The organism is Paenibacillus sp. UNC499MF (assembly GCF_900107975.1).
Classification (GTDB): Bacteria; Bacillota; Bacilli; order Paenibacillales; family NBRC-103111; genus Paenibacillus_F.
Genome location: NZ_FNVF01000002.1, coordinates 538,550 through 596,220 on the forward strand (window position 1 = coordinate 538,550; position 57,671 = coordinate 596,220).

The 57,671-nt window shown below is 49.9% G+C and carries 52 protein-coding genes and 2 pseudogenes (2 of these 54 running past the window's edge); 33 read left to right on the forward strand and 21 right to left on the reverse strand.

Features of this window, described 5'->3' with window-relative positions; all coding sequences use genetic code 11:
* The 4 genes in view from C4S74_RS07525 to C4S74_RS07540 are tightly spaced (at most 40 nt apart) and all read left to right on the forward strand, a layout consistent with a single transcriptional unit that may run on beyond the window.
* Positions 1 to 1,235: the 3' portion of a hypothetical protein gene (locus C4S74_RS07525; protein ID WP_103994721.1), read on the forward strand. Its footprint begins 706 nt before the window's first position; only the last 1,235 of its 1,941 coding nucleotides appear in the window; the start codon falls outside the window, past its left edge; its stop codon occupies positions 1,233 to 1,235.
* A 9-nt stretch (positions 1,236 to 1,244) separates the two neighbouring features.
* A complete protein-coding gene (locus tag C4S74_RS07530; RefSeq protein ID WP_103994722.1) occupies positions 1,245 to 2,690 on the forward strand; it encodes a CoA-acylating methylmalonate-semialdehyde dehydrogenase in 1,446 nt (481 codons plus the stop codon).
* 40 nt (positions 2,691 to 2,730) lie between these two features.
* The gene (locus tag C4S74_RS07535) at positions 2,731 to 3,732 is read left to right on the forward strand and encodes an MBL fold metallo-hydrolase (protein ID WP_103994723.1); all 1,002 of its coding nucleotides are present in this window, start codon (positions 2,731 to 2,733) and stop codon (positions 3,730 to 3,732) included.
* Between the two features lie 4 nt (positions 3,733 to 3,736).
* Complete coding sequence (locus tag C4S74_RS07540; protein ID WP_258042422.1) at positions 3,737 to 4,543, forward strand: NUDIX hydrolase N-terminal domain-containing protein; 807 nt, start codon at positions 3,737 to 3,739, stop codon at positions 4,541 to 4,543.
* Between the two features lie 102 nt (positions 4,544 to 4,645).
* Here C4S74_RS07540 and bluB read toward each other — a convergent pair whose 3' ends face one another.
* Positions 4,646 to 5,293: a 5,6-dimethylbenzimidazole synthase gene (gene bluB / locus C4S74_RS07545; RefSeq protein WP_103994725.1), complete on the reverse strand. Its 648-nt coding sequence runs from the start codon at positions 5,291 to 5,293 to the stop codon at positions 4,646 to 4,648.
* A 376-nt stretch (positions 5,294 to 5,669) separates the two neighbouring features.
* Between bluB and C4S74_RS07550 the strand changes: the two genes are divergently transcribed.
* The 12 genes from C4S74_RS07550 (at position 5,670) to C4S74_RS27250 (ending at position 15,719) form a co-directional block, all read left to right on the forward strand.
* Positions 5,670 to 6,986, forward strand: a complete 1,317-nt coding sequence (locus C4S74_RS07550) for an ABC transporter substrate-binding protein (protein ID WP_103994726.1) — start codon at positions 5,670 to 5,672, stop codon at positions 6,984 to 6,986.
* 152 nt (positions 6,987 to 7,138) lie between these two features.
* The gene (locus C4S74_RS07555; protein ID WP_009677173.1) at positions 7,139 to 8,035 is read left to right on the forward strand and encodes a carbohydrate ABC transporter permease; all 897 of its coding nucleotides are present in this window, start codon (positions 7,139 to 7,141) and stop codon (positions 8,033 to 8,035) included.
* A gap of 21 nt (positions 8,036 to 8,056) precedes the next feature.
* Positions 8,057 to 8,869 (forward strand): carbohydrate ABC transporter permease, encoded by an 813-nt coding sequence (locus tag C4S74_RS07560; protein WP_103994727.1) that lies wholly within the window; start codon positions 8,057 to 8,059, stop codon positions 8,867 to 8,869.
* A gap of 13 nt (positions 8,870 to 8,882) precedes the next feature.
* A complete protein-coding gene (locus C4S74_RS07565) occupies positions 8,883 to 9,671 on the forward strand; it encodes an MBL fold metallo-hydrolase (RefSeq protein WP_103994728.1) in 789 nt (262 codons plus the stop codon).
* A gap of 54 nt (positions 9,672 to 9,725) precedes the next feature.
* On the forward strand, positions 9,726 to 10,517 hold the full coding sequence (locus C4S74_RS07570) for an HAD-IIA family hydrolase (protein WP_103994729.1): 792 nt from the start codon (positions 9,726 to 9,728) through the stop codon (positions 10,515 to 10,517).
* A gap of 142 nt (positions 10,518 to 10,659) precedes the next feature.
* Entirely contained in the window at positions 10,660 to 11,262 is a 603-nt protein-coding gene (locus C4S74_RS07575) for a glycerol-3-phosphate responsive antiterminator (RefSeq protein WP_016423882.1), read from the forward strand.
* Between the two features lie 215 nt (positions 11,263 to 11,477).
* Positions 11,478 to 13,379 (forward strand): lamin tail domain-containing protein, encoded by a 1,902-nt coding sequence (locus C4S74_RS07580; RefSeq protein ID WP_103994730.1) that lies wholly within the window; start codon positions 11,478 to 11,480, stop codon positions 13,377 to 13,379.
* Between the two features lie 121 nt (positions 13,380 to 13,500).
* The gene (locus C4S74_RS26440; RefSeq protein WP_374755397.1) at positions 13,501 to 13,683 is read left to right on the forward strand and encodes a DUF6199 family natural product biosynthesis protein; all 183 of its coding nucleotides are present in this window, start codon (positions 13,501 to 13,503) and stop codon (positions 13,681 to 13,683) included.
* 32 nt (positions 13,684 to 13,715) lie between these two features.
* Complete coding sequence (locus C4S74_RS07585) at positions 13,716 to 14,135, forward strand: hypothetical protein (RefSeq protein ID WP_103994731.1); 420 nt, start codon at positions 13,716 to 13,718, stop codon at positions 14,133 to 14,135.
* A gap of 30 nt (positions 14,136 to 14,165) precedes the next feature.
* Positions 14,166 to 14,831 (forward strand): HAD family hydrolase, encoded by a 666-nt coding sequence (locus C4S74_RS07590; RefSeq protein WP_103994732.1) that lies wholly within the window; start codon positions 14,166 to 14,168, stop codon positions 14,829 to 14,831.
* Between the two features lie 25 nt (positions 14,832 to 14,856).
* Positions 14,857 to 15,228, forward strand: a complete 372-nt coding sequence (locus C4S74_RS07595) for a DUF4440 domain-containing protein (RefSeq protein ID WP_103994733.1) — start codon at positions 14,857 to 14,859, stop codon at positions 15,226 to 15,228.
* A gap of 275 nt (positions 15,229 to 15,503) precedes the next feature.
* Positions 15,504 to 15,719 carry an InlB B-repeat-containing protein gene (locus tag C4S74_RS27250; protein ID WP_181024335.1) on the forward strand — a complete coding sequence of 72 codons (216 nt, stop codon included), beginning with the start codon at positions 15,504 to 15,506 and terminating at the stop codon, positions 15,717 to 15,719.
* A gap of 195 nt (positions 15,720 to 15,914) precedes the next feature.
* Here the strand turns inward: C4S74_RS27250 and C4S74_RS07605 are convergent, their stop codons facing one another.
* Positions 15,915 to 16,937 carry a nitroreductase family protein gene (locus C4S74_RS07605; protein ID WP_103994735.1) on the reverse strand — a complete coding sequence of 341 codons (1,023 nt, stop codon included), beginning with the start codon at positions 16,935 to 16,937 and terminating at the stop codon, positions 15,915 to 15,917.
* Positions 16,938 to 17,293: 356 nt separating this feature from the next.
* Here C4S74_RS07605 and C4S74_RS07610 point away from each other — a divergent pair, with 356 nt between their 5' ends.
* The 16 genes and pseudogenes from C4S74_RS07610 (at position 17,294) to C4S74_RS07685 (ending at position 32,023) form a co-directional block, all read left to right on the forward strand.
* Positions 17,294 to 17,794, forward strand: a complete 501-nt coding sequence (locus tag C4S74_RS07610; protein WP_103994736.1) for a MarR family transcriptional regulator — start codon at positions 17,294 to 17,296, stop codon at positions 17,792 to 17,794.
* Between the two features lie 515 nt (positions 17,795 to 18,309).
* Entirely contained in the window at positions 18,310 to 18,819 is a 510-nt protein-coding gene (locus C4S74_RS07615; protein ID WP_103994737.1) for an endonuclease V, read from the forward strand.
* Between the two features lie 19 nt (positions 18,820 to 18,838).
* Complete coding sequence (locus tag C4S74_RS07620) at positions 18,839 to 20,164, forward strand: SMI1/KNR4 family protein (RefSeq protein ID WP_103994738.1); 1,326 nt, start codon at positions 18,839 to 18,841, stop codon at positions 20,162 to 20,164.
* Between the two features lie 92 nt (positions 20,165 to 20,256).
* Positions 20,257 to 20,820, forward strand: a complete 564-nt coding sequence (locus C4S74_RS07625) for a hypothetical protein (RefSeq protein ID WP_103994739.1) — start codon at positions 20,257 to 20,259, stop codon at positions 20,818 to 20,820.
* A 502-nt stretch (positions 20,821 to 21,322) separates the two neighbouring features.
* A complete protein-coding gene (locus C4S74_RS07630) occupies positions 21,323 to 21,781 on the forward strand; it encodes a DoxX family protein (RefSeq protein WP_103994740.1) in 459 nt (152 codons plus the stop codon).
* A gap of 35 nt (positions 21,782 to 21,816) precedes the next feature.
* Positions 21,817 to 21,924: pseudogene (locus C4S74_RS26950) on the forward strand (transcriptional regulator); the annotation flags it as partial.
* A gap of 32 nt (positions 21,925 to 21,956) precedes the next feature.
* A complete protein-coding gene (locus C4S74_RS07640; protein ID WP_103994741.1) occupies positions 21,957 to 22,421 on the forward strand; it encodes a phage tail protein in 465 nt (154 codons plus the stop codon).
* A gap of 416 nt (positions 22,422 to 22,837) precedes the next feature.
* On the forward strand, positions 22,838 to 23,668 hold the full coding sequence (kduI, locus tag C4S74_RS07645) for a 5-dehydro-4-deoxy-D-glucuronate isomerase (protein WP_103994742.1): 831 nt from the start codon (positions 22,838 to 22,840) through the stop codon (positions 23,666 to 23,668).
* A gap of 38 nt (positions 23,669 to 23,706) precedes the next feature.
* Complete coding sequence (locus C4S74_RS07650; protein ID WP_103994743.1) at positions 23,707 to 24,456, forward strand: DeoR/GlpR family DNA-binding transcription regulator; 750 nt, start codon at positions 23,707 to 23,709, stop codon at positions 24,454 to 24,456.
* Between the two features lie 29 nt (positions 24,457 to 24,485).
* Positions 24,486 to 25,241, forward strand: a complete 756-nt coding sequence (gene kduD, locus C4S74_RS07655; protein WP_103994744.1) for a 2-dehydro-3-deoxy-D-gluconate 5-dehydrogenase KduD — start codon at positions 24,486 to 24,488, stop codon at positions 25,239 to 25,241.
* Between the two features lie 278 nt (positions 25,242 to 25,519).
* A complete protein-coding gene (locus C4S74_RS07660) occupies positions 25,520 to 25,990 on the forward strand; it encodes a MarR family winged helix-turn-helix transcriptional regulator (RefSeq protein ID WP_103994745.1) in 471 nt (156 codons plus the stop codon).
* A complete protein-coding gene (locus tag C4S74_RS07665) occupies positions 25,965 to 27,476 on the forward strand; it encodes a DHA2 family efflux MFS transporter permease subunit (protein ID WP_103994746.1) in 1,512 nt (503 codons plus the stop codon). The genes C4S74_RS07660 and C4S74_RS07665 overlap by 26 nt, the downstream gene beginning before the upstream one ends.
* A 150-nt stretch (positions 27,477 to 27,626) precedes the next feature.
* A complete protein-coding gene (locus tag C4S74_RS07670) occupies positions 27,627 to 27,932 on the forward strand; it encodes a hypothetical protein (RefSeq protein WP_103994830.1) in 306 nt (101 codons plus the stop codon).
* 117 nt (positions 27,933 to 28,049) lie between these two features.
* Entirely contained in the window at positions 28,050 to 28,421 is a 372-nt protein-coding gene (locus C4S74_RS07675) for a DUF423 domain-containing protein (protein WP_103994747.1), read from the forward strand.
* 216 nt (positions 28,422 to 28,637) lie between these two features.
* Entirely contained in the window at positions 28,638 to 30,128 is a 1,491-nt protein-coding gene (locus C4S74_RS07680) for a PAS domain-containing sensor histidine kinase (RefSeq protein ID WP_103994748.1), read from the forward strand.
* Positions 30,125 to 32,023 carry a bifunctional diguanylate cyclase/phosphodiesterase gene (locus C4S74_RS07685; protein WP_103994749.1) on the forward strand — a complete coding sequence of 633 codons (1,899 nt, stop codon included), beginning with the start codon at positions 30,125 to 30,127 and terminating at the stop codon, positions 32,021 to 32,023. Before C4S74_RS07680 ends, C4S74_RS07685 begins: the two co-directional genes overlap by 4 nt.
* A 355-nt stretch (positions 32,024 to 32,378) precedes the next feature.
* Here the strand turns inward: C4S74_RS07685 and C4S74_RS07690 are convergent, their stop codons facing one another.
* Positions 32,379 to 32,918 carry a hypothetical protein gene (locus tag C4S74_RS07690; protein WP_258042423.1) on the reverse strand — a complete coding sequence of 180 codons (540 nt, stop codon included), beginning with the start codon at positions 32,916 to 32,918 and terminating at the stop codon, positions 32,379 to 32,381.
* Positions 32,919 to 33,056: 138 nt separating this feature from the next.
* On the opposite strand from C4S74_RS07690, the pseudogene C4S74_RS26445 reads away from it, so the two are divergent.
* Positions 33,057 to 33,188, forward strand: a pseudogene (locus tag C4S74_RS26445) (DUF1805 domain-containing protein); the annotation flags it as partial.
* Between the two features lie 438 nt (positions 33,189 to 33,626).
* Here C4S74_RS26445 and C4S74_RS07695 read toward each other — a convergent pair.
* The 18 genes from C4S74_RS07695 to C4S74_RS07770 all read right to left on the reverse strand — a co-directional run.
* Complete coding sequence (locus C4S74_RS07695; protein WP_103994750.1) at positions 33,627 to 34,544, reverse strand: N-acetylmuramoyl-L-alanine amidase family protein; 918 nt, start codon at positions 34,542 to 34,544, stop codon at positions 33,627 to 33,629.
* A gap of 6 nt (positions 34,545 to 34,550) precedes the next feature.
* Positions 34,551 to 35,006 (reverse strand): holin family protein, encoded by a 456-nt coding sequence (locus C4S74_RS07700; protein ID WP_258042424.1) that lies wholly within the window; start codon positions 35,004 to 35,006, stop codon positions 34,551 to 34,553.
* 35 nt (positions 35,007 to 35,041) lie between these two features.
* Positions 35,042 to 38,449 (reverse strand): DNRLRE domain-containing protein, encoded by a 3,408-nt coding sequence (locus C4S74_RS07705; RefSeq protein ID WP_181024337.1) that lies wholly within the window; start codon positions 38,447 to 38,449, stop codon positions 35,042 to 35,044.
* A gap of 30 nt (positions 38,450 to 38,479) precedes the next feature.
* A complete protein-coding gene (locus C4S74_RS07710; RefSeq protein ID WP_103994752.1) occupies positions 38,480 to 40,612 on the reverse strand; it encodes a WD40 repeat domain-containing protein in 2,133 nt (710 codons plus the stop codon).
* A gap of 14 nt (positions 40,613 to 40,626) precedes the next feature.
* Positions 40,627 to 41,229, reverse strand: coding sequence for a hypothetical protein (locus tag C4S74_RS07715; RefSeq protein ID WP_103994753.1), 603 nt, complete (start codon positions 41,227 to 41,229; stop codon positions 40,627 to 40,629).
* Positions 41,230 to 41,311: 82 nt separating this feature from the next.
* The gene (locus tag C4S74_RS07720) at positions 41,312 to 41,770 is read right to left on the reverse strand and encodes a hypothetical protein (protein WP_103994754.1); all 459 of its coding nucleotides are present in this window, start codon (positions 41,768 to 41,770) and stop codon (positions 41,312 to 41,314) included.
* A 45-nt stretch (positions 41,771 to 41,815) separates the two neighbouring features.
* Positions 41,816 to 42,973 carry a hypothetical protein gene (locus C4S74_RS07725; RefSeq protein WP_103994755.1) on the reverse strand — a complete coding sequence of 386 codons (1,158 nt, stop codon included), beginning with the start codon at positions 42,971 to 42,973 and terminating at the stop codon, positions 41,816 to 41,818.
* A gap of 21 nt (positions 42,974 to 42,994) precedes the next feature.
* The gene (locus C4S74_RS26220) at positions 42,995 to 43,441 is read right to left on the reverse strand and encodes a hypothetical protein (RefSeq protein ID WP_146065482.1); all 447 of its coding nucleotides are present in this window, start codon (positions 43,439 to 43,441) and stop codon (positions 42,995 to 42,997) included.
* 10 nt (positions 43,442 to 43,451) lie between these two features.
* The gene (locus C4S74_RS07730; protein ID WP_103994756.1) at positions 43,452 to 47,048 is read right to left on the reverse strand and encodes a phage tail spike protein; all 3,597 of its coding nucleotides are present in this window, start codon (positions 47,046 to 47,048) and stop codon (positions 43,452 to 43,454) included.
* Positions 47,049 to 47,060: 12 nt separating this feature from the next.
* Complete coding sequence (locus C4S74_RS07735) at positions 47,061 to 47,705, reverse strand: phage tail domain-containing protein (RefSeq protein WP_103994757.1); 645 nt, start codon at positions 47,703 to 47,705, stop codon at positions 47,061 to 47,063.
* A gap of 11 nt (positions 47,706 to 47,716) precedes the next feature.
* Positions 47,717 to 48,352 (reverse strand): hypothetical protein, encoded by a 636-nt coding sequence (locus tag C4S74_RS07740; RefSeq protein WP_103994758.1) that lies wholly within the window; start codon positions 48,350 to 48,352, stop codon positions 47,717 to 47,719.
* A gap of 12 nt (positions 48,353 to 48,364) precedes the next feature.
* Positions 48,365 to 48,946, reverse strand: a complete 582-nt coding sequence (locus C4S74_RS07745) for a phage tail domain-containing protein (protein WP_103994759.1) — start codon at positions 48,944 to 48,946, stop codon at positions 48,365 to 48,367.
* On the reverse strand, positions 48,943 to 54,759 hold the full coding sequence (locus tag C4S74_RS07750) for a phage tail tape measure protein (RefSeq protein ID WP_103994760.1): 5,817 nt from the start codon (positions 54,757 to 54,759) through the stop codon (positions 48,943 to 48,945). The genes C4S74_RS07745 and C4S74_RS07750 overlap by 4 nt, the downstream gene beginning before the upstream one ends.
* Positions 54,760 to 54,806: 47 nt before the next feature.
* A complete protein-coding gene (locus tag C4S74_RS26450) occupies positions 54,807 to 54,977 on the reverse strand; it encodes a hypothetical protein (protein ID WP_181024339.1) in 171 nt (56 codons plus the stop codon).
* Complete coding sequence (locus C4S74_RS07755; protein WP_103994761.1) at positions 54,970 to 55,449, reverse strand: hypothetical protein; 480 nt, start codon at positions 55,447 to 55,449, stop codon at positions 54,970 to 54,972. Before C4S74_RS07755 ends, C4S74_RS26450 begins: the two co-directional genes overlap by 8 nt.
* A 115-nt stretch (positions 55,450 to 55,564) precedes the next feature.
* A complete protein-coding gene (locus C4S74_RS07760) occupies positions 55,565 to 56,341 on the reverse strand; it encodes a hypothetical protein (protein WP_103994762.1) in 777 nt (258 codons plus the stop codon).
* A gap of 61 nt (positions 56,342 to 56,402) precedes the next feature.
* Positions 56,403 to 57,122, reverse strand: a complete 720-nt coding sequence (locus tag C4S74_RS07765; protein ID WP_103994763.1) for a hypothetical protein — start codon at positions 57,120 to 57,122, stop codon at positions 56,403 to 56,405.
* A gap of 208 nt (positions 57,123 to 57,330) precedes the next feature.
* On the reverse strand, positions 57,331 to 57,671 hold the final stretch of the coding sequence (locus tag C4S74_RS07770; protein WP_103994764.1) for a hypothetical protein. 490 nt of this gene lie beyond the right edge of the window; only the last 341 of its 831 coding nucleotides appear in the window; the start codon falls outside the window, past its right edge; it ends in the stop codon at positions 57,331 to 57,333.

Sequence of the window (57,671 nt, forward strand, 5' to 3'; positions counted from 1 at the left end):
ATAAAGCGCTGAGCTGCTATTCCTTGCCGGACAACAAGGTGGCCGGCATCGGTAAAAACGGCAAATACGCGCTGAGCTCGGACAACGGGGAAAGCTGGACGGAGACCGGTGAGATAGACGGTCTGGTTACAGCGGGCAGCAAGCTGTGGGGCCAGCAAACGCCGGACGGCAAATATGCGCTGCTGTACAATCCCAACCCGAACAATGCGTACCGCTGGCCGCTGGCCGCAGCCGTAAGCGAGGATGGGCGTCACTTCGACAAGCTCCGGTTAATCGGAGGCGAAGCTCCTCCCCGCCGCTATACCGGTTTTTACAAATTTTACGGGATGAATTATGTCCGCGGAATAACGCCCGGTAACGGCACGCCCGAAGAAGATGCAATCTGGGTCACTTACAGCATGAACAAAGAGGACATTTGGGTGGCCCGCATACCGGTACCCTTGGAGCCTGACACCCGAGAAGAGGCCGAGTCGTCCGCTGAGCTTGGATCGGATGTGAATAGCTCGTTCAATGGTTATGCCCCACCCGGGCATAACATGGCCGAGTCACAATCCGAACCGGATCATGTAACGGACATGTTATCTCCTGCGACCAAAGAGAGCGGAGGGATGGCGGCTCGTCCAGGCTCCGGCCTCGAGGATTTCGACCGTTGGAGTGTCTACCAGCCGAAGTGGTCGGAGATCCGGTTGCGGGGGGATTCCGGGCTTATCTTGAGCAGCCGCGACCCTTATGACTACGTCAAAGTCGAGAAAGCTTTCGCCTTCCGGGCCGATCTTCAGACGGATGTGACAATCGGTATCCGGCCCCTTGCCATCGGAACGGTACCCCTTACGATCGAGCTGACCGACGGCCGGGGAGAAACGGCCTTCGGACTCGAGTGGAGTACGGACGGATGTATTTCGGTCCTGCAAGGAGAAAGCAGCGTATTTTTACAAACCTATGAAGAGGGAACCGAGTATGACTGCGCGCTGTCCATTGATCCGGATAACGGCAGCTTACGCCTTTCCATAAACGGAACGCCGGCAGGAAAGCCTTTTGAGTATCGTACAGCGCAGGTTAAAACCGTCGCATTCAAAGTAGGCGAGAGGCCGTTTCGGGTAACGCTGGATACGCCCCTGGACGGAGGGGATTTGAGCATTCCGGATGAGCCGCTCCTTCCCTCTGCCTACTGTATCCGCTATGTGAAAATCCAAAGCTCGCGCTTATCAAATCATGTGCAAGCCGAAAGGAGATGAGGTGCTTCTGTGACCACTTTATTGAAAAACTATATATCCGGCAGCTGGCAGGAATCTTCTTCATCCGTGACGGAAGCGGTCTATAATCCGGCTGATGACGGAGTTATCGCCCAAGTCCCTCTGTCAACCCGCAAAGATCTGGATGAGGCTGTTCAAGCGGCGAAGGCCGCCTTCCTGCCGTGGAAAAACACACCCGTTCAGAAAAGGGCGAGAATTCTTTTTAAATACCAGCAGCTTCTCGTTGAAGCCTGGGACGAGCTTGCCGCTTTGATCACGAGAGAGAACGGGAAATCTCAGCAGGATGCGTACATGGAGGTCCAGCGCGGCGTCGAATGCGTGGAATTCGCGGCGGGTATTCCGTCCCTCATGATGGGACAGATTACTCCGGATGTGGCTACCGGTGTAGAGACGACTATGCTGCGTTACCCGATTGGAGTAGTGGGGGGCATCACACCGTTTAATTTCCCCATGATGGTCCCCTGCTGGATGTTTCCCATGGCGATTGCCTGCGGCAATACGTTCATTTTGAAGCCGTCCGAACGTACGCCTCTGCTTGCGAACCGGCTGGCCGAGCTGTTCACGGAGGCGGGGCTTCCCGACGGCGTGTTCAATATCGTGCACGGCGCGCGCGAAGTGGTGAACGGCATTCTGGAGCATCCCGAGATCAAAGCCGTATCCTTCGTCGGCTCGCAGCCGGTTGCGGAATACGTGTACAAAACGGCGGCACAGCACGGCAAAAGAGTTCAGGCTCTTGCCGGAGCCAAAAATCATTCCATCGTTATGCCGGATGCGGATGAAGATCTTGCGGTCAAGAGCATTATCGAGTCGGCTTTCGGATCCGCCGGTGAACGGTGTATGGCTTGTTCCGTCGTCGTTCTGGTCGGCGGAGACCGCGAAGGCTTGAAGCAAAAACTGCTTGCCGCGGCGGACCGGCTGCAGATCGGCAGCGGTGAGGAGAAGGAGACGGAACTTGGTCCCCTTATCCGTCAAAGCCACAAGGACAGGACGCTGGATTATCTCAGCTCCGGCGAACAGGAAGGCGCCGTTCTGCTGCGGGACGGCCGAAAAGACAGGGCCGCATCGGGCGCAGGCTATTTTCTCGGACCGACGGTCTTCGATGAAGTTACCCCGGCCATGAAGATTTGGCAGGAAGAAATTTTCGCGCCCGTGCTGTCCATTATGCAGGCGGACAATCTGGAAGAGGCGATCGCGCTTGCCAACCGCTCTTCTTTTGCCAACGGAGCCTGCATTTACACCGGACAGCTCGCTGCCGTCCGCCAGTTCCGCGAGGAAATAGATGCCGGCATGCTGGGAGTGAACATCGGCGTACCTGCTCCGACGGGGCTTTTCCCTTTCTCCGGCTACAAAAACTCTTTTTACGGCGATCTGCATGTGAACGGGAAAGACGGACTTGAATTTTATACGCGCAAGAAGGTAATGACGGTGAAAGCCTGAGTACAGCCTGAAGCGGCGCAGATGGAAAGGAGTGTGACGAATGGAGCTGCTCAAGCAGGAAACCGAGGACATTGTCAGTGTGAAGCTGCCTGTCGGCAGTGTCCTGCAGTGGCTGAACGCTTATCTCATCCGCGGGGAAGACGGCTACACGCTGCTTGATGCGGGAATGCCCGATGAAGAAACATTCGGCTTGTGGCAGCAAGCCTGGAGACATCTGGGGATTTCTCCGCGAGATATCACCTCCATTATAATCACTCATCATCATGTGGATCATTACGGATTGGCCGCGAGACTCCAGGAAGTGACGGGAGCCCCGGTTCGCATGACGGAGTCCTGTTTCCTTCAGGCCTCGCGAATATGGTCGGCGGATTCCGTTTACGATGAAGAGGTATTGGAGCTTTTCGCCCGGCACGGAGCTCCCGGGCATCTGCTGGAAGTTACCGCGCCGGATCTGAAGCATTACGTGAAGTCTGTGAATGTCCATCCGGATACGGAATTTATACGGGCAGGCGATAAACTTGTGCTCGGTAAGTCGATCTTCGAAGCCGAGCTGGTGTCCGGCCACGCGGAAGGACATCTCTGTCTATACGACAAACAAGATCAGCTCGTTTTTTGCGGGGATCATGTGATTCCGAAAATGCTGCCAAACCTTAATTTCACGCTCGGATTTGACGAGAATCCGCTCGGCTCTTATTTCAGTTCGCTGAAGGAGCATGCCGAATTGCCTGTCCGGAAGGCTTATCCCGGGCATATGATTCCTTTCCGAAAGTACAACGCCCGTGCGGCCGACATTGCGGCCCAGTACCGGCAGCGCATTGACGACATACTGGCCCGCCTGGACAAGCCGATGACCGCTTTTGAATTGTGCTGTCTCGTGTTCTTTGTGCCGGTAAACGCGGAGCAGCTCCGTTTTAAGCTGTTTGAAATGCTGGCCAGCCTGAATTATTTGCAGAGTCTGAATTTGATTGAACCGGCGGAAGCGGGAGCGGACGGGCGGCTTTATTACAGACGTGCACCCGTACATGCTAATCGGAACCCATGAAAGGATGAGGACATTGGAAGCAAACAAAATAGTGGACTGGGCACATTATATCTTCGTAAGCGCAAAAGCGGGCCTTACTTATGCCTCGGACAGCTGTGATCTGAAAAGATACGCGGTTATTAAGGGAGTGGCGCAAGAGATGCTTTCTCTTTACACAGAGCCGCATGAGGATCTCCCTCGCAGAGTTCCGAACGGAGAAAACAAAATTTATTTAACGTTTGACGACGGCCCCGATCCCGTTTATACCCCGCAGATCCTGGATCTTTTAAAAAAATACGGCATCACCGGTACATTCTTTCTAATGGGAGAAAGGGTACGGCAGCACCCGCACATCGTTAAGCGGATAGTGGATGAAGGGCATGCGATCGGCAATCATACCTATACCCATCCTTTCATGATCCTCCTTAATGAGAAAGAGTTGAACGAGGAGCTGTCCTTGACGGATGAAGCCATACGAGATGCCGTCGGTTTTTCGCCCGTTCTTTTCCGCCCTCCGTACGGTTTGCTGAATCAGGGGACTATCGATTTGCTCCGGGCCCGGGGTTACGAAATTATGATGTGGTCCGAGGAACTCGAAATGTATGATTGGTCTTTCCCCGGGGTGGACAACATGGTCCGTCTTATTGAGGAAAAGACAGAATCCGGCAGCATGATTCTGCTTCATGACGGTGGAGGAACCCGGGAAGAAACTGTCCGTACGTTAGAGAAAGTCATTCCTCTGCTGCTCGAGCGCGGTTTTCATTTTGCCGCAGACTACCTGGAGCAAAGCCGGAATGAACACGGGCAAACTGCGGCGGGAACGGCCCGGTAACATACGGCCGAGTGCTGCGGCAGCAGAACCCGCACGCCTTACAACCGCATAGCGCGATGGTGCAAAAAACAAGGGAGCATTCCGGACGGAATACTCCCTTGTTTAATTTTCGAGCTGTCCCCACGTTTCGCGGTAGATCAGGCCGTCCAAGGCCCGGCGCTTTTCCCAGTTAGCCGTTTCGAGAATCGGCTGGGCGGGATAGTGATCCGTGTAACCGATGGAGATTAAAGCGAGCGGATCGATATGGGGCGGAATCGCCAGAATATCGCGGATATCGTTCTTCTTGTAGAAGCTGACCCAGCCGGCTGCGAGTCCTTCCGCGCAAGCGGCAAGCCACAGGTTCTGGATGGCGCACGCGACGGACATCATATCCGTCTCGGGAATGGAGTTGCGTCCCAGAACGTGAGAACCTCCGCGCGTCGGGTCGCAGGTAATGCATACGGTCAGGGGCGCCTGCTTCAGACCTTCGATTTTCAGATTCAGAAATTGGTCCTGTCGCTCCCCTTCGTAATGAATGGCGAGCGCCCTTCTTTCTTTGTCGGCCGCCCAGGCGAGCCGTTCCTTGATTTCATCCGACGTGACCAGGATAAAATTCCAGGGCTGCATAAATCCTACGGATGGGGCATGATGGGCGGCTTCCAGCAGCCTGATAACGGTTTCATCGGAAATCGGATCGCTGCGGAATGTACGGACGTCACGCCGGGTATACATGATTTTATAGAGCGCTTCTTTTTCTTCTTTACTGAACATGTCTGCTCACCTCCTCTTCCATTATATGCTTTTTTGGGCCTTATGGGTTTGGCTAAAAAGGAGAAGAGGTGCAAATCTCCTTCCTATTATGAATTTTTTTTGACAAAAATCTCTTGCCAATGGAACCGCTTCCGTGTAAGATGGAGACAAATATCACACCTGATCCAACGATGGCTAGAGATGATGAGAAGCCTTCACGCATACTCCTTTTCGGAGGTGTTTTTATGCTGGAGGCTTCTTTTTCTTATGCCTATTTATTGAAAGGAGCGATCATACCCGGGCTACCGCAAATAAATGAATGCGTTTTCACAAAAAGGGCAAGGGCTCACAACCAGCACAGACTTACACACTTTACGAATTTCAGGGGGGAACGTTCTTGAAAAAACTAATGGTTCTTATGATCGCGCTCACCATGCTCCTTTCAGCCTGCGGAGGAGGCGGCGGAAGTACGGCGTCCACGGACAACAAAGGTGCGGGCGGCGACAGCGGCAAACCCGTCGAGCTTCAATTTTACTTCCCGGTTGCCGTAGGCGGACCGATTACGAAAATTATCGACGGGCTTGCCCAAGATTTCGAGAAAGAAAATCCGACGATCAAAATCAAGCCGGTTTACGGCGGCAGTTACCAGGATACGATGACGAAGGTCGCTACGGCGGTGCAGGGAAATAACTCCCCGGATATGGCGGTTCTGCTTTCGACGGATCTGTATACGCTGCTTTCGATGAAAGCCATCGAGGACCTGACACCACGCTTCCCGAAGGAATACTTCGGAAACTTCTATGAAGCGTTCCTCGGTAATACCAAATCCGGCGATACCGTCTGGAGCGTTCCGTTCCAGCGCAGCACGATCGTGCTTTACTACAACAAAGATATGTTCAAGGAAGCGGGGCTGGACCCGGAAAAAGCACCTAAAAACTGGACCGAGCTCCGCGAGGCTGCGGCCAAGCTGACCAAAAAAGACGCATCCGGCAAAGTGTCGCAGTGGGGGATTGAAATCCCGAGCACCGGCTATCAATACTGGATGCTGCAAGCGCTCTCATTGCAGTCCGGCGACAACATTATGTCGAACGACGGCAAACAGGTATTTTTCAACAAGCCGCACGTCGAAGAAGCTCTTCAATTCTATATGGATCTCGGGCAGAAGGATAAAGTGATGCCTAACGGGGCGATCGAGTGGGCGACCGTGCCTTCCGATTTCATCAGCGGCAAAACGGCCATGATGTTCCATACGACCGGCAACCTGACGAAAGTCAAAACCGATGCGAAATTCAACTTCGGCGTCGCTTTCCTGCCGGCCAACAAGCAGTTCGGTTCTCCAACCGGAGGCGGCAACTTGTATGTGTTCAAAAATATCCCGGAAGAACGCAAAAAAGCGGCCGTCAAATTCATCGAATTCCTGACGAAGCCGGAGCGTGTGGCCCAGTGGTCGATCGACACCGGATATGTCGGCACGACGAAAGCCGCTTACGAAACCGATCAGCTGAAAAAGTACATCGAATCGTTCCCGCAGGCCAAAGTAGCCAGAGATCAGCTGGAGCACGCGGACAGCGAGCTTTCCACGTACCAGAACGGCCAGATAACGAAGCTGTTCAACGACAATATTCAGGCTGCGCTGCTCGGCAAGATGACGGCGAAAGAAGCCCTGCAGAAATCGCAGGAAGCGGCCGACGGCATTCTGAAAAATTTTAAATAACAGTACCTAACTTAAAACATGTTCGGCTAGAGACGATGAGAAGCCGCAGTTGCGTTAAGGAATCCTTCTTTCTCTGCGGGATCACCTGATGTGACCTGCGGCTTCCTGTCGTTTTCGACCAACCTCTCCATGTGAAGAAACGGGTGATTTGATTGGCTCAACGAACAGCAACCATCAAGAGCAAATTTAACTGGAAAGAGAATGCGTTCGCTTATGCGCTCCTTCTGCCTTCTCTGATTTTCCTGGCCTTGTTCACGTTTTACCCGACGCTCAAGTCGATCTATCTCAGCTTCTACAGCTCCAACTTCGAAAGCAGTACGTTTGTCGGGCTTGATCAATATAAATCCGTCCTGCAGGATGAAGTGTTCCGCAAAGTCATTAAGAACAACATTCTTCTGGCGGTCGGCACGGTTCCGACGAGTATTTTTCTCGCCATCTATATGGCCATCTGGGTGAATAACAAGCTGAAGGGCAACGGGCTGCTCCGTGCCGCCTTTTTCTACCCGACCATCATTCCGATGATTGCCATCGCCAACGTATGGCTGTTCATTTATACGCCGGATTACGGGCTTTTGGATAAATTCCTCGGTGTATTCGGCATCGAGAGCCCCAACTGGCTCGGCAGTCCCGAGTGGGTCATGTACGCCATGATGTTTATGGTCATCTGGAAGGAAGCCGGGTACTTCATGATTTTCTACCTGGCAGGGCTGCAAAGTCTGCCTAAGGAAGTGTACGAAGCCGCCAAGATGGAAGGCGCGAGCCCTTTTCAGGTGTTCCGCAAAATTACGTTTCCGCTGCTGATGCCTACCACGACGTTCGTTTTTATCATCGCGGTGACGAATTCCTTCAAACTGGTGGACCATCTGTACATTATGACCAAGGGAGGCCCGGATAACGGGAGCAACCTGCTGCTTTATCACATTTACGAAACGGCGTTCAGCTTCTGGGACATGGGCAAAGCTTCCGTACTGACGGTCATCCTGCTCGTCATTCTGCTTGCCGTATCCATTTTCAACTACGCTTACCTCGATAAAAAAATCCATTACTAGGAGAAAGGAGAGGCACCCTTTATGCATCAAGTCATCAACCGGACGATTGTTATTCTGCTTGCCATCGCCTTCCTGATCCCTCTAGTATGGACGGTGTTCACTTCCTTCACGCCTTCGGAAGAAATCATTACAAGGGCCAATCCGTTTGCGATTGAAAATCCGACCTTTATAAACTACATCAACGCGTGGAAAACGATTCCGTTCCTCCAGTATTACTGGAATACGATCGTCATTGTCGTCGGCATCCTGGCCGTTCAGCTCTTTACGGTCACGCTGGCCGCCTATGCGTTTGCCCGGTTGAATTTTGTCGGCTCGGGTATTCTGTTCATCATCTTCCTGACGCAGATCATGATTCCGCCGGACATTCTGATCTACCCGAACTACACGATCATGAAAGAGCTGAACCTTGTCGACACGAAGCTGGCGATCATGCTGCCGTATTGGGCCTCCTCGTTCGGAGTGTTCCAGCTGCGCCAGACGTTCAAGCAAATTCCGCTCGATCTGGACGAAGCGGCACGCATGGATGGCTGCAAATGGTGGCAGACGCTCTGGTACGTATACCTGCCCGCCGCCAAACCGACTTACATTGCGTTCGGCCTCATTTCCGTGAGCACCCACTGGAGCAACTTCATGTGGCCGCTCGTCGTTACGAACTCCGTGGAATCCCGTCCGCTTACCGTAGGGATCGCGATTTTCGCCCAGTCGTTTGAAACCGGCGCCCAATGGGGGACGGTAACGGCAGCGACGCTGATGGTTATCCTGCCGCTGCTCATCGCTTTCTTCGTGTTCCAGAGACAATTCGTCGACAGCTTTATGCACTCCGGCATCAAGTAGGGGGCGCGCAGACATGGAACTGATTTTAATGGGAACGGCGTGCGCCTCCTCGGGCAGAGACAGAGACAATACGTATCTGCTTCTGCGCGATACGGACGGGAGCACCCTCATAGATATCGGGGGCAACCCGCTCGGGAAGCTGAAAACACTCGGGCTTACAACGCACGAAATCAAGCGGGTCGTGTTTACGCATGTTCATATCGACCATATTTACGGTCTTCCTTCCCTGCTCTGGGGGATGTGGATCGACGGCCGTGAAGATCCGCTGGAAATTTACTGCGACGAGTCGGAGAAAGAATGGCTGCAAAACTGGCTGGAGCTGATGAGGCTGACGAAATGGCCCGTTGCTTTCGAGATTTCCGTCCGGGCGTTCCAGTGGGAAGAGCCTGCGCTTTTATGGCAAAAAGACGAGACGGCCCTGTCGGTTTTTCCGAGCAGGCACGGTGTTGCGGCCGTCGGCATCAAGGTGGAACACAACGGAACGGTATTCGTTTATTCGACGGATACGACGCCAAACCCGCTCATTCGGGACATGGCCCGGATCGATCTGCTTGTCCATGAATCGACGACGGCGGAGAGAAGTCTGGCGATGCACAGCACCTTGCGCGACATTGCCGGTTACTACGACTGGGGCAAAATCGGCCGGGGCATACTCGTGCATCTGACCGACGACGAGCCTTACGATGAATTGCTGAAGGAATTACCGGTGGGGATTTCTTCTAAAATCTCCTTGGGCCGGGAACTGGAAAGAATCCCTTTGACCGGCGGAATTTTAAACGGAAAAAGTGAAGCACCCGAGTAACAGGCGTTTCGGCAGGTTACGTGAGAGCCTATGTGAGAGAAAGGGAGTGAAGAGGTGGATCATTATGCGGGCTACATATTTGATTTGGACGGAACGATTTACCTGGGCGATCATGCGATCGAAGGAGCGGTGGAAACGATCCATCATCTGCAGTCCAAAGGAAAGAAGCTTCTGTTCTTGACGAACAAGACAATCGAATCCCGTGAAAATTACGTTAAAAAGCTGGACAAATTCGGCGTGAAAATCGGCATGGAACAGATGCTGAATCCCGCGCTCGTCACGATCCATTATTTGCAGAATCACTATCCGGGTGAGAAGGTGTACGTCATCGGAGAGCCGATTCTAAAAGAAGAATTTCTGGAAAACGGCATCCGGTTCGCGGACACGCCGGAGGAAACCGGTGTGGTCGTCATTTCCTGGGACCGTGATTTTCACTACAATCATCTGGACTTCGCTTACCAGGCGATCAAGCATGGTGCGGAAGCCATCGCGACCCACCCCGACAGAACGTGCCCGATGCCGGGCGGAGACGTTCCCGACTGCGGAGGGATGATCGGCGCCATCGAAGGCACTACCGGCAAGAAGGTCACCCTGATTATGGGCAAGCCTTCCGTCATGACAGCGCTTACCGCGCTCGATATTTTGCAGGTGGAAGCGAAGGACTGCCTGATGACCGGAGACCGTCTGGAGACGGACATCCGGATGGGAGCCGAGGCGGGAATGAGTACCGCGCTTGTCCTCACGGGCATTACGAGCGAAGCGGATATCGCATCGGCCGAGTTTAAGCCGACCTATGTGCTGCCTTCCGTTCACGCCATTGTGAAACAGGGCTGTTCTTCCCAGTAACCTGCCGCAGGGAGATACAAGATACAGCTTTGAGGCAGCCGGGAAATGCGGCATGGTTACTTGCACCAAGGGACTGATGGGACTGAACGTTTGATTGGACCGGAGACCTGGAGAATGTTTAATCAACGATGAGGTGATGAGGATGAAAGAGACGACAGAACGTGCACAGAGAGTGGCTTATTGTCTGAAAAAGAAACCCGTGATTACAAGTCTGATGAATGCGGAGGAGCTGCCGGGCATTTTGCAGACCTCCTCCAATATCGTTTTCATATTGAAATCGGATATTTTTATGATCGAAGGGATTGTGGAAAAAATCCGCGAAGCCGGAAAGCTGTCCTTTGTCCATTTCGACCTGATCGAAGGAATCGGCAAAGACAAAGCGGGAGTCGCCTATATGGCGGAGAAAATCGGCATCGACGGAATCGTCACGACGAAGAACAACATTATTGCCGAAGGGAAAAAGTATGGCTTGATTACCGTACAAAGGCTTTTTGTTTTCGACTCGGTGTCGCTGGATAACGGCATTAAAATGACAAAAAGCTCCCAGCCTGACGCGATCGAGGTTCTTCCGGGAATGGTCTGCTCGCGGATTATGAAGCGGATCCGGGCCGAGGTGGACGTGCCGGTCATTGCCGGCGGTCTGATGACCGATCTCGAAGACTTTAACGCCGCTCTCGGAAGCGGGGTCATCGGCATCTCCACTTCCAGCAAGGAATTGTGGCGCTGGCAGGATGAAAACCGCTAAGCCTCCCTTAACAATTTCTTCATTAGATGTGCGGCGCCGGATGCGTTAGGATATTCAAGGGATTTCTATAGATGCTTTTGTACCGGTTTCGCGTAATAGGAACGGTGCGTCTCCTTTGGGAAATAACGGTTGAATACTTGTGGATGGCTTTGAAAATACGATCCGCTCTTATTCGGCCGTTTTTCATATAATCGTTACGCCTAGGAGGATGAAGAATGCGCAAAAGTTTACGCAACAAGATGGCCGGTGTCTTGACTCTGGCCTTGGCGGCGGCTCCGCTTCTGCCGGTTTCGCCGACTCAGTCCGTTCAGGCCGCGGCCGTGCCGAAGCTGCTCATTACGGAATTGGTGCCGGACACGACCAATTACGCGAGCTACGACGCTTTCGAGTACATCGAGGTGTACAACAACAGCGCCGTACAGGTCGATCTGCAGGGCTACCGGTTCAAAGCCGGCAGCTGGACCGCCCAAATCGCCCAGTCCTACAAGCTGGGACCTTGGGAGACCGGCGTGGTCTGGACCCGGAGAGCCGAAATCGCTCCGCTTGGCAAAGAGGCGTTTAACAGCTATTATTCCCTTTCCTACGCAAGCAAGTACGTACCGGACAGCAAGCTTCAGATCATTGAAAATGTCGGCGGCCTGACGAACAGCGGTACGCAGACCGTCACGATCCTGGACCCGGCGGGCGTGGAAACGGCCAAGGCTTCGTATACGGCCGACGATGTGGCCGAAGGCAAGACGATCACCTACCGCTATCCGGCGGCGGGCGGTACGGCGATGCAGAAGATCGCCGGCCTCCAGGCGCCGACGCCCGGCAGACTTCTCGCCGGACAAGCGCCGGCCCGTCCGAAGCAGGACAACCTGGCGCCTCAGGCACCGGCCGGTGTTACGGCGGCTGCGGGCGGCGGCAGCGCGAAGCTCTCGTGGTCGGCGAACCCCGAGGGCGATGTGTTCCAGTACAACATCTACCAGAACGGAGCCCTGCTCTATACAGTTCCCGCTTCCCAGCGCGAGTTCACCGCTTACTCCCTGATCGGAAACAAGCCGTATACATTCCAGATCAGCGCCGTGGATCTTTCCGAGAACGAATCGGCCAAAACGTCCGTTACCGTCACGCCTTCCCACCAGCTGATCACGCAGGAAGAAAGAGCCGTCAATCCGAAGGACGCCAAGTACCAGAGCTTGTGGAACATCAGCTCCGACGGTCCGGTCGTTCCGGGATTGAAACAGGATCTCGTCCCGCAGGGGATGGCGTATTACCAGGCCAACAACTGGCTGCTCACCGTGGCGTATCTGGAAGACGGCCGTCCCGCGACTTTGACTGTCACGGACGCTTCGACGAACCAGTACGTCAAATCGATCGTGCTGTATAACAGCGACGGCACTCCGTACACCGGACATGCCGGAGGCGTGGCGGTCAGCCGGGATCACGTGTGGATCGCCTCGGAAGGCGCGCTGCATCAACTCCGTCTGAGCGATGTGACCGGCGCCCAGAACAACGGCGAAGTCTCCTTCATCGGCTCCGTGCCGGTGCCGGTGGACGCGGCGTTCAACACGTTCGCCGACGGCGTTCTTTGGGTGGGCGAGTTCTACGAAGCGAAGAGCTACCCGACCGATCCGAGCCACAAGCTCGTGAACCGCGACGGCGTGCAGCATTACGCCTGGACCGCGGGATACCGGCTTGACCCGGTCACGGATACGATCCGTTCGGACAAGTGGAACGGCAGCGCCGGCACTCCGGCCGTGCCGGACTATCTCTTGTCCATAACGGAGAAGATCCAGGGCATCGCGTTTATGCACAATTCCGTCGTGCTCAGCCAGTCCTACGGACGCGGCAACGACAGCACGCTGTACCGCTATAACAACCCGCTGCAGGAGCCGGCCCACGCCACGGGAACCGTGGGCGGGACAAGCGTGCCCGTCTGGTTCCTCGACGGGCAGTCCGCCAAGGCAACGAACAGCAAGCTGACCGCCGTACCGATGACCGAGGGCATCGTGCCGGTGGGCGGCGACCTGTTCGTCCTGTTCGAGTCCGGCGCGAACAAATACCGGTACACGACGACGTACATCATGGACCGCGTTCTCAAAATCAACTGGAACCAGTGGGACCAGATGTAAGCAGCCGGGCCGTCCGCTTCTCGGGAAGCGGGCGGTTTTTTTATTTTGCGGGAAAAGACGGAGAGATGTAAGATAAAGGAAACAGGAAGGGAGAAAGGAGGTAAGGACTATTTTCATTTTTATTGTCCTAGTCGTGATAGGGCTTTTAATGCTGGCTGCGCCGGGCGCCGTCTGGGCCGTCAAGGAAAGCTGGAAATCCAACGACGGAACGGAGCCGTCGGATCTGTATCTGTTCTCCACAAGGATCGGCGGAGGAATTTTTCTGCTTATCGGAATAGCCGGTATTGCAGTCAGTCTGCTGTGAGCGGTGAATCCGTTTAAATGAGGGAAGAGATTATGGTAAAAAAGTGGAACTGCACGTTTTTCGGTACGCTTCGGTTGACCCTGCTTTTAAGTGTTCTTCACGGAGCGGGCGGAGAACTGCTTTTTGTTTGTGTCTATAAGTATTCTGCGGTAATGGAAAGCCTAGGTCTCGCCGTGGCTGTTCTGACGATTTTGTACGCGCTGCCGGTTGTTGCATGGTTCCGGACGAAATATTGGGCCGTGTTGGTTTTTCTCCTTGTACTGAGTCCGCTCGGCTGCTTGTTGTTTCTTTTCATCGGAGGACTGCTGTTTCCGGCCGCGGAAGATGACTTAGGAGCCGGAATACTTTGGTTCATCACGACAGGGATCAATCTTTTGAGCGTTGTGCTCGGCACGCTCCTGGGCGGTTTGACCAACCTGATGCTGCGCAGCAGGCGAATGCTGAATTCTTAATTGTTTCTATAAAAAAGGAGGACCCCACCCATGCCGATCAAGGCGGTTCTTTTCGATTTCGACGGCACGCTGGCGGATACGCTGCCGCTTTCATTCGACGCTTTCCGCCGTGTTTTTGAAACGTACGAAAACGTGACGCTGTCCGACGAGCAGATTACGGCCAAATTCGGACCGACCGAGGATGACATCATCCGGCTGAATGTGAGCGACGCTTCCAAGGCGCCGGCAGCCATAGCGGATTACTATGCTTTCTATGAAAACCATTTTCATGAAAGGGTGAGCATGCCCCGGGACATTGTACATATGCTGGAGGCTTTAAACGAGCTGGATGTTCGCATGGTCATCATAACGGGCAAAAGCAGGAGAGCCCTCGATGTTAGCTTGAACAAGCTGGACATTAGAAAATACTTCTGCTTCTCCGTATCCGGCGACGAAGTAGAGCGTCCGAAACCGGACCCGGAGGGTATTTCTGCAGCGCTGAAAAAGCTTGGAGTGTCCAAGGAGGACGCGATCTTCGTTGGAGACAGCAGCGCGGATATTAAGGCCGGGAAGTCGGCCGGATTGTGGACGATTGGGGCTCACTGGTTTGAGACCGTTCAAACGACGCAGTTTTCTCCGGAGCCCGACGATGTGTTGACGAATGTCCGGGATCTTACGGAGCTTGTGAGGCAATCAAGAACAGATACAGACCGCTAAGAACAAAAGAAGGGATAGATGCAGCATGACCTATCAAAAAGCATTGGAAGCTTACATAGCCGCTACGAATACACACGACTTCAGTGAAGTCGAAAAAGTTCTTCACCCGCTGGCCGTCTATTGGTTCACGGACAAGAGCTGCACGACGCCGGAGCAAATCCGGGCGTACTTTGAGAACGCATGGAATCTTATCCGTGAAGAGGTGTATTCGGTCCGGGATGTGCAGTGGATTGCGGAGAGTCCGCAGTCGGCCGCCTGCATTTACACGTATCATTGGGAAGGCTATCACAACGGGAAGTTTGTTTCGGGGAGCGGGCGCGGGACGAATGTGTTCGTCAAGGATGCTGAGGGCGAGTGGAAGCTCGTGCACGAGCATCTGAGCGGTGCCGTTCAGTAGGGGGAAGGTATTAGATTAGTTGTCGAGCAGAACGATATAATAGCAGAGGCATAGTCAAGTTAACAGGAGAGAGTGCGATGTAGGCTTCGTCGCATGCACATGCGAAAGGAAATATTAATTCAACTTACAAATATTAGCTGCTGAAATATCATGTTGGTAACAGATCTCGCCACGCATACCTGTGAAGGTTGCGCACCAGGGCGAGACATTTTTTTATATGGAGATAACCAGCGTTTGTGTCGTCGCTCTCTTCTTTGAGGGATAGCCAACCGATCGTGTCTCTTAACACGAACGGCGGTTCAATATTTTATTCTGAAGCGGTGCCGTTCGGAGGTACATTGGTGTCTCAATATATTCCGGTGAAGGAGTGCTGCAGCTTCGAGGGTTGGTACTACGACAGTGCGCTGACGCAAGCCTACAAGAAGTCGGATCCAATCAAACAAACAATAACGCTGTACGCGAAATGGGGGCTACGAGCGCAAACACATTGACCTCGATGATCGGTACGGTAAGTACCGGCGGGACAGCGAGCGAGACGATCTCTGTGAAACAAGTAAGCCAATTCGTCATCAAGCACGCATCGGAAGTTGGGGAGCCCCACCGCCTTAAACACGAAGGGGTATCATTCACGGAATTATTTTGGACGAAAACTATAGCAAGCGTCGGGCGTTTAAAAGTCACAATAGTCAAAGATGAGTAATATTCAGCAATGGGGAGGTTGATGCGGAATTCGAGTAACGATTATTCCCCCCGAGCTCCAGCACCGCCACAATCCGTTCCTGAGGAAGAATCCCAAATGGCTTACATCTTTCGCGGTCATAAATCCAATCCGGAATCATGCGTCGCACGTTCCATGGTTTTGATTTAGTCAACAATTGAAAATTCTGAATTAAGCAGCAAACCGCTGCGTAATCCTCTTCTTGCTTGTGGAGATCCGCTTCTTCCTTTGCCACGACCAGAAGCAACGAAGGGGAAGCATCCTCATATGAGGATCCTAGTTGGCTGACCATATCTTTATCAGTCACGTAAACAAATCGCCACGGTTCTCGTAATCCGTCGTTTGGTGCCCAGACCGCCTCATTAAGAACATCTAGAATACTTTGTGAATTTATTTGAAGGTTATCCGAATGCAGCCTGTTATCCTCACCAATTGAAATCCACTTCTTTTCTGCCGGCGTTCTTTTCCGCCAGGATCTTGGCGTTTTTTCGAAGTGCCCTATATGCAATATCCCGGCAAATCTCTCTCCTTTTCGCAAGCCTATTTCCTTAAAGAAGGACTCGCTTTGAATCATTGGGTCTGTGTACCACAGCATGCCCAACGAGTGATTCCACCCTAGCAACTGAAAGTTTTGCATGATGCTGCATACTGCTGCATAATTTTCGTCACTTTGCTGCTTGTTATCGGTTGCTTCTGCAATAAAGACCAAGTTGGCAGGGGTATTCGATAATTGTTTCGCGAAAAAATCCGTCATTGGGGAGGGGATAAGCTTTCCCAGCCTGCTTTCCTTTACCTTAGCAACCATGCTGTTGGCTAGCCTTTGACGCGAATCGAGCGTGTTGAAATGAACACAACGCCAGTGCGGCGTCTTCTCGGATTCGTACAAGCTTGCAGCGTTATTCAGCAAGGAAATAATCAGTTCTTGTTCTATCGGTGTTACAGTAAATTTCCTTATGGATCTACGTTCTTTTATCACCTTGGAGAAGTCCAAAAAGATCACCTTCTTCAGTTTTTGTTAATACACAAACAATAATTTTAATTTGAAATCAAAGAGTCAAGGAGTTTAAATATCTTTTTTTGTTCACGAGTAAACTATATAATGTGTGAATGGCGTTTGTCAAACTTATTATTGAGAGTAGATATCATGTGAGGTATGCGAAAAATGTTTAAAACAATCAACCAAACAGGGTTGGCTACAAATTTCGGTCATCAAATTGGATAGAGGTTCAGCAATTGATTAATTGAGATGGATGTGGTACTTTAGTTTACGTGTTAACAATTTCGACGGGTGTTATCCATATGTGACTGGTTCATTCATATAACTTTGTAATATAAAGGGGGAGCATAGTGAATCCATCCGAGGGACTTAAGCAATTTTTATATGACCGATTTCTTCATTTTTTGCATTTGGCAGAGGATATTTCCAGAACCGAGATTGAAGAGTTTGCTAATCTCGCAAAGCTGCAAGGACTTACCTCGTTTCCGAATTTGACAGGCATACACGTAATTGATTGCATCGGCAACAACGAACCAATAAATAACACGTCAATTGCGGAAAAAATGAATTTGTCCAAGGCTAGTATTACAAAAGTCAGCACTCAACTGCATACAGAAGGTTTCATTAAGCGAAGCCAGATGAACGACAACAAGAAAGAAGTGTATTTTAGCCTTTCGCCCAAAGGCAGGCAAGTCTTCGAAGCGCACACGTTGATGCATGAAAAAATAAAACGCAAATTTTTCGATGATTTGAACTCATTTTCGGAATCAGAACTGCAGGCTTCGCTTAAATTTTTCCAAACGATAATTAATCAACATGATAACGTCGTCAAAGCAGATGGAAAGACATGACGTAATGAGTGAAATCAACATTAATTTTTGTTTGCAGGAGTTATTCGCCAGGCTGGGCGAAGCCGACCTGTATGAAGGAGAAGATTATTTCCAAGCTCGGTAGAAAAGCAGCAATAACAAAGACACTGATGGATTGAATCTCAGTGTCTTTTTACTGCATGGATTTCCTGATAACTCTTGCCATGGTCAGTGGTTCACTTATTATTAAAAATCTCTCTCCACAGTACTTGATGGTAGCTCAATCAGCAGATTAAGACGATAGTGATAATTGTCCGGCGAGCAAAGACTACAAAATAAGGCCTTTGTTTGTCTCTTTTTAAAGGCTGTGGAAAAAGCCGGACGGTTCCCATCCTGCTCTCCGTTGTCGGCGGCAAAATTGAACATAAAAATCCGTACTTTAAATTTATTATGGTGGATATTTTCTTTATTCTACGCCTGCGGCAGAAAAAATACTCTGTGATATAATGGCTATAATTTATAGCTTAAAATGGGCTTAAAGGAAGGGATTGCTATCCATGATCATCGCTGTCGATGTATATTATGAGGAAAACCAAGCGAAGTCAGTGGGGGTTATTTTTCAGAGCTGGGAAGATTCTAAACCACTCGAAGTCATAATCTCTTATACGGAAAACCCTCACGAATACGAAACGGGTTTTTTCTATAAACGAGAGCTCCCTTGTATACAGGAACTGTTGAAACTTACTGATATAAATCAAATACATACCATTGTTGTGGATGGCTACGTGTACTTAAACAATGAGAAAAAGCCCGGGCTCGGACATTATGTTTACACACATTTTTCAGGAAAAATTCCAGTGATCGGTGTTGCAAAAAGTGCCTTTCACGACAACGAAGCCTTTGTCAAAAAGATTTACCGAGGCAGCAGTTCCAAGCCTTTGTATATAACCTCTATCGGCATGGAGCTAGCAACCGCTGCCGAGCACATACAGAGTATGTACGGAGAATACCGCTTTCCGCATCTGCTGAAATTGCTGGATAAGCAAACGAAGGAAGCCCGGCTATAATCAACAGGGGGAATTCAATATGTTGTTTTGGAAGAAAGAAACGCAACTTGATCGAATAAAAAACAAACTCGAAAAGGCCATGCGCAAAGATACGGCTTTTTCGGTGTTTGGAGCATCCTCACACAAATACAGGGTTTATGAAAAGCTTACAGCAAAAGAGCTTGCGGACTGGCAAGCAAAGAATCAAGTCACACTCCCGGAGCCTTATGCGCAGTTTTTAACGAGAGTCGGAAATGGAGGTGCCGGGCCGTATTACGGGATTTATTCGATTGAAAAGGCAACCTCTTATACCGGTAGTGCACTTACTACAAAATGCGTTCTACACCCCGGAATGACAAAAGAGGAATGGAACCATCTGACCGATCCCCTGATCAATGATGAGGACATCTCCGACCTGGAATACGACGCCGTCCGCGATAGGGTGTTGGGCGGCATGTTGTGTATTGGCACACAAGGCTGCGAATACGATATGTATCTCGTACTTGAAGGGAAACACAGGGGGAAAATCGTTTACACTTCAGATTTTTATCCGGATCATCCCTTTTTCTTTGTTTATGAAGACAACTTTCTGGACTGGTATGAGCGCTGGCTGGACGAAATTATTTTGGATTATGATATCGCGTGGTTTGGCACCAGAATGCCGGGCGATGAAAATGCATTAATACAGGTTTATCAAAACGCCCCAAACGAAGAAATCAAATCAAAAGCGCTTGATGGAATGTTCAAGTTTAAGAAAATCTCGCAGCCAACCGTTGATTTTTTAGAAAGCGTTGCTGAGCAAGGACAAAATGATCGCACCACAGCCATTCAGCTAATCTGCAAAACCTCTATTGACGCGGGAAGAGACTTTCTCCTTGAGCTGTTGCATTCTGAAAGTAATGAGGATTTTTTACAAGCATTATACATTCTGAACTGGTACGGTAAATCTTCTGATTTAGCGGAATTTATACAAGTGATAGTGCAAAGTCTTGACAGGGTTCACGACCCGGAGACGCTGCGTCATGTGGGGTATGTTTTGGAATCTTCCGGCGCGATTACACTCCAAAACTTTGCGCCTTTTTTGTGCCACAACGACTCGAATATACAAACAGCTGCAATTTATGCCACACGCAGTTGCAATGACAAATCGGAAAGTTGGGAGATCATTCAACAGATGTTCATGGGGGGCGGCAAGGAGGTTGTGAAAAACTCTATTCACTATTGGGGCATTATCCCACATGAGAAGTTATTGCCTTATTATAAGGCTGCATGGCCGGAATATAAAAGCAAAAATAATTTCAGGGAAAAATTTATAGATTGTTTGAAAGAATTAAATTTGCCGGATGATTATTTTGACAAAGAATAATTTAACTGCTCCATATCCATACCATTGAAAACTCGCGCAACATTGCGTAAGGCACCTTGGAAATAATGATTCCATTAGAAGAGGAGAAGTATATGAGTTACGATCTCTCTGTCCACCTTAAGGGATTAAATGACAGTATTATACCTGAATGGTTGTCTGAAATAAGAAAGTTTAATATGGATGTAGAAGTATATCCTGGATTTTCATTCAATACTCATTCAGGATTTCTTCCCTTCAAGGTTGTCATCTATGATTGCCCTAACAGTAGTCTGAATAATATCAAACTAATGACAGGATTTGAATGGTTTGTTAGACATATTGAAGTAAAGGGTAAGAAGGGAACCTTTTTCACAAAGATATTTGGCAAACAACAACCATTGAGATTAATTGAGAAGAAACTAAGAGAAGCGGAAACTGAAATAAGTTTTTACATAAGTACAAAGGATAGTTTTGAATTTAGGATGGGATGGTATTCAGCGGCTACGCTCGCTTTATTATGCGATGGCGTATTGACCGACTTACAGGAAGGCATTCAATTGGAAGGAAGTCAATTAATTAGACATGCACATGAAGTAGTTTTGAAAGACGAGAGGCTAATCAATAAAGACGATTGGAGAGTACATGAATTTAAAGAATGGCTTGGGGAACACAAATAGGGTTCCATTATTGGGGGTACTTTCATCATTGAACGATAGTTGAATGGACCGCTGTTTTATTATTCCTGCTGAATTTTCTCTGAGGCTTGATCGATAATCTTCCAGCGATAGGGTTTCATAAATTTCGGCAGTGCTGTGGTTACGGAGATATCATGATTTCTTGGTGATAAACTGCTCCGACCGAACCGGCTGTAATCAGGTTGCCATCGGTCACGATTCTCTCGCAGTCCCGACGCCCGCCAAAACTGACTCATGTTCAAAAACTTCGGCGTTATCGCGCCGGAGCTTTTTTTGCATTCAATCAAAGAGCCAAATGCTATAAAATATTGCCACACATAGCCAGTCGGCAGTTTCATGCAGACTTAAAAATATTGTTGACACGACACCGAATGGTGTCCTATAATTTAAAGTGACACCAAACGGTGTCCAATTAAGAGCCAGTCATTAACAAGATTGAACCCTGAATATGTTTCGCTTAAAACAAGTATAAGGAGGAAACAAAATGAGCACGATCATCAGTATGGAAACAACTGCGAAAGCAGAAACCCGGCACCGCGGAAAAACGATCGCTTATTGGACCGTGACCTTACTGCTCGCAATATCCATTACATTAAGCGGTATCGGGCAGCTAATGCGATTGGGAGGTAATGTAGACTTGGTGACCGGTATCGGATTCCCGCTATACGTTACGCACATTCTCGGGACTTGGAAATTACTCGGAGTCATCGCTATCATCGTGCCGGGTTTTCCCCGGCTTAAAGAATGGGCTTACGCCAGTATTTTCTTCTTAATGACGGGTGCGGCTTTATCACACGTGTTTGCCGGCGATTATGGGGATAGCGGGTTTCATTTTATTCTTCCTCTTTTCTATGCCGCACTGAATATCGCCTCGTGGGCGCTGCGTCCAAAGAGCCGCAAAATGTATCAAGAGGTGGTTAAATTATCGGTTGCCCCTTCGTAATAATTTGGAGAGACTGTTGAGAACAAGAGCAACCGATTGCGGAGGATGTATTTGACGCGATTGCAGATCCAACTAGACGCCGACTGATTCGTCTGTTAGCAGAGGCAGACAAGATACCGCTTCATGAATTAACGCCCCAGTTTTAGGAAACCAAAAGATAAGAGGAGAGATGGAAATGTCGTCTATCGTTGATTTTAAAAAGGTGTCCACGGCCGGTCTAGAGTCTTCACCTGTTGCGGAAGCGCTTGCCGGACTGCGTGCAAACGAAGCCCGTTATTTTATGAACAAATACAAGCATGAGTTTACGGTTGTACCCGCCGGCGAAAGTCAGGAGAACCTGGATTATGTGAACCGGATACTGAAGGAAGAACGTGATATCGAGTTTGCGGCCAAGCCTTTGGAAACGTCGCGTTTTCAAGTGGAAAATATTCAATTTACTTATGTCTTTTATGAAGACGGGCTTGCGCTCAATGTCATGTATACGGTCGATAACCCCAAGAAGCGGGCCGTCGGGTTTAAGCTTTCGGAGGGGATGGAGGTACCGCAGGAGTTAGAAGGGAAATTTAAGTTTGCCAGACAGAAGTCCGCATTAGCCGGAACGATTCGGGGCTCGTTTTTTGTAATCAAAGGAGAGTATTAAGGTAAGCAAAATGCAAGTGGAGGAGTCGTTGCCCGAACATGGCGATGCCCGCAGGCTGCCGACCCCAAAAAACTTCGCAACGTTTCCCCGGGCTCGGGGCTGATCGAAATTGAACCGGACTCCCGTTCCGCCCATAGGAAAAGCGGCCGCCTTCATCTTTCGGAAGGCGGCCGCTTTTTTTATTTGAAGAGGAGGGGCAGGGCCGGCTGGGTCCGTTGTGCGGGTTGGGAACTCTTTCCTCCTTTCTGAGATCACTATATGCGAGATTAATAGAAAGATGGCGGCGGCCGCCCGAATCTATGAAAAAAAGAATCCCTGATCTCTAAGAAAAAAGTTCTTTTATGTTCACTACCGTTGTGATACACTAAAAACGAACATAAATGAACATAAACGTACCTTATAGGAGGTTACCCCATATGGAAATTCGTCACACGACAAACCCGGCTGATTTTAAAACCTTTACGACCGAACGCATGAGAAAAGACTTTTTGATCGAAAACCTGTTTCAGGAAGAACGTATTTCGATGGTCTACACCCATTATGACCGCATGGTTATCGGAGGCGCGGTTCCCGTTAAGGAAGCGCTGGAACTTGAAGCGGCCGACACGCTCAAAACGGAGTACTTTCTGGAGCGCCGCGAGGTCGGCTTCCTGAACATCGGCGGAGACGCGGTTATCACGGCGGACCGAGAAAGCTTCGAGCTGGGCCGTCTGGACGCGCTGTATGTAGGCAAAGGAAACAAGAAAGTAACGATCTCCAGCAAGGATGCTTCTAATCCGGCACGCGTTTATTTCTGTTCGGCTCTTGCTCATGCGGAAATTCCGACGAGAAAAATTTCGATCAAGGAAGCGAATCCGAACCACCTCGGATCCCTGGAAACGTCCAACGAGCGCGTTCTGAACCAGTACATTCATGCCGACGGCATTCAAAGCTGCCAGCTGATGATGGGCGTTACCCAGCTCAAGACGGGAAGCGTATGGAACACGATGCCGGCTCATATTCATGACCGCAGAATGGAAGCTTACCTCTATTTCGATCTGAAGGAAGACGCGCGCGTATTTCATATGATGGGCGAGCCTTCGGAGACGCGTCACCTCGTGGTCTCCAATGAACAGGGCGTCATTTCGCCGAGCTGGTCCATCCATTCCGGAGCGGGAACAAGCAACTATTCGTTCATCTGGGCCATGGCCGGCGAAAATTATACCTTTAAAGATATGGATATGGTGCCTATGAACGAGTTAAAGTAGAAGCATGAACCTGTTTGACAGGCAAGGAGGAATTATTCATGCTGGCTGCTGAGCGCCATCGTACCATTCTGGAAGAACTGGAAAGCCGGAAAAGCGTCAAGGTTTCCGAGCTTAGCGATAAATTTCAGGTGACGGAAAAGACGATCCGCGAGGATCTCGAGAAGCTGGAGGAGAAGGGGCTTCTGAAGCGGACCCACGGGGGCGCCGTTCCCTTGCCGGACGAAGAGAGCCTGCTGCCGCAGATTCCGAATATCAAGCACGTCCGCGAAAAGTCCGCCATCGCCGAATACGCGCTGACTTTCATCGAACCGCACGACATCATCGCGCTCGACGCCGGGAGTACGACGCTGGAGATCGCCCGCAAAGTGAAGAACATGCCGCTCACGGTTCTGACCAACGATCTGCTCATTATCCGCGAGCTGACGGCCAAGGATCAGATCCGGCTTGTCGTTCCGGGCGGGTACCGGCATCATAACCTGCTTGTCGGCACCGATCCGGATTGGGTGAAGAAGCTCAACGTGCATAAGCTGTTTCTGTCCGCCACCGGCATTCATCCGGATTACGGGCTGACCATTTTTACGGAAGAGCTGACAAGGCTCAAGCGTGTCTACATGGAATGCGCCAAAACGATTTACTGCGTCGCCGACCACAAGAAGTTCGGCAAGGGCGCTTTGATTACGTTTGCGGGGCTTGACGAGATCGACTATGTGATCACGGACAGCGGCATCGGTTCCGAAACGCTGAGCAAATACGGGGAAGCCGTCAACATTTTGCAGGCGCCCCTCTAATAACCGTTAGGCTAAGGAAGGTGTACGGAATGAACTTATTTGATTTGTCCGGCAAAAAAGCCGTCGTAACCGGAGCGGGACGCGGTCTCGGGGCCGCTATCGCGATCGGCCTCGCCGAGGCGGGAGCGGACGTGGCGCTGGTGACGAACCGGACGCCCGCGGACGACGTCAAGGCCCGGGTGGAGAGCTTCGGCCGCCGCGCGGTCACCATCCAGGCGGATGTGTCCGACCGCAGCCTGCTGCCCGGCGTGATCGGCCAAGCCCTCGAAGGCTTGGGCGGACTCGACATCCTGGTCAACAACGCGGGCATCATCCGGCGCAAGCCGGCCGCCGAGCATGACTACCAGGACTGGCAGGATGTGCTGGATGTGAACCTGAACTCCGTGTTCACGCTCTGCCAGCTTGCCGGCCGCCATATGATTGCCCAGGGCTCCGGCAAAATCATCAACGTGGCTTCCATGCTGTCGTTCCAGGGGGGCATCAACGTGCCCGGCTACACATCCAGCAAGCATGCCGTTGCCGGCCTGACCAAAGCTCTGGCGAACGAGTGGGCCTCCAAAGGCATCCAGGTCAACGCCATCGCTCCCGGCTACATGAGCACGGACAACACCGAAGCGCTGCGCGACGATCCGGTCCGCAGCAAGCAGATTCTCGAACGCATTCCGGCTGCGCGCTGGGGCACGTCCGAGGATTTGATGGGACCGGCGGTGCTGCTCGCCTCCCGTGCTTCGGATTACATGAACGGACACGTTCTGTGCGTCGACGGGGGCTGGATGGTCCGCTAAGCCGTGCCGCCCGTTATTTCTCCTTCATCGGACAGGGCCGAACTCCCCCCTGCATAAAGCCAAGCCCTTCCGGGTTACAATGAGAACATCCTTCTCGTTTAATCCGGCAAGGGCTTTTTGCGTTGGACGGACAAATTTAATCAGCGTAGGGAAAAAAGGACTACTAAAAGACTCATGAAGTTTATAGGAATATGATTGACTAGAAACTTTTTAAACACTATAATATTTCGTATGCAAAATATTTGGAGGCGAATAGTAAAGAAAGGAAGGAATCGGCATTGGAGAAACAGGAACGCAGTCACCGGATATTTCAATCGTACCGGGAAGTTAATCATGCTTTTTTCCAAGTCTTGATGAAAGCGGCCCAGCTGTATGGCTTGACGCCGGTCCAACTGCTCACCCTGAAAAATCTGAAGGAGCATCCTCGTATCGGATTGGGGGAACTGAGCGAGCATATTCTGCTGGGGACCAGCACGACGAGCGGGATTGTGGACCGTCTGGTCAAAGCGGGGCTCGTTTCCCGGGAACGTTCGGAGACGGACCGCAGGTCCGTGATGCTCAAGCTGACGGAGAAAGGGCTGGAACAGTGGAACCTGGTCGAACGGGACCACATGGACCGATTGTATATTCTCGCTTCGGTATCCGAAGAGGATCAGCGGCAGCTGGAGCGTATCAATACACAAATCTTAGACATTTTACAGAAAGTGAGAGATGAAGAAACCCATGAGTACAGAAGCACCCAAATTTAAGCGGGGCCCCATTGTGGCCTCCCTGCTGATCGGAGCGTTCGTCGCCCTGCTCAGCCAAACCTTCCTCAACGTCGCCCTGCCGGGCATGATGAAGGATCTCCACGTAAACGAGAACACCATCCAGTGGCTGTCCAACGGCTATATGCTGGTCAGCGGTGTTCTCGTCCCGATCAGCGCCTTTCTGATCGAGCGGTTTACGACGCGGAAGCTGTTTATCGCCGCAGTCGGCTTATTTACGCTGGGCACGGTCATAAGCGGCTTCGCCCCCGGGTTCGAGCTGCTGCTGACCGGCCGTCTTGTCCAGGCGGCAGGCGCCGGCGTGCTTATGCCGCTGATGTCGATCGTCTTCCTGACGATCTTCCCCGTAGAGGAACGCGGCAAAGCGATGGGCATGATGGGCGTCGCGATGATTTTCGCCCCGGCGATCGGCCCCACGCTGTCCGGCTGGATTATGGAGCATTACAACTGGCGCGCCCTGTTCTACATCATTATCCCGCTTTCTTTATTCGCTCTGGTCTTCGGAGCCGTATCGCTTAAAAACGTGACGCGCACGTCCAAGCCGCGCCTTGACGTTCTCGGCGTCATCCTTTCGACCCTCGGTTTCGGAGGACTCTTGTACGGCTTCAGCGACGCGGGTAAAGACGGATGGGACAGCACGGTTGTCGTGACCTGCCTGGCTGTCGGAGCCGTTTCGCTGATCTTGTTCATCTGGCGCGAGCTGGTGACCGAGAAGCCGATTCTGGAATTCCGTGTTTTCAAATTCAACATGTATTCCCTCACGACTGTCATTAACGTCATTGTTACGATGGCCATGTTCTCCGGGATGATCCTTCTCCCGCTTTATCTGCAAAATATCCGCGGATTTACGCCTTTCGAATCCGGACTTCTGCTTCTTCCGGGCGCGATCCTGATGGGTATCATGTCTCCGATTACGGGGATTATCTTCGATAAAGTCGGAGCCCGCTGGCTTTCGGTTATCGGCCTGCTGATCACGGCCGTGACAACTTACGAATTCAGCAAGCTTACCATTGATACGACGTATACCACGCTCATTCTGCTCTACACGATCCGCAGCTTCGGCATGTCGATGCTGATGATGCCGATCCAGACGGCAGGGATGAACCAGCTTCCGCAGCGTCTGAACGCGCACGGCTCGGCCATGTCGCAGACGCTCCGGAACGTGGCAGGCGCCATCGGGACCGCTCTGCTTGTATCCATTATGACCAATGCGTCGAAGTCCCACGGAGCGGAGCTCGTTGCCGCGGGCGGCATTAATCCCGCCGACAAGGTCAAAATGGCGGAGATCGCCCAGCAGTCCGCGATCTACGGCATCAACCATTCCTTCGTCGTGGCGACTTGGATGACGGTGGCCGCTCTCATCATGGCCTTCTTTATCCGCAAGGTGAAGCCGCATGTCGAGATCAAGCACGAGAGTGTCGTGATTGAAAATAAAGAAGCCGAAGCCGCCACGGTTTCGTCGAAATAAGGAAAAAACGGAATCGTCCCGAACGCCGCCCCCGTGGCTGCTTCGGGACGATTTTTTTGCTTGGGAACGGCATGCTCCAGGAAGGAATCTTCCGGAGAGTTGTCGAATTTTGGAACCATGCAGGCTTTGCAGAGAGAGGGGACTTTTAAAATGAAATGCAGCATTTGTCAATGGGTTAAAATCGTCGATATGAACAACGAAGCGCTGACGGAGCAGCTTTTTGTACATGGAGAAATCGAAGGGGCCGCGCTGACGGTAGGCGCTTCGGTCGTTACGCATTCGCTCGGCCTGAAGAAATTCGAAGTCGTGTACGACAAGAGGGAAGGCATCGAATCGGCCCGCTTTAAGGTGGTCGACATCGAAGTGGACATGCTTCAGCACCCGTTCACGACCCGTGCCTACCTGGAGCCGCAGGTGCTCATCATCGGGCAGCACGACGTGGGTGAAACGGAGTAATCCGCGAGGCTCCGGCAGAGCCGGCAAGGCGGCGGAAAACCGTATCCCGATTGGATTCTTGGCGGATAATCGGCTATCATGAGAGAGACGACTTTGCTTACAAAGGAGAATGGAGACATGATGCGTTTATTCATGATGCTGGGAAGTATCAATATGTTTTTGGCGGTGGCGCTGGGCGCTTTCGGCGCTCATATGCTGAAAACGAAAATCAGTGCGGATATGCTTGCCGTCTACCAGACCGGCGTGCAGTATCATATGATTCATGCGGTCGGTCTTATCGCGATCGGCCTCGCGGCGGATCGTCTGACGCAGAATCAGTCCCTGGTCAATGCCTCGGGCTGGGCGATCGTGATCGGAATTATTTTATTTTCCGGAAGCCTCTATGTGATGAGCTTGTCCGGAATCAAAGTGTTAGGGGCCATTACGCCGTTCGGCGGGGTCGCTTTCCTGACAGGCTGGGTTTTGTTCGCGATTGCCGCTATGAAATAAGGGCCGGATTTATTCCGGCTCTTTTCTTTTTTGTAAGGGACTTAAATAATAGCAGGAAAATTTACCTAGTGCGTAGAAGTTGTTACCATTTGCATGTTTACTTGTCGATTCAGGTGTTTGACGAAAGACAAAAATGTCGATTGAGGGCGGATTCGCAGGATCATTTTCCCGTTCCGGTCGGCAACCCCAAATCCTTTTGGTTGAAAGGAATACCGGATGTATAAGTCATTCAGTCCAGATGAGGATAATGAATCGGGCTTTATCGCACCCGCTATGATTCCCGTGTTTGCTTACGCGTTCAAAGAGGCCCTGGTCGGGATGGCGGTAGTGAATCAGCAGGGAGATATTCTTGAAGTCAACGAATTGCTCAGCCGGATGCTGGGCTATACGCGCCGGGAGCTTCTCGGGATGAACAAGGACGATATCGTTTACGCGGCGGTCGACACGGAGGACTGGGTAAACCGGTGGAAGGAACTGGCCGCAACGAAAAGACTGCAGACGGAGAAGAGGTTCCGGCACAAAGACGGACACTGGGTCTGGGCGATGCTGAACGTGTCTCTTCTTCCCGATACGGACGGGTCCTTCGTCTATTATGTGCAGCTGCAGGATTTGACGGGCCGGAAGGCCATGGAGGAAAAGCTGGAGCGGAGCCGCCAGGAGCTCGGGCCGCTTTTCGAGTATAATCCCGACATCGTCTGCATTCTGGATATGAAGGGGCACATTGTCAACATTAATTCCACGCTGAGGCAGGTCACGGGATACGAGACGGGCGAATTGGCGGGGCATCCCTGCGAAAGATTTATTTTTCCGGGGGATCTGGACACGGCGGCCAAGCTTTTCAAAGCGGCGAAAAGCGGCAGTTCGCGGACAGGCGAATTCAACGTCTCGCGCAAGGACGGGAGCTGGATCACCGTGGAAGTCAATACGCTTCCGATTCAGGTAGGCAGCCGCGTCGAAGGGATTTACGCGATTGCCAAAGACGTCACGAGGCGCAGGGATACGGAGGAACGGCTGAGAACGTCCGAGAAGCTGTCGGCCGTAGGCCAGCTTGCCGCGGGTGTCGCCCATGAAATCCGGAATCCGCTGACGGCTCTGAAAGGTTTTACCCAGTTTCTACAGTCCGGAGCGGAGGGGAAGCAGGAATACTACGAGATCATGATGTCCGAGCTGAACCGGATCGATCTCATCCTTTCGGAACTGCTCATGCTCGCCAAGCCCAAAGCGTCCGAATTCGCCTGGTTGAATCCGGAGCTTGTGATCCGGCATGTGCTGGCGCTCCTCGAAGCGCAGGCTATTCTCAAGAACGTCGAATTCGTGACGGAGGTGGACGGCGGCCTGTCAAGCATGATGGGTGCCGAGAATCAGCTGAAGCAGTTGTTCGTGAATTTATTGAAAAACGCGATTGAGGCTATGCCGGACGGAGGACTTATCACGATCCGGCTCCAGGAGCAGGCGGAGGAGACGATTTGTTTCGCCATTACGGATCAGGGAAGCGGGATACCGCAGGATCTGATCGACCAAATCGGAGTGCCCTTCTATACGACCAAAGATCAGGGCAGCGGGCTGGGCATGATGGTCAGCCGCAAAATAGTGGAAGAGCACAAAGGCACCCTTCAGATTGAAAGCGTAACGGGGGAAGGGACGACCGTGTATGTTCGGCTGCCCATAAACAGAGAAAGCAGCGAAATGGAGGAAAAGCGGAAATGATACCGGTTCTCTTAGGCGGGTATGCGGCAGTTATCGTGATCGGAAGTGTGCTGCTGAGAGCCTACGCAGTCTGGATCTGCCTGGGAGCTTCTGCCGTACTGGCGGGGGCGCTGTATGCCGTTAACAAGCGCGGCAACCCCGCTGCTTCCCGGCAGGAAGGACTTACGGCATTGGACAACAAGCCGCCGGTGGATCCGCCGGTTGCGGATGAATCCTCCCGATTGCTGGACACTTTATTCGATTACAGCCCGAACGCGATAAGCGTAACGGATGAGCACGGCAAATTAACCCGGGTAAGCCGGACCATGGAGAGGCTTCTCGGGGCGACGAACGAGCAGCTGGTCGGGCATTCTTTCGGAGCCTACGTGTCCGACGAGCACCAGGGTACGCTCAGGCAGCGCTACGGAGATTTGCGGACAGGGGCGCCGCAGTTGTTCGATATCCCGGTGCTTCACCGGAGCGGATACCGGATCGACTTGTCCGCCACGGGCGTTCCGCTCGAGACGCAGGGGGCAAGCAGACGGTTCCTGTTCATGTTCCAGGACATTACGGAGCGGCGGAGAGCCGACGAGCAGTTCCGGCATATGGCCTATTATGACGATATGACGGGCCTGCCGAACCGGCGGCTGTATAAAGAACAGCTTACCGAGGCGCTGCTTCTGGCGGAGAGCCATCATCAGCGAGTCGCGGTCATGTACGTCGACATCGACGGCTTCAAGCTGTTCAACGACTGCTTCGGTTACGACTACGGCGACATGCTGCTGCTTCAGGTGGCGGAGCGGTTCACCCGGTGCGTCTCGGATAACGACTTTATCGCCCGGACGGAAGGCGACGAATTCGCCTTCTTCTACACGGGCATTCAAGGGCGGGAGCAGGCCCTGCAGATCGGCGCCCGGCTGCTGACCGTGCTTGAGGAGCCTTTCATGCTGGAACAGTATGAGCTGCACGTCACGGCAAGCATCGGCATCTCGCTGTTGTCGCGCGAGCGCGAGGATGCGGATACGCTGATGAAGCATGCGAATATGGCCGTGACCCGGGCCAAGGAGAACGGAAAAAGCGATATCCAGATTTTTAACTCTGAAATGAGATCGGTCTCGCTCCAAAAGCTCCAACTGGAAAACGACTTGAGGCGCGCCATTACAAACAACGAATTCGTGCTGCACTATCAGCCTCAGGTCGAAATCGAAAGCGGTCAGATCGTCGGGATGGAGGCCCTTATCCGCTGGAACCATCCCCAAAAGGGGTTTATTCCGCCGGGGGATTTTATCCCGTTTGCGGAGCAGTCGGGACTTATCGTGCCCATCTCGGAGTGGGTGCTGCACGAAGCGTGCCAGCAGAACCAGGCCTGGCAGGATGCCGGCCTTCCGAAAGTTCCGGTATCCGTGAACTTGTCCTCCCGGCAGTTCCTTCAGCACAACCTGAAGACGAAGGTCGACCAGGTGCTGCAGCATACGGGGCTGGCGCCCCACTTCCTGGAGCTGGAGATTACGGAAAGCATGACCATGGACGTGGAGCATGCCATCGCTTCGCTTCTGGAGCTTAAGCAGCTCGGTGTCCAGGTGAGCATCGACGATTTCGGCACGGGCTACAGTTCCCTGTCGTATTTGAAAAGATTTCCGGTCGACCGGCTGAAGATCGACCGTTCCTTTGTCCGGGACATCATGGAGGATCCGAGCGACGCCGCCATCGTCGCCACGATTATTTCCATGACGCGGCATTTGAACTTGAAAGTGATCGCCGAAGGCGTGGAGACGGAGGAACAGCTTTCCTTCCTGCACCGCAATCAGTGCCATGAGGTACAGGGCTACTGGTTCAGCCCGCCGCTTACGCCGGACAAGATGGGCTCCATGCTGCGCCGGATCACCTGCAGCGCAGGGAGACTTAAGGAGGCTTAAGCCGGCTAAGACGGTGCGGTCCGGAGCAGTCGATGAGGCTGCGGACATGGAGAGGCAGCCGCGAAAGTTAAAGCGGTAATGCTTTCGTCTGCATAGTAAGGAAACGATGAGGTTGGCTGCAGCAGCTCCGGGAATCGACAGTGAAATGGGGGCGGCCGGTCAGACAAACGGACGGTGAACGGTTACGGAACGTTCCGGGTCCGTTTGTCAGCCATCCCCCATCCCCGTGATCGAAAGGAACGGGCATGTGGGATAGCGGCTACCGGCGCCCGATGGGGCGTCCGTTTGACGCGGGTCTGCCTCGCTTCCCTGCAGAAACAAGAAAGGCCCGAGCGCGCAAGCGCCGGGCCTTTTTTTAATGTAGAGACATATTGTCGATCTCGTTGAGCTTAAACAGGTAGACTTTCTTCTCATCCACATGGTAGACGGTGACATTGCCCGATTCCTCGTCGAAATTCAGAACCCGGCAGGGAAGGCTGAGACGGATGCCTGCCCCTTTAACGATGGAAAGGCGAATCAGGGTGTTGTCCTTGATCATTTTCCGGAGCTGGTCCTGTACCTGGGGCCGGTGCTGAGTGGAAGCGGATGCATCGGAGGGCGCGGACGACCCGGCTTTAGATGCGGGAGCGGAAGATGTCTGTTTCCCGGATGCTGCCGTATATCCCAATGCGGATGCTTCGGCAGACGGTGCGGACGATGGAGCGATCGGAGCGGTATTTAATTCGATCAGCTTGCCGAGCTCAATTCCCTGCTCAATCGAAAAATCTTTGAAATTCGCGTCGTTCAAGACCTGCAGCAGCTTTTGAAGCGCAAGCCCATTCGTCTCTTCTTCCATCAAAATTTTAACGGTAAACAAATGGCCTTGTTTGGATGTTTGGTTCTTGTTAGTAGTCATAAGACCTCCGTCTCGCTGAATCTGGTCCTCTTACTATAGCATGAAATAGGTCTTCAGATACACACCGTTTTTCCGGCACCAAAACTTCTTTCCGGGCATATACTGCGTATGATTTTGAAGCGAGGAGATGTGTCGATCATGATGAAAGTGGAACCCGTTGAACTGGACGGAAATACGGCCATTGCGATAGAAGTAAAGCTGCCCAAAACGACGCTGCTCGTAGTGACGACGGATAAAGGCTATATCATGTGCGGAGCACTTGATATAGGGAGGCAGTCTTTTTTGCCGGGGGCTATGCCAGACTAGGGCGGACAAGCTTTTGGTTGAGTTGTCTGTTTTATATTCACGTACTTATACGGTTCGCAAAGCGTGTAGTTTTTGTGATCGTAATGGTGATCAATCTTCTTTTTTCCCAAAGATAGAGAATTCTTCTTGAATCCTGTAACTAAAGCTTTTATATAAAGGCACATCCTGCTCTCATTCCTTAAGGGTGGCTAACCGGCGGGAAGTCGGCAAGGAAAGCGAAATGTTCACGGTTGTATAATGTTTATTTAGTAGGTATAAAGGATCATTTTGTGAAAAGTCGTGCTGCTGACATTCAAAAATAAAACAGATGAGCTGCAATCCACAGCTTAGAAATCCACCATGGACGTGGCAGCTTTTTAATAAATAAGATAGATAGGGTAGGATAGGATACCTGCGATCCGGTTATTTGTCGGGTCTCATTCCTTCCTCTTCAGGTTCTATGCTCAGTCCGTTTTGTTTGGCCGCAGCAACCGAGTTCAGAAAAGCCAACTCACCGGCCGTCAGTTCTTTGTTCCGGATTTTCGCGATCCATTTCCAATCCGTTATTTCTTGGCGGTTATATCTTTGAGACCAGATGGCGTTCAGCATTTTCCATTCATAATCGTTAAGGGACAAAGGCATGGTGTCTTCATCCTCCTTTCGCAGGAGTTCTCCGTTGTTTTTCTTTAGATATTCCGTTAATTCGCCGATTTCAGCGAGGAATTTTTGCCAAAGCGCTTCGCCTTGAATGTTGTCTATATGCAGGTTATCCCGCATCCAGGCAATTTGGGCGGATGTCCAGCCTTTGCCCGCACAATGTTTATCGTTAAATAACAGGTCCAGAAAAGGAAGCGGGCAGTCTTTGTGGGTAATATCCCAATGTCTGCATATATCCGTTCCGGGATTCCAGCCGTACAGGCGGCATAAGTGAGCCATAGTCCACACCGCGCGTTTGTAAGATTCGCGAAAATTGCCGTTCCCATTGACACACATCTCATAGCCCAGTGTCGTCCGGTTTGGATAGGCGCCGAATTGACGGGTGTAGTAGGTGTTTGCTCCGACATGGTAGGCCATTTCGGCCTCCCCGGGGAGATAGGGCAGAGCAGCCAGGATTTCTTCCGAATCTCCGATCAGGTGCGCACTGCCGTAAGAGCCGGTCCGGTTGTTAAAAAAGTTCCGGTTCGCTCTGGCGTTTGCCCCTTTCCCTATATTTCCCGTCCAATGAATAATGCCGCCCGAGGGCTTAATTTTTTCTTTTGTACGGGTCCAGGGAGATGGCGCGATGAAGGCATTGCCGATAGAGTAGCCGCCGCAGGAGATAATTTCATCAGGAATAGACATATACGCTCACCCTTTAGCCTGCGGATCTTTTTCGTCCAGATTGCCTTTTAAAACCGAAAGAGCTTTTTTTAAGACGGGAGGAATCGGGAGACCGATTCTTCCGAAATTTTCGAAAATGGAGATAAGTTCGTTAGCCAGCCAAAAATAAATACAGCCGCTCATACACCAGTTTACTCCTAAAGCTATGTCGATTTGATGGCCGATAGAAACGGAAAGCAGCATCATCGTCTTTTTGATGAGTCCCCAAAATCCGACTTCACTGTTCAGGCCCTGCTTTTCTTTAAGAGAAGCAATGAGACCGGTCGAGTAATCGACGGCCATAATCATAAGCAGAAATTCCAGCAATTGTGTCCAACCTCCAAACAGATACGTAATTATTGAACCGATAACGGCTGGAACCGTATAAATTCCAAGTTCTTTCAAAGTTAAAAATTTGACGGTTAAATGCTCCAATTCATTCACTCCTGTGTAAAAAAATAAGAGCGCCGCAGGGCGCTCTACATAATAAAGACATAAGACGAATCGTCCGAATCGTCGTAAACTTGAATGCGGCTCGTCAAGTCGCTTGCGAGCTTGGTTCGAACCTGAATAAAGGTACGGAGCTCTTTTATTTCGGGTTTGGGGACCGTAATCAAGCAAGCGAAATACTCCGACGATACGAGAATAGAGCCTCCGAGCTCGGATTTCGTGTAAACTCTCACATAACTTGACAGGCCCTCACTTACGTTTTGTCGCGCTGTCAAGCGGCCGCTAAGCTGGCTCTGTTCTTTCCGGGAAACCTTTAAGGTACCGGAAACTACGCTGCCGAGAACGACCTCCAGACTGCCGGGAAGTGCGGGAAGGCTAATTCTGACTGACCCTGGTAGCGGGCTCAGCTCGTTTCTCCGGGCTGTCAGCGAGGCAGGTAGGTCCTTAACCTCATTTCGACGGACCCAGATTGTACCGGGGAAAGAAGGCTGACTGACGCGGAGAGTGGAAGGCATGGTAAGATCGCCTTTAACCCTCACGGTCAGCCGGCTGGTTTGCAGCGATTCGGCATTACGCCTTACGGTAAGCCGGCCCCAGACGACCTCGCTTTTGACGAAGAGGGTGCATTCCATAAAATCAGGTGAATGTACATGGATGCGTCCGGGAAGATCCGATTTAAACCACACTTCACGCACGCTGATTTTGCCTGTAAGGTTTTTCGTTCCGTTTTGACGAACGGTCAGGGTATTGTTACGCAGCTCGGATCTTCCTGGGCTGTACACGTTCTGATCCAGGTACTCGATCTCAAGGAGAGGCGGAGTTTTACCTTGTTCTCTTGTATAAAAACGCTGGTAGGCGATCGTTTCATCAAGTGCCTTTAAGAGAAGGCCATAGTTGCTGGATGGAGCTTGGTACCACTTCTTTACAAGCTCCAACAAATCGAACTTGATGTATCCTTTCGTTTTGCCTGCTTTTTCTTGAAGCTGAAGAGAGGCGGATACCGGCTGGTTATCCCAAGTGATGCCGTCTTCCGTCCAAGGCTCTTGAGCTTCATAGAGCCCGATTATAGCTTCCGGCATATTCTCATAGTCGGAGAAGATCTTCAGATCCGCTTTCGTGAGCTTCTGGAGCGGAGGAAGCGCGGTTAAGTCGAATCGGACCAGAGAGCGGTATCTCTCGTTTAATCCGGCGTTATATCCGGCGAACATATCCTGCTCCGAGCCGTAGTTCAGCTTTGGCACCCCTTCCCGCACGAAGGCGTCCTGCACTGCCAGCAGAACCGCTTTCTTGACCGGCGGCGGAATAATATCCAATATACCGAACATGCGGTTGTGAACAGGGACCTGAATGCTGCCGGAGAGGGAGTCATGGAGCCTGGCCTGAATCGTCGAAGGCATATCGGCATGAAGAACAGGCGTTATGTCGACCTTTCCGACGAGCCGGTTATGCGGCGGTACATGAATGGTACCGGTGACCTGGCTACGAATCGGAACGGTGAGCGTGGAGTAAGCTTGCACCGCTTTCAGAGTTACGTTCGGGGTTAATGCGATTTCGCCGATGTTAAGAGCCGCACCACTATATACCGTCTCCAGGAAATTAAAGCGGTAGTACTCGTAAGCCGTCATGTTATTGACAAGATATTCGTTTTTTCCGGAGGGATAAGTCCAATTGGTTTCGTTGGTTCTCGTATCGAGGGTGACCCAGTCTTGGCCATTATTGCTTGCCTGCAGCGTCCAGGATTTTGGACTGTAATGATTAATAGTCTTAGGCCCGGCCGTAATCATGTATCGGTTTACAACGTATCTGTTTTGATAGCCGGTGAACACCTGGATCCAGCCCAGACCGTCAGGGGAAGTAACCGACCAGCTCTCCCGCGCAGTAACTGCCGGAGAGCCGTTAAAGGCCATATAAGCCGGGGAGTCCGGACTATCGGATGAGGCCGTGATTTCAAACGGCTTAGGAGCAGTATAAGAACTCATAGGCGGGATAATGCTTACGTCCGTATAGCCTATCGGAGACAATACTATATGATTGCTGTTAATAGTAATGGACGATTGCAGATCATTCTGTGGCCTTACATAAATCTGACCCGGTAATTGGTGCCCGATTCCGTCTTTCTCCGCAAACAGCTGCATCTCCGCTATATAATTGGAGTTTTGGTACAAGGAGTCGAGGATATTGATACGGTAAAACCTGTAGTTTCCTTTAAAAGGATGAGTAATCAAGCAGGTTTTCACAGTAGATGTTTTCCAATTTTCCGTCTGCCTATCGATTTCGATCCAGGTATCCGAATCCGAACTGGCCTCCAAACTCCATAGGGATGGGCCAGAGGAATTGTTCAAGAGGATCATTTTATATGCTGCCAGTTTAAAACTGTTATCCTGGCCTACATCCATTGTAATTTTGTCGGTTTTGCCATTGTACATATACCGGTTTGCGGCAGCATTAACAATCGAGCCATCAAACAAATGATATGTATTCGATGTTTTATCGAAGCTGAGTGACTGAACCGAATAGGGGAGCGGAGAAGTATTAGAAGACATCGGTGGAATAACGCTAATGAAATCCGTCTTATAGTGGGGAATGCCAATATATCCGCTTCCTAACGGATAGTCATTAAAATAAATTCGGAAATCGAATAATTTTGGGCTCTGCACCCCGCGTGTGGATAACGTTTGTTTGATTTTGATTTTGGTTTGCGAGAGGTCCATACCAATTGGAATGCCTTTAATGGCATTTCCGTTTTCGATCTGCTCGTAAGCGCTCCACGATGCTCCATTATCGAAGGAATAGCTGGCCTCCACTACAATATCGGTATTGAGCGGCTTATATTCTCCCCAATATAACAAGGCTCCATTAAAACTCTTTAGCGAGGCAAGATCGTATTCTTTCTCACGAACGGCTTTATATTCACGGCCGGCAAAAATTTGGCATTCGGTTATTCTAACTGTATATTTAAATGTAGGTACGTTGTAGACCTTAATTTTTACATATCTTGCATCCGTACTGGAGAATTCCCCATCAAGCATGATGACCCAAGCTTTGGGATCTCCATAGGTGCCTTGATAAGTATAGGTTTTTCCATCCAAACTGGTAGAAACGTCCATAACTTTGGGGCTTACGGCAGATGCGACTGATCCGTATAACTTTATTGCCGACAAAGGAACTGTCTGAAGCAAATCCACAATCATTTCGACATAGGTCATGTCGTTATACGAATAGGACGAAGTGATGTTTCCATCGGTTAGCATCCTGCCCCCGACGTCATTATCGTAAAGTTTTCCGTCCGAGCTTTGCGTATAAGGTTTGTTTAAAGCAACATTACTAACATTATTAGTGTTAGCTAATTTTAATTCCCCGGACGGTGTGACTACGAGCCCTTGGTCTAATGATCCCGATTGAAAATCAGCTTGGGTGGTTTCTTTGATAACAAACATATCCCACCACCTTTCCATTGTATTGGAGGTTTAAATTTTGTTGCATTTGGCACGCACTTCAAACATGCCGCCCGAAGCTGCCTTCTCCTTCGTGACGACCCTGAAATAGATAGGAACGGTCTGCATCTTACTCATCGTGCCAGAGTACAGAAGATTTGTTTCAGGAATAAAAGGGTTGTCCGACTTGCTCATTTCAACCGTGAAATCGCTGCTGTTGTTCACAATGTCAACTTGGAGCTGGTTTACACTGAATTCATTAGCATTTTCAATAAGAACCTTCTTGGAAAGGGTCGTTTGGCCTGCAATAATTTGTCCGAAGTCAAGCAGCATTTTAATGTTACCGTTATTATCACAATAATAGTCGTACGTTGCCTCATCTTTAAAATATATGTTGTCGTAGGGTTCGAAGAAGAATTTAAAAAGAAATAAAGACCCGGTAGCCGAGCCGTCCTGAGCATATCCTAGATACATGCCGTCTTTTGAAAACTCTAATCCTTTAGGGAGGGCATTTTCATTGGTTACAGGCAATCCCACATTATTAGTAACCTTAATTTTCTCGCCAATTTCCCCTGTGAGAGAGTTAAACCTGTAAAAAATCAAGGCGGGTCCAAGACTTGCTGATAGATACTGGGCAATAACAATATACTTCATTCTCTTGGAGAATCTGATTTTTTTAGTTGCTGAGTCGGCTGGAACGGCAGGGTATATAGGTTGCCCTATAATTCCAGAGAGGGGGTCATTTCTAAACACACACCAACCTGGAGAATTTTCAGTAGCAAGCGTAATGAATTTCATATCTTCGGAAAGATTAAAATCGGTAACCTTGCCTGGCAACGCAGGTACAGTAATTTCGCTGCCGATTGTACCGGAAGGTTCGATCTTAAATATTTTAAAACTTCCGTCTTCCAATACGGTATAAAGCAAGTTATCATTCTTATTAAATTCTACTTTTAAAGGTTTGTTGGGTAGGGTTTTAATAAATTCATTACTTAGGAGTCCCGTATTGGAATCATATTTATATATTCTTAAAGAAAAGTAGGTGGCTATAACAAATAAGTTTTTGCTATTTGAGAATGCAAGGTCACGAGTGTTCTCGACAATTCTTGAAATTGCAGGCTGAATCAATTCAGTTGTGTAACCGCCTTTAAGAGAATCGTATTTGTAAAAACGAAAGTTATCGTAGCCACTGTATATAAACAGGTTGTCATCCGGAGAGAAAAGGGAAGTATATTCGCCGCGTCCCAGATATCCCCCGTTTGGTGTGGGCAATTCCTTTAATGTGTTATTGCTGCGGTCAATTTCGTAAACAAAAGGTCGGTAGCCTGTAATTGCAGTTACGGCAAGATACTTCCCGCTATCGGAAAACTTTACACTATACACACGCGAAGGAACTCCTGCCGGGTTATTCACAACCGTTAACGTAGGGTCAATCGCAACGGGATACTGACGGGACGGTTCGGAAAGCCACGAATACGGCAGCCGAATTTTCAAGGAAATGAAGTTCTCCTCTTGTTTGGATATGCTATACGTACAGACGATCTGTTCTGCGCCGTTTATCTCGTAGGTGATTGGGGCAGGCAGCGTAAAAATTTCTAGTCCCTTCGCGTCTTTAAAAACGATAGCTTCGTGTGTTGTGAACTCATTTTCCTGACGCACCTCCTGCACATACATGATGACATCCTCGGAAAAATCGATTTTTCCTTCAACAACAAACTCGATATCGCTTCCCGGCAGAGATTGATTATAAACAGGAAGTGAATTCAGTACCGTATTATGCTTCAGCTTACCGCCAAGAACTTGAAACTCTTCATCGATATCGGCAATCATATTTTGATATAAGACGGTGTTCTCCTTGACAACCTGTGCCTCGCAATTCTCTACACGGCCAAGCCATTGCTCGTTCCCAAGCTCATCCTGAAACCCGGCTCCCAGTGGTGTCCATTCAAAAAAAGCGTCTCCGGTTTCCACTTTAACGGGGGAATAACCGCATAGATTTGATTTGAAAAAAGTTTGGATCGTATTGGAGCGGTTTTCGAACGTATACTCAGTGGTATCACTTGACCGGACCTTGAGGTCGATTTCATGCTCTTCTCCGTTCGTATCCGTGTAGGTCTGTATCGGAAGCTTGATGGATTCCAAATTATTAATTCCTAAGCCTGACATAATCCTGCCCTCCTTTATGGAAGAAACCAATTGATTTCTCCGCCTTTGTTCTTGGTTAACGGGGCGTTAACGGTATCCGCAACGACTCCGTCGCGTTTGATTACAAGCTCACCGTCCAAGGTTTTATCGCTGACCAGCTTGATATAAAAGTAGGGAGACCGTCCGTCCGTCGGAATCTTATACAGGATTTGAAAATGAAATTGGACCGATTCGATGTGCAGCTCCGCCTTATAACCGAAGTTATATTGGATAATCTGATCCGTGCCATTGCCGGCTTCCCCATTGGGATTAAAAGTAAATTCCATATTTTTATATGCGATTACATCCCTATAAGACTGCTGCTGTCCGGTAAGCGCGTATTCGGTATCTCCGTGCTTATAGACAAGCTCGATTATTTTGTCGTCAATTTTAAAAATACCGCCGGAGACTTCGTAATAAAATTTATGACCCGATCCGATCTGACCGAAACGCAGAAGCTTCTCCCGATTAATATCCATGAAGCTGTGTTCCGCTTTCGTATCCAGTTCATATTCGCTGAAAATTTCGCCGTTTTCGTATTCAGCCAGCCAGATGAGTGATTGGGAAACGGGAGAGTAGGGGGAAATAGTTTGAAACATTGGATTACCTCCATTGTATTGGATTCCTATAATGAAAAAGAAAAGGCCCCATCTGTAAGATAGACAGGGCCTCTAATCAGCATTAGATGGTATAGTTGATCCGCGTCAGAAAAGCATAATTCCCTGCAGTGGCATTGGCCGGGACATTGGCACGTACGGTAATTTTGGCAAAGTTGGGGACGGAGTTGGCTACCGTTCCATCGTTAGCGGTCCCTTTGATGATTCCCGCTCCTGCTCCTCCGCCAGCCTGAATGACTCTGATCGCGGCACCGCCGATGGGGGAGAAGGTCGTTTCATTCATCGAATCGCATTTCATTTCGATCCATTTGTTTAACACCAGTTCCCCGGTATTTCCACCTGCGCTGTCCTTGGTAGTAATGGTGCAGCCCCCCATGTCGGAAACGGCTGCTGTGCCGCCCCGGTTGTTCCAGATGTAAAAAGTTTTCTCCGTGGATGCGGTACCCGCATCCACGGGACCGATATCCCAACTGTTTTCCTGACTTGTATTTGTCGCATTGTACCATTGAACTACTGCTGGCATAAGATCACTCCTAGATTAGTTTAGTTAGTGCTTGATAGGGCCGTACTAGATTTGAATTTCAACCTGGACGGTTAGTCCTTTGAGATCGGGGTCTAGTTGAAGCAAATTTACACGAAAAAAGTCTTGGGGATCGACACTGGCATTTAAAACAGCCGTATTCGATCCCAGCATCTGATTGACGGGGATAATTACGGGGAAGCTGGTGAGAGGGGTCCAGGAATTCAAGTTCAGTAAATTGGTCTCGTCGATTTTCTCGACCATAATTTCGGTGTCGGTCGTAAAACCCGAGCGTGAACAGTAGCTGTGTACTTTTTTCACCTTACCTTTGAGGGGGAAGCGGATGAGCTGGCTTTGAGGGCCGGGCTGCGGCGGTTTGTTCAGCACGAATGTAATGGTTCTCAGCTCATGCTCATTATGAAACTTGGTATAATCCTCTTTGCTCATCAAGCCGTCGACACTATCTGAAACACGCGGAAGGGCGGAGGTCACCCAGTTCTCAATGAGCATCCATTTTGCGCCGTCGTAGCGGTAAATCTCCCCGCTGTTCTGGACCATTACGGTCCAGCCGACCTCGGGGGCGGGATAAGCGGAAGCCAGGTGCTGTTTCGTGGGAACGGGGGCCTTGTACACCTTCCGCATAAGATTCGCGGTATTTCGCGCTTCCTGTGCGGCTTGATTGGCATTGTCCCGAGCAAAATTGGCTTGGTCCGCGGCCTGATCGGCTCGTTCGGTCGCCTGCTTGCAACGCAGAATGGCCTCGTTGACGAGACCGATGGCGATATTTGCGTGGCGTATTTTTTGCAGCGATTCTTCGATAATCTGCTGAAGATTCTTGACGACATCGGGATTTCCGCCGATATGAGCATAAATTCGCTCGGCCGGATACTGGATAATGCCGCGTCCTTTATATTGGGCAACGACATGGACACCTTCTTGGGAAGGATGGAACTGAACGATACCGTTTTGATAGTTCACATAAAACTCATGTTGTTGCAAGGATTTATTTTTATCGAAATCCGTTTTGCGAATTTCGGTAAAGCCACTGATCCGCACCTTATGGGTTTCGGACGGAATTTCATGCAGGGGAACTAACGTGTTCATAATGATCCACGATTCTGTGCGTTCCACATAAGGGTCCTGGGCCGTTCCCGCCCGGAACGTAATGAGTAGCGGATCGTTGTAAGGCAGATAGGCTAAGGTCATGGTATCACCTCCTTTACTAGTTTAAATGACGTTGACAAAGTCGCTCCCGGAATTAAGAGTGGTCGAGGTTCCCAAACAAGTGGTCACCCCGGTACCGATTAACGCGATAGGAACCCCATTGATCTTAACGTGGCTTCCGCTGTTTTGGATGGTGCCGGTGCCAGTGCCTGATCCGTCAGGAGCGGGAATAATACTATCAATCCATCCACCAGGACTTGCTTGTGGCGAAGGAGAAGCTATCCAGTGTTCATATGTGTTCTCGTTCTGTACCGAAAGCGGCTTTCCATTGATTCTAATATGTGAATTAGATACGACTTTTCCGTTAATAACGGCATTGGTAGTTCTAGGTGTAGGAAAAGGGTATACACCGCCCCACCCATTCGAGGCCATATGCCACTCTGTATAAGTCACAAACCCAACTTTAGTGGATGGAGCAATGGTCGAACCGTCCAAGGCAACACCTGCCATGGCAATCACCTTATTTCTTTACAAAGTTTACTTCCTTCGAAGTAACGCGGAATTCGTCGGCTTCGAATGAAATGTTTTTGCCGGTAAATGTCATGTTGCCGCCGACCAGAGTCACTTCTCCGTTGGGACCGAAAACGAATTTGGAGGAGCTATTTTCAAACTGGACACTGAACTGCCCGGTCTTTTCGTCTTCGAGCTTAATCACGTAATCCTTGGATTTGGTTACGATCGGGGCAAGCTGGGAATTCAGTTGGACACTCTCGTCGGTAAACTGAAGGCTCCGGTCATGTGGCGCATTATTGGTGACATAGCGGTAATCCAGCCCGCCGTTATATTTCAGCTCGTAGGCACGGCCAGTATTGTAATCAATCCGATTGATCGTTAACGGGTTTGTACCTCCGTCACCTTCACCAATTACTCGCCTAGGAAGAGCGTGCTCGCCTTCATTGAGGAAATCGGTAATCATCTTTTCGTGGATGTCGCCGAGCTTAAACTGGTAGGCAATATAATTGGTTTTTTCCTTAGTCAAGATTTGTCTCTTGTCATCGGTCCAATAAAGGAGATTGCCTTTGCTGTCCTTGCTCTGCTCCTTGGCTTCGACCTTCGCCGTAATCCATCTGAATTGTTTGTCCTGAATTTCCATGAAGTTGACGAATTGTCCGACGTCGGCATCTTTGCCGAGTGTTTTCAGCCTGGATACGGTCAGGTTGCTGATGTATCCGTCCTCAGCCGTAATAGTCGTGACGGCAAGCAGCTCGGCGGCAATCCGGCCGGCTCCTTCGATATCGAAATTGTGAAGGAACATTTTACCCTTCTCGCTATCGACCAGCACTTCGTTTTTACCGTTCGTGATTAGCGCTTTCCGGGCTTTCAGGGTCCCGTCCAGGGAAACCGAAAACGGAGCGGAGCCGAAGCTTTGATGCCCGGCCCAGATGCCGATGTTGGGAAAAACGCGGAAGGCCAGATCACCGGTACCGATGGTAAGATCGGAGCCGACAATATGGCCGTTCTTGAATTGGGATTGCTCGATTTCGGCCGTTACCGCATGCATGGCCCGCGTATAAAAGTTGCCGTAATAGTCAAAGCGGGAAGGGGCATTGGCCCAAACGGAAGAGCCGATAGCCACTCCGTCTTTGTCCACTTTGAATACTTGGTTGCCTTCTCCGGCCTGGAAATTGCCTTTCATGAACAAGTCGCCGTCGAGCGAGGTGTACAGTGTTTTCTCGAAGCCGTTGGTCCGTTTACGCTCCAGCGTAAGCCCGTTCTCGCTATCTAGCGTCACTTTGTTGACGATAGTGGACGTGAGGGAACAGTCTTGCGTATCGAAACGGTTGATCGTGAGGCCGAAACGGTCGGGCTTCTCCTCGATAAGGCCGATTTTCATCACTTCGCGGTCGCAGCGGTCCGTAATGGTCGTTTTGGCGCCTTCGGTCAGCCAGATCCCGTCGTCGTCCCCGATGATGACCCGGTTGGTCGTCAAAATTTTACCCATTAACCGCTCGGCTATAATTCCGTCCGGAGTAATGGCGGTCTCGTACCTCAGTCCGCCGGAGCGGGTGAGGGCAAGGGACCCGTGCGTCGCACGCAGGAAGCGGTTCGGATCGGCGGGATCGGTGATCGTAAGTCCGCTGCGGTCGAGGGTGACATACTCGTTGTTGGCCATGTTAATTTCCTGGGTCACTTTGTTCCAGAAATTTTCCATGAGCTGGCTGGTTTCGCTGGCGTCGATGACGGCTTTGCCCCAACGGTCTTTGTTATGGTTCAGCGTAGCGGAAGTTCCGATACTGGTCGCCATGAACTTTTCCATTTTTTTATAGGGGTCGGAAATATCTTTGACGTTCGCAATGGTTAAACCGACACTTCCGCTGCCGTAATCAAATGCCATTTCGATAATCCGCGCGGTTACCTTCGTCCTCATCTTCTCGTACTCAATCGTGACGGTGTCACCGAGAACAAGTTTGTCCCAATTGTGCTGTTCCTCGATAATCTCCAGGAAGTTCACGATGTCGATATTGAAAAGCAGCTGAGGCTTCTGCATTTCACGGAATTTTTCCATCAGATCTTTGTACAGATCTTTGTCGTGAATATAATTCTCATCCACAAATTCCTTCTCGATAATGAACGGGTTCAGCTCATTTAACTGGTCGGGCGTAAAATTTTGTTCCGCGGAAAGGAGCTTTTTGAGCGCCGTAATCTGCACCTCAATCTGATCCATTTGGTCCTGAAGACTCTTAATCTCCGCGGTTTTGGCTTCGATCTGCATTTCTTTGTGATCCAGGCTGTATTTATTGATGAGCACGTCGTCATTGCCGGTGCCCGTAAATTCATCCTTGGTAATCGAAGCAATCTGGATAAAAATTTCCGTATCTTTTGGAGAGCCGCTAAGCTGTACGACGGATTGCACGGAACCGGAGATTTTACCGGATAAAACCCATTCGTTCGCGCTCAGCCGGGACGGCGTCCCGTTTACGGTTACGGAAAGGTTTGAGACATCCGAGACTTTGCAGAATACCGCATACCGGTTGACCGAAGATTTTAGCGTCGTAACGACAGATCGTGAAGGACCCGAGTATGTGAACTTCTCGAACCACATGTTTTTATCGAACTGCTGGTTGTTCTTGAGTGAAGTAATCTGGGATTGCTCCATTTTGAGCGCATTCAGTTCGTTTTGTCTCGCGGATAAGGATGCTTGAAGAGGTTCCTTCCGGTTCAGCAATGACTCGAATGTGCCTTTATTGACTTCTACCAGCTCATCGTAATCCAGCAGAGCGTGACAAAGCGAATCGGACATATAGTCGCTTTGCTGAAGGACCTTTCTGGCGGCATTGCGCCTGAACGGATACAGAAAATAGCTGAGATCCTGGATGTAAGGCTGCCCGGTCGGATTCACTCTTTCGATGGACAAGCCTTCCTTTCCGTAGCCCTTAAGCCGCGTCACCATCTCGTCGGCCTTGGATTCCCGGCCCATCCGTTTGAGGTAATGGCCGTAGGAAAACTTCAAACCTTTGTTCAGGCCGTACAGCTCCGGCTTCATCAGACTCACCTTGCGGTTGACCGTATCCCATTCGACGATGGCGTTGTAAGTCTCGGCGACTTGATAGACGGCATCGAGCACCGTATTGCTGGAAAACTCGAAATCGCGGTAAGCAAGCTCGAAATCGGCGTCGATATAACCGACGCTCCATACCGTCCGGGACAAAAGGTCATTCATAATCTGACCCGCGTGATAGGAGACCTGTTTGTAATCTTTCAGCATTTTATCCGAAAGCTCGTAAGCCAGAGAGTAGGCCGTTACCGTTCTCCGGTCGCCATTATCCTCCATCTCGTCGCTGGGGGAGGTGATGATATACCATTCCTCGCTGTCTCCAAGAACGACTTTCAGCAGATACCGTTCTTTAATTAACGGAATATGTTCGTTGGGAACAAGCTGGTGATGAACGTCCACCTCGTACGGCAGTTGGATACGGATATCATTAAGAGCATTCAGCTTAATGTTCTGCTGGGGAGGATAGGCCTCGCTGAGCTTCGCGATAATTTCCTTGTCCGGTTTGGCCAGAAAAATTTGCGGCTTGATCGGTTTTTTGAGGAGATCGATTTCTCCAAACACATGTTCACCTCCTTAAGCCTGCAGCCTTTTAAATTCGTATCTGAACTGCAGCTTCCCGTTTCCGTTGATTTTAAGAATATTGATTCCGTAAGGCAGCTCTAAATATTGGTCGTTAAAATTGGCGTACCGGTATTTAAGGGGGATGCTCGTTTCAATCTGCTCCCTGTCGCCGTGAATGTACAGCTCTTCCTGATCCAGGAGGCTTGTAAACTTAAATTCCCTGTTGTGCTGAGACGTGTTGATAATGGAAAAGTCACCGGAGCCGTCCTTCGTAATCCAGATCTCGGGTCGGATAGTGAGATCGCCCTTGTTCTCGATTTCGATAACCGGCTCCAGCAGAAAGCCGATTTCCCGAATAACGGGGCTGACGGCCCGGTCGTCCGTTTTCAGGAAGAAACGGAACTTAACCCGCGCATCGGTCAGCTGCGAATGTGTGTAAATATCCGGAATGGATCCCCCGTTGACGGCAGCCTTCCAGCCCGACCAGGAGACGCCTCCGTTCATGGATACATTCGTATACAAGGTCACGGAGGTCCCCGGCGGCTCGTCCGCGCTCCAGGTGAGCTTCGTTAATGCCCCGTTGCCGTCGAGCTGTATGGGCAATTCCTCGGATTCGTAATATCCGGTAAAGCCTGCTACATCAAGCCATGTCGCCATATAATCATCACCTACTCGATTTTTCCGAAAGGGCGGAATTGGCAGGGAGTCCCCTGTTCTTCCCAAGTTGCAATGGGGTAGGCGATCCAGGTGACGTTGTTGTCGACCGTTGCCGCTCCCTCGCTGGCAATCCAGTTCGGTTCGAAATTAAAAGAAAGCCCCGCTATCGTGCAAACAAAAAAGTACCCGTTGGGCACTTTGGGAACGACGATATCATGGTGGGCATAGTTTTTGGCGGGTGCCCAGGTCGTCGAGTTTTGGGTATCATCGACGGTCCCCTGCGCGGTCACGGGAAATGACGGCTCGTGAACGCCGCTGGTCCCGGGATGAGTGCACTTGTAATAGTGCCCGTTATCCACGGCGGGAACGACAAGATCGCCCGCCCGGTATCGGCGGAAGCTTTGCCATGCGGGCGCCGCCTCTCCGAAGCGGAGATTGATCCACCCGGCATAACCTCCGGCCTTGAGGTCGGTATTCCAAATGCGGTGGCCTTTCTTGTAAATCCCGCTTACCGGAATCGTATCGGCAGCTTTCTCGCTCGCTTCATCAAGGATGCGAAAATTTTCCGCGAGGTCCAGAATGGTTTGATGCTGTTCGTCAGTCAGCTCCGGTCTAATGAGCTGCAAATGTTGAGTAAAAGTGGACATTCAAGCACCTCCTTAATCGATCCATCTTTTGTTGGCGGGTACTGAGGCCCACGTTCTTTTTCGGGGATCGAGTATAATTTTGTCCAGTTGATTGAGGATAACTCCGTTCAAGGTTCCCTGCTTAAATGCAGACTGTTCGATCCGAATCGGCGATTCATCCCATTCGTAGAGCCTTGAAGTGTACTTGGGGGAGTAGGCGTAAGGCCCGTCGCATCTCATCGTCAGGCGGATATAGCCTTGATTGGCCCCGTTGTGAAGAAGCTGGGAGCCGGAAACCGGCATGCAGTAATAAATATGCTCGGGATTGGCTTCCGTATAAAACGGCTTGTAATAGTCCACGTTCAGCCAACGGGCGACTTTGCGAAGCTGTTCTTCGTCATAGCGGTTTTCAAATGCGAACGTCAGATCGAACGTCAATGGAGAAGAGGAAACACCTTGAAAATAAGGATGTGCCCGTCCGCGGACGCTGTCTTCCTGCAGGGAACGCTCGGCTAGAAACGTTTCTTCGTAAAAACCGGTATCCATGCCACAGTTAATGAGTCCCATATCGACCGAGTAGAGGCCGTCGAAATAAAAGTGCATCGCTTCCTTCATGTCTGGATCCGAACTCCTCTCGCTTCAAGTCCGTTGATAAAGTCAAGCGCAAACCGTTTGCCGGCGCCCGGTTCCTTCACATCGGCCGGAATGGTGATCTCCACCTTTTGGATGCTGGTGTTGGTATTCGACGCGGTCGCGAGGGCAAAAGGATTCAACCTGCCGAAGTCGAACGACTTCACTCCGTCGATAATGGAGCGGGTCAGATCGACTACTTTCAAAAGGTTCGACGTATCCGATTGAGCCAGAACGATTTCCTTCTGGTCCAGCAGCGCTACTTTGGGCCCCGTGCCGAAGGAAGGGGTCATTCCCCCCGTGTCAAAACGGGCGGCTGCTTCAAGCTCCGCATGTGTATAGTCATCGGATTTGATCTTGTATTCTTCTCGTAAGTCAGCATTCTCCTTTGCGGCATCGAACCTTTGCCGATCGGATGACTGGGGATTTTCGTAGATTTCTTTATTTTTCAAATATTTATCAAAAATCTTATCCGGCATATTGAACGGGTTTCGATAATTGTAAAGATCCACTCCACCCGGAGTTACGTAGGTTCCCGTCGCGGGATTGTATTGGATGTTAATTCCTCTGCGACGCAACTCCTCCATATATACCTGGTTGGCCTGATGGTACCCTTCCTTTTTCGAGGCGTCAGTTGTCTTGTTATAAGCTTCGCTGTTGCTCTGCATATTTTTAAGAATCTCGTCTACCGAGAGCGGGGAGGAGATGGTAGGCTTATAACTCAGCTTCTCGACCTCTTTAAGCTTCCCGATCAGAACGTCGAGCTGCTTGATGAGATTGTTTTCGATACTGGCAGATGTTTGCATAAAAGTGGAAGCCATGGTTTCGGAAGTTGTTTGCAAATCCGTCGAAAACTGAGTGATTTTGCTGAGGAGATTATCCGAAATGTTAACACCGATCGTCGTCATATTGCCGTTGATGAAGGCGCTGAAAGCATTAAGCTCCTTAGTCGCTTCCGCAATATTTCCTTTCAGGATATCCGAACGAATCTGGGCGAATTTCTTCTCGTTATTGATTTGCTCCTCGTAGCGCTTCTCCTCGGCCTCTTTTCTATCATCCAGCTTGTCTTTTTCTTCCTCGAATTTCTTGTTTTCGAGCTGAGTTTCTTCATCAATGTATTTCTTTTTGTTATCTAGCTGTTCCTGAAGACTTTTCTTCTGCTGCTCCCGGTCGCGATTGGTCGTTAAATCTTCGATTTCGGCCGTTTTATCAGCCAGTTGTTTTTCCAGCTCGGCGACCTTGGCTTTGCCTTCAACGGTCGTATTCAGTGCACGCTTCTTAATCTCATTAATTAAGGCGTTTTTTTCCGAGGTCAGCTTGCCAAGCTGTTTGTTATAGTCATCCAGACTGGCTTTATCGTCGATGGCTTTGAGCTGCGCATTGATCAGATCCTCATGCTTGCGCATTTCTTCATCCAGCATGCTCATTTTTTCTTTATGAGCTTTTTCCAGTGCCTTGCTTTCTTTCTCAATTCCGTCCAGGGCGACTTCTTTTTGTTTGCCGTACATCTCTTTGTAAAAGCTGATGACTTCATCGGCCAGCTTGCCCGCCTGAGCTTTAAGACCTTGGCTTGTGCTGTTCAAGGCGATCTCAAGATCGAGCTGATTCTTGATGGAGGTTTGCAGCTGTTTGTTGAAATCCTCCCACTGAACCTCCGTCAAACCGGCGGTTTTCATCTGTTCCTCAAGGGTGAGCTGCACCTGCTTCTCCGCAGCAATCTTGCTCTGGATAATCGTTCCCTGGTTGATCATCTCTTTGCTGTAATCCGCCGTTCCTTCTTCCAAAGCTTCCATGCGTTTCTTGGAAACGTCCAGCATGTCCGAATATTTCTGAACCTCCAGCGCCGCTTCTTTAACGGTACTCTGTGCTCTTTTGTAAGCCGCTTCGCTGATCTCGTTCGATATGTTCATCGCCAGCTTTTCGTTTTCTTGGATGAGGTCTTTTTCCTTCTGAATCTGTTCGGGAGTCAGCTTGCCGGAGTTGATGTTGTCGCGGGAATTCTTTAACTCCGCGTCGATTTTTAATTTTTTTTCATTGGCAAGCAGAAGCTCGTTGCTTAAGTCCCTGCGGTAATTTTCACCGGTCTCCAGATGGGTTCCCATACTGTTCTTAATCTTTTCAATGGAACTGTCGAGATGCCCGAGCGAGTAGCTGAGACCGTCTTTGCGCAGACGAAGGAGGGAGTCGTACGAATTGTTCAGGGCTTCCGTCATCTCGTTAATTTTGTCACCGTTGGCGTTGTATGCGTTCTTGAGCATTTGAAGCTTATCGAACAAGCGCTGCACTTCGTCCTGTTCCTGCTTGATCTGTTCAAGTTCCTTGTTCTTCGACTCGTTGGACCTTCCCTTGGCATCGTGTACTTGCTGGGAGCGGACTTCATACGATTCCATCACATCGGAGAATGACTTCGTTCCCTCGTTATTGGGGTCGAACCACGTATCGAAGTAATCCTGGTTGCTCAAGGAGCTTTTGTTAAAGCGTGCCCCTTCCGTGCGGACGGTATCGGCTTGTCCGCGCATCTTATCGTTCGCCGCATTAAGCTCTTCCAACGATTTCTTCTGGGACTCGTAGAGGCGGGTGGTTTCCGCAATCGCATCGTTATAGTTCTTGTTCTGTTCATGCAGCTTGATCTTCCGTTCGATCTGGTCATTGACGCGTTTGCGCGCTTCGTGTTCCTGATTGAACGTGGTGATAAGCTCCTTGGTCCTATCTTTCTCTTCCAGAGCGTCTTTAAGCGCTTCTTCTTGCTTGGCGGGGGAGGAGGCGGAGGAACTTCCGCTGCTCTTGTTTTTGCCGGATACCCCGAAAGAAGGGGAGTTGATGAGCTTCTTTAATGCTTCTATTTGTTCATTAATAGTGATGTAGCTTTCATAAGCATTTATAGCTCCATCGAATTTAGGATTGACTACAGCATCAACATAGCCTTGCTTTATAGCTCCCCATATACCCTTACTGGGAGTGTTAAACTTTTGCTTGGTTTCAATAAGCTCCGCTTTTTTTTTCTTTGCGTCTTCAATCGATTGTATCCCGCTGGCTTCGATCCCATAAGCTTGAAGACGAAGCAGGGAGTTATGCAGTGCTGCCGCGGATGATTTTTTTTCCTGCTCCAGATCGCTGATTGCTTTCTCTGCTTTCTTTTTCCGTAGTGCCTCGAGAGCATCCATCTCAATAGTGTATCCGTTTGCTGTTTTGATGATATGCCCGCTTAATTCGGGATATTTGATAATAAGTTCGGCTATCGCATCGGCAGAATACACTTGTTTGTCTTTGACGTCGCTTATTAGCTGGTTAAGGGGCCCGAGTTCTTCCTTCGCCTTTTTGGTAAGCTCGGAGAGGTCTTTAAAGCCCGAACCTTGCCGGTCTAAAACGGCGCCGTTTTGAGCCATCGAAGAGAATGTCTTAGCAAAGTTTGTTTTGAAATCAGCTAAAACGGTCGTGCCTTCTTTTGATACGCCATTTAAAGAAGTTAGCTGTCCAATCGAATCATTGATAGACTTAGATGTAGCTTCAAGATCGGCTTTCAGTTTGGTGTTATTCGGATCGTCTTTTAACTGATCTTTTAACTCTTTATACCGTTTAATTAAGCTGTCGAGTCCACCGGTGCTGGACATCTGGGCAATTACATTATCCATGGATTTAAAGCTTTCAGACGGATCGATATCGGAAAAGGAGAGTGCTTTAGCCACTTGAGCAGCGACTTGTCGGGACTCGTCTGTCAGGGTTCCGCCGGAATCATTGATTTGATTAGATAGAGCTTGAAATACATCGGCGGAGTTTTTCTTAAGTTCCTGGCTGGCGTTCTCTGAACTTTCCATCCAATACGCCAGATGAGATTTATAGTATTTTAAATTTTCTTTGAGATTCTCAATTTCTCTGGATGAAAAATTGCCGGAGGATGATTTTGAAACAATCTGCTCTTCTGTGTTTTTAATGTATGTTTGATATTCGGAAATTTTTTCCGCAGCGGTGTCTTTTTTTTTGATGGATTCTTTAACGTTTTTACGAATCGAGTTCCCGTTGCCTTCGACCTGATTTCTTAAAATTTGAGCTTCCGCTTCTTTTTGTCTTTTTAATTCTTCAATCCGCTCTTTAATTAAAGTGGTGCTGTTGGAGTATGCAACACCTTGAGCATCTATACCGGTTGCAGAAACTCCGTATACATTAACCAGATCCGTTTCGATCTTGTGGAGTCTTTCTTTCTCGGCAGCGGTAAGTTCAGCCTTAGAACTTAGTTTGTCGTATTCCGCACTTAATCCGGACAACGATGAAATATTGGAATCAATAGCGTTAGCGGATTTATTGTATTCATCCGAGAAGTTTTTTGTTTCTTCGCTTAATGAGAAGAGTCCTGAAATCAATTTCTCCACAACGACGCTTAAAGCTGCTACCCCAATGCCGATAAGGGTTGAGGCCGCAAAACTCCTTATTGCCACTTTGGCAATATCAAGAGCGGCAGACATACTCCCTAAAACACCTGTAAAAAAAGTTCCTTGAACGGCAGCTGTCCTAAAACTCGAATTAAGCATGAGTACGGCAGCCGAAAAACCGCCCAACAACAGGGGAATAGGTCCTACTAAATCCACGAAAGAACTTAGTATATTTATCCCTAAAGCCATGACATTCATGAAGGTCACAATCGACTCGGACTGGAAAGAATTTTGCCACAGTCCTTCCAGTGCAACCTTAAATCGGTTAACAGCGGCTTCGCTGCCTTCCTGCCACTGGGAAAACTGACGCTGGGTAATGCCTGCCGAATTTAAAGCACCTTTATAATACTGGAGGCTGTCTCCATAGCTTTCCATCAAGCTAATAAATCCTGCTTGTTGGCTAGTACCGGCAACGGTAGCCGCGACATACGATTTCTGCTTGGCCGTGAGTCCTTCCCATTTGCCCCCAAGTTCGTCCATGACGTCTCCGAAATTCCGGAAATTCCCTTTGTTATCCGTCAGTTTAACGTTAACGTCGGCTAGTGCCTTCGTCACTTGGTAAAGCTGAGTATTATCTTCTTTATCGTAGCCGGTTTTTTTGAGCGACTGCATTCTGCTCAGAATTGTTTTGACTGAATTACCGATGGAAGAAGCAGAATCTTTTGTTTTAGAGGAAACAGCGGTTACCCAGGAACCAACTTTTTCAAAGTTAATCCCGATATCTCCGGCAGATCCGCCTATAATTTGCATGGCTTCACTGATTTCACCGGCTGAAGATGAACTGGCGTCGCCCAAGTAGGTTAACACGTCTGAAGCACGCACCATATCCACGTTCATCGCCGCCACAGCGGTTGATAATATTTTGGTGGATGCCGCGTAATCCAGATTAGAAATTTTGGCAAATCGAATGGCATTTTCCGTTTGTTTAAACATTTCCTGCTGGCTTAGCCCTTGTCTGGCGTATTCGACGGCTACTTTAGCAACATCTGTGGAGCTCACGCTCATTTTTTGTCCAAGGGATTGTATGCGGTCTCCGTATTTCTGTACGTCTCTCTGGCTTTCATTAAAGACCATGGATAGCTGAGTCAGCGATTTGTTAAGATCATTAACGTAGGTTATACCCGCTTTTAAAAATAAAAACGCGGCTTCCAGAGGTTCCGAGCCCGCTAGGGTTTTAAATATGCTTGTAAATTTCTCCTTGAACTTTTCCGCAAAACTCTTCGTCTGTTCTTTATCCTCGGCAAGTTCGATCTTAACTTTCAAAGTTTGGAGAGAAGATTTCTCCTGAATGACTTTAATCATTCGGTTAATTTCAGCTAAGGATTTATCCGGATCTACTGAGAGCACGGTTACGATATTTAAATTGTTCATTTCGTCACTCCTTTCTAAAGATTGTTAAGCCCCGATTGTGTTTTCCGTCATTTCCCGGCCGTTTCGGCCGAATCGGAAACAGACTCATCCAAAGGCTGATGCAGGACTGTCCTGATCTCATACATGGCATCCTGCTGATCGAAGCCTTCCAGAGGAGTTTTGTTCAAAAACTTCAACAGGTTCATCACCATATTGGGCGAAAGCTCATATCTAGGCATCGGCTTGGCCTCCCGCGGGGGAATCGGCTGCGAAGTCTTTTTGCAAAGATGCATCCACTTCTGCCGTCAAGCTTGTGATGCTGCGCTGTATTTCCTCGAATACGCGCTCTACCTCGGAAAGTTCGAAAGCATCCATAATGGTATCCAAGTAATTGGCGTCTTTGAGCTGACGAAGCATATCCAGATGCTCTTCGTAGGTCTTGGCGTTGGTCTCAATGGAAGTAAAATGCCGGATGACAAGCGCAACCGTAAGTCCCATTGCGGCACCCGCGTCAAAAGGTTTGGCTTCTTTCATGGCCTGCTGCATAAGGCCGATAAATTCGGCCGTTAATTCATTGACCTTGGACGGCCGAAAAACAACATCCAGGTCAAGCTTGGATTGATCCAGCACGATTCGTTTTTTGTCTTTATAAACCTGGTTGTTCTGTCGTTTGACCTGCGGCAAGGACAAGTTCTTTTCTTTCTTGGTCATAATGGCACAGCTCTCCTTATCGGTTAAATAATCGGATTCAAGAACCCGCTATCCAAGTCCCTCAAGCTCGTTATTTAAAAAAAGGACAGAGGGAAGCCCTCTGTCCGGTCTGTTCTTAATCTTCGTGCACGATCATGTCGTATAGAGTATCTACGCCGTTCACTTTAACCGGGAACACGTCGAATACAAGCGTCAAGCTGCTCGGGTCGCCGGTAGGGGAGTTCGTGATGGTGAAGTTAGGCTGAAGCTTCGCTTTGAAGTACTGAAGCTGAGCGGAGACCATTTCGCCGGAAACTTCATCCGCATACACGGTGTCGCCGACCAGAAGCACATACGGAGGGAATCCTTTGGCGGTAAAGGACAGCTTGTGCGCGTCCGTAGCCAGCTGACGGTAGTAAACTTCGACTTCCGCACCAATGGCGACACTGGCCGAAGCGGCAAGCTTCAGCGTATTCGTCGTAACGGTTTCTACGTCCTGACCTTTGCCGAGCACGCCGTTGACGTATTCGAATACGGCTACGTCTTTATTGGTGCCCACTGGAGTCTTGCTCAGCTTGATTTGTTTCTTGCCTGTGCCGTCGTCTTCGACTTTCAGCACTTCACGTTTGTAAATTTCATGAGAGCCCGATACGATATCTTCGCCGGCCAGCATGGCAAGCTGCTGCATCGTGAAGATCTTGGTTTCGATCGTGACTTTGGTTTCTTTGTCACCGTGCCATGCGATGCGGCGGGCATTGCCGGCACCGCCGCGTGCGTACACCGTAGCGGCTGTGTTTTCCGTCTGGGCGGAAGTGGCGTAGTCCATTGAGAGAAGCGGGGCTTTCGTCGCAAAGTTGAAAATTTGAAGATCCATGATTTCTCTGGATCCGTAACGTCCGAGATTAAGTGCCATAATAGTAAATCCTCCTAAGATTGTGGTTGTTTGTTTTTTTGGGATAGTCTTTCTAGCGGGGTTATAAACGGCTTTTTACTAGCCATTCGGGCAGCTGCTCGTCTTTGCCCAGATAACCGTTAGCCCACACCCGGAGCAGGCGGGTATGCTGTTCCTTAAGGTTTAAACGTTCAAATTGTTCGTAAACCTGGTAAATGGTCAGCTGGCTGACGTTGAAAATATGGATCCCGTTTCCGTCGGCATTGCAGAGGATGGACAGAATGTCTTTGAGACCCAGCGAATCGGATGTGTTTGTTTTCTTGTACTGATCTCTCAATTTTTGCAGCTTGTTGTACATCTTTTTGGCTTTGTCGTTTTTGAATGAAACCGTCTGCTTATCCTGATCCGAAATTCCGTTGGTCTCCTGAATAACCGAAATGAAATTTTTATAGTTCTTTCGGTTGACCGAGGTATCGTTTGTTCCGTAGAATCCGCTTCTCTCTTCATCGAAAACAATCGGTTGTTTCGTAAAGAAGGAGAGCGCTTTGGCGATCTCATTACGAATGGGAACGGAGGCCGTCAACAGTTCGAAGGCATCCGCCTGCTGCAGAAGCTCAACGTTTGGCTCGGGCATCCGTAGCAGGTATTTCAGCACGTTTTCTTTGTTAAAAGTGGCAAGCGTCAAATAGATGTTGTAAGCAACTTCGCCCAATTCGGCGATTTCATGGATCGTGGGAGAGTGGATAGGCAGACCCAGCACATCAACAGGTTTTCCTAAAAAAATACCGAGACGATTGTCCATTAGATAGCTCTACTCCATGTACATGATAGTTTGTTGCTGCAAGAGGGGAATCACCTTCCTTTCGAAGTGCCGGCGAACTTTAAAGGAATCGGGAATACATAAAGGGAAGCGGGAGAGCTTCTTGAAAACAAAAATACACCCGTCCATTTAGGTGTATTATTGTAATTATTTATTTTATTCCCATTCTGATAAATACCGGATAACGACTTCACTTCTTTCTTTTTCGATTCATGCTCTGCGTCTGCCACTGAAGCTGCTTGCCTCGTTTGCAAGGATCGCAGTACTGCTTTTTGCTGCTCTTATAGATGAACTCTTCACTGCAAACGATACAGGGTTTCCTCTTCAAGGGCTTCGGCCTGCGGTCACGGATATAGTTCAGCATGTATCCCGTCAGGCACCTGCAAAAGTATTTGATCGCATAGTTATCTTCACTCCACCCGTCTATGGAAGCTTTTATTTCCCAACCGTGCCTGGATTCATATTCTTCTATAGTTACATAGTTGTCCATAATGCGCCGGATAAACCCGTTAATAAGTTCTTTATATTCCG

Bases quoted from the DNA above. Each gene is read 5' to 3' on its own strand.
- bluB (WP_103994725.1), bottom strand. From the start codon at position 5,293: ATGTTCAGTAAAGAAGAAAAAGAAGCGCTCTATAAAATCATGTATACC.
- C4S74_RS07750 (WP_103994760.1), bottom strand. From the start codon at position 54,759: ATGAACAATTTAAATATCGTAACCGTGCTCTCAGTAGATCCGGATAAA.
- C4S74_RS07665 (WP_103994746.1), top strand. From the start codon at position 25,965: ATGAGTACAGAAGCACCCAAATTTAAGCGGGGCCCCATTGTGGCCTCC.
- C4S74_RS07580 (WP_103994730.1), top strand. From the start codon at position 11,478: ATGCGCAAAAGTTTACGCAACAAGATGGCCGGTGTCTTGACTCTGGCC.
- C4S74_RS07710 (WP_103994752.1), bottom strand. From the start codon at position 40,612: ATGTCAGGCTTAGGAATTAATAATTTGGAATCCATCAAGCTTCCGATA.
- C4S74_RS07650 (WP_103994743.1), top strand. From the start codon at position 23,707: ATGCTGGCTGCTGAGCGCCATCGTACCATTCTGGAAGAACTGGAAAGC.
- C4S74_RS07630 (WP_103994740.1), top strand. From the start codon at position 21,323: ATGAGCACGATCATCAGTATGGAAACAACTGCGAAAGCAGAAACCCGG.
- C4S74_RS07565 (WP_103994728.1), top strand. From the start codon at position 8,883: ATGGAACTGATTTTAATGGGAACGGCGTGCGCCTCCTCGGGCAGAGAC.
- C4S74_RS07685 (WP_103994749.1), top strand. From the start codon at position 30,125: ATGATACCGGTTCTCTTAGGCGGGTATGCGGCAGTTATCGTGATCGGA.
- C4S74_RS07755 (WP_103994761.1), bottom strand. From the start codon at position 55,449: ATGACCAAGAAAGAAAAGAACTTGTCCTTGCCGCAGGTCAAACGACAG.
- C4S74_RS07615 (WP_103994737.1), top strand. From the start codon at position 18,310: ATGATCATCGCTGTCGATGTATATTATGAGGAAAACCAAGCGAAGTCA.
- C4S74_RS07620 (WP_103994738.1), top strand. From the start codon at position 18,839: ATGTTGTTTTGGAAGAAAGAAACGCAACTTGATCGAATAAAAAACAAA.
- C4S74_RS07695 (WP_103994750.1), bottom strand. From the start codon at position 34,544: ATGTCTATTCCTGATGAAATTATCTCCTGCGGCGGCTACTCTATCGGC.
- C4S74_RS07725 (WP_103994755.1), bottom strand. From the start codon at position 42,973: ATGACCTTAGCCTATCTGCCTTACAACGATCCGCTACTCATTACGTTC.
- C4S74_RS07690 (WP_258042423.1), bottom strand. From the start codon at position 32,918: ATGACTACTAACAAGAACCAAACATCCAAACAAGGCCATTTGTTTACC.
- C4S74_RS07535 (WP_103994723.1), top strand. From the start codon at position 2,731: ATGGAGCTGCTCAAGCAGGAAACCGAGGACATTGTCAGTGTGAAGCTG.
- C4S74_RS07760 (WP_103994762.1), bottom strand. From the start codon at position 56,341: ATGGCACTTAATCTCGGACGTTACGGATCCAGAGAAATCATGGATCTT.
- kduI (WP_103994742.1), top strand. From the start codon at position 22,838: ATGGAAATTCGTCACACGACAAACCCGGCTGATTTTAAAACCTTTACG.
- C4S74_RS07675 (WP_103994747.1), top strand. From the start codon at position 28,050: ATGATGCGTTTATTCATGATGCTGGGAAGTATCAATATGTTTTTGGCG.
- C4S74_RS07735 (WP_103994757.1), bottom strand. From the start codon at position 47,705: ATGGCGACATGGCTTGATGTAGCAGGCTTTACCGGATATTACGAATCC.
- C4S74_RS07585 (WP_103994731.1), top strand. From the start codon at position 13,716: ATGGTAAAAAAGTGGAACTGCACGTTTTTCGGTACGCTTCGGTTGACC.
- C4S74_RS07670 (WP_103994830.1), top strand. From the start codon at position 27,627: ATGAAATGCAGCATTTGTCAATGGGTTAAAATCGTCGATATGAACAAC.
- C4S74_RS07590 (WP_103994732.1), top strand. From the start codon at position 14,166: ATGCCGATCAAGGCGGTTCTTTTCGATTTCGACGGCACGCTGGCGGAT.
- C4S74_RS07575 (WP_016423882.1), top strand. From the start codon at position 10,660: ATGAAAGAGACGACAGAACGTGCACAGAGAGTGGCTTATTGTCTGAAA.
- C4S74_RS07625 (WP_103994739.1), top strand. From the start codon at position 20,257: ATGAGTTACGATCTCTCTGTCCACCTTAAGGGATTAAATGACAGTATT.
- C4S74_RS07740 (WP_103994758.1), bottom strand. From the start codon at position 48,352: ATGTCCACTTTTACTCAACATTTGCAGCTCATTAGACCGGAGCTGACT.
- C4S74_RS26450 (WP_181024339.1), bottom strand. From the start codon at position 54,977: ATGCCTAGATATGAGCTTTCGCCCAATATGGTGATGAACCTGTTGAAG.
- C4S74_RS07540 (WP_258042422.1), top strand. From the start codon at position 3,737: ATGAGGACATTGGAAGCAAACAAAATAGTGGACTGGGCACATTATATC.
- C4S74_RS07765 (WP_103994763.1), bottom strand. From the start codon at position 57,122: ATGGACAATCGTCTCGGTATTTTTTTAGGAAAACCTGTTGATGTGCTG.
- C4S74_RS07745 (WP_103994759.1), bottom strand. From the start codon at position 48,946: ATGAAGGAAGCGATGCACTTTTATTTCGACGGCCTCTACTCGGTCGAT.
- kduD (WP_103994744.1), top strand. From the start codon at position 24,486: ATGAACTTATTTGATTTGTCCGGCAAAAAAGCCGTCGTAACCGGAGCG.
- C4S74_RS07715 (WP_103994753.1), bottom strand. From the start codon at position 41,229: ATGTTTCAAACTATTTCCCCCTACTCTCCCGTTTCCCAATCACTCATC.
- C4S74_RS07680 (WP_103994748.1), top strand. From the start codon at position 28,638: ATGTATAAGTCATTCAGTCCAGATGAGGATAATGAATCGGGCTTTATC.
- C4S74_RS07560 (WP_103994727.1), top strand. From the start codon at position 8,057: ATGCATCAAGTCATCAACCGGACGATTGTTATTCTGCTTGCCATCGCC.
- C4S74_RS07720 (WP_103994754.1), bottom strand. From the start codon at position 41,770: ATGCCAGCAGTAGTTCAATGGTACAATGCGACAAATACAAGTCAGGAA.
- C4S74_RS07705 (WP_181024337.1), bottom strand. From the start codon at position 38,449: ATGTTTGTTATCAAAGAAACCACCCAAGCTGATTTTCAATCGGGATCA.
- C4S74_RS07595 (WP_103994733.1), top strand. From the start codon at position 14,857: ATGACCTATCAAAAAGCATTGGAAGCTTACATAGCCGCTACGAATACA.
- C4S74_RS26220 (WP_146065482.1), bottom strand. From the start codon at position 43,441: ATGGCAGGTGTTGCCTTGGACGGTTCGACCATTGCTCCATCCACTAAA.
- C4S74_RS07640 (WP_103994741.1), top strand. From the start codon at position 21,957: ATGTCGTCTATCGTTGATTTTAAAAAGGTGTCCACGGCCGGTCTAGAG.